Origin of the sequence: Cupriavidus sp. WS (genome assembly GCF_000395345.1) — a bacterium.
Classification (GTDB): Bacteria; Pseudomonadota; Gammaproteobacteria; order Burkholderiales; family Burkholderiaceae; genus Cupriavidus; species Cupriavidus basilensis_B.
In genome coordinates this window covers 1-43,070 of sequence record NZ_AQPL01000239.1, presented here as the reverse complement: position 1 = coordinate 43,070, position 43,070 = coordinate 1, and the positions used below count along the sequence as shown (strand labels likewise).

General features: G+C 66.2%; 34 protein-coding genes and 2 pseudogenes. 12 read left to right on the top strand and 24 right to left on the bottom strand.

Annotation, left to right across the window (positions count from 1 at the left end):
* A pseudogene (locus K206_RS0119735) lies at positions 1-230 on the bottom strand (acetyl-CoA C-acyltransferase); the annotation flags it as partial.
* A gap of 261 nt (positions 231-491) precedes the next feature.
* On the opposite strand from K206_RS0119735, the gene K206_RS0119730 reads away from it, so the two are divergent.
* Positions 492-1,043, top strand: a complete 552-nt coding sequence (locus K206_RS0119730) for a TetR/AcrR family transcriptional regulator (RefSeq protein WP_020204118.1) — start codon at positions 492-494, stop codon at positions 1,041-1,043.
* Here the strand turns inward: K206_RS0119730 and K206_RS0119725 are convergent.
* Positions 1,040-2,134, bottom strand: a complete 1,095-nt coding sequence (locus tag K206_RS0119725; RefSeq protein ID WP_020204117.1) for an IS630 family transposase — start codon at positions 2,132-2,134, stop codon at positions 1,040-1,042. The genes K206_RS0119730 and K206_RS0119725 overlap by 4 nt on opposite strands.
* A gap of 431 nt (positions 2,135-2,565) precedes the next feature.
* Here K206_RS0119725 and K206_RS0119720 point away from each other — a divergent pair, with 431 nt between their 5' ends.
* The 5 genes from K206_RS0119720 to K206_RS0119700 all read left to right on the top strand — a co-directional run bounded on the left by K206_RS0119720 (position 2,566) and on the right by K206_RS0119700 (position 8,414).
* Positions 2,566-3,750, top strand: a complete 1,185-nt coding sequence (locus tag K206_RS0119720) for an acetyl-CoA C-acyltransferase (RefSeq protein ID WP_029043840.1) — start codon at positions 2,566-2,568, stop codon at positions 3,748-3,750.
* 52 nt (positions 3,751-3,802) lie between these two features.
* Positions 3,803-4,609, top strand: coding sequence for an enoyl-CoA hydratase/isomerase family protein (locus K206_RS0119715; protein ID WP_020204115.1), 807 nt, complete (start codon positions 3,803-3,805; stop codon positions 4,607-4,609).
* 2 nt (positions 4,610-4,611) lie between these two features.
* Positions 4,612-6,540 (top strand): acyl-CoA synthetase, encoded by a 1,929-nt coding sequence (locus tag K206_RS38780; protein ID WP_020204114.1) that lies wholly within the window; start codon positions 4,612-4,614, stop codon positions 6,538-6,540.
* Between the two features lie 88 nt (positions 6,541-6,628).
* Positions 6,629-7,618 (top strand): tripartite tricarboxylate transporter substrate binding protein, encoded by a 990-nt coding sequence (locus K206_RS0119705; protein ID WP_020204113.1) that lies wholly within the window; start codon positions 6,629-6,631, stop codon positions 7,616-7,618.
* Positions 7,619-7,709: 91 nt separating this feature from the next.
* Positions 7,710-8,414 (top strand): TetR/AcrR family transcriptional regulator, encoded by a 705-nt coding sequence (locus K206_RS0119700; RefSeq protein WP_020204112.1) that lies wholly within the window; start codon positions 7,710-7,712, stop codon positions 8,412-8,414.
* Here K206_RS0119700 and K206_RS38775 read toward each other — a convergent pair.
* The 4 genes from K206_RS38775 to K206_RS0119680 all read right to left on the bottom strand — a co-directional run bounded on the left by K206_RS38775 (position 8,409) and on the right by K206_RS0119680 (position 11,993).
* A complete protein-coding gene (locus K206_RS38775; protein ID WP_020204111.1) occupies positions 8,409-9,584 on the bottom strand; it encodes an OpgC domain-containing protein in 1,176 nt (391 codons plus the stop codon). The genes K206_RS0119700 and K206_RS38775 overlap by 6 nt on opposite strands.
* Before the next feature lie 351 nt (positions 9,585-9,935).
* Positions 9,936-10,949, bottom strand: a complete 1,014-nt coding sequence (locus K206_RS0119690) for a tripartite tricarboxylate transporter substrate binding protein (RefSeq protein WP_231401636.1) — start codon at positions 10,947-10,949, stop codon at positions 9,936-9,938.
* Positions 10,950-11,142: 193 nt separating this feature from the next.
* Positions 11,143-11,574: a DUF2846 domain-containing protein gene (locus K206_RS0119685; protein WP_020423845.1), complete on the bottom strand. Its 432-nt coding sequence runs from the start codon at positions 11,572-11,574 to the stop codon at positions 11,143-11,145.
* Positions 11,575-11,597: 23 nt separating this feature from the next.
* Complete coding sequence (locus tag K206_RS0119680; RefSeq protein WP_020204108.1) at positions 11,598-11,993, bottom strand: hypothetical protein; 396 nt, start codon at positions 11,991-11,993, stop codon at positions 11,598-11,600.
* A gap of 443 nt (positions 11,994-12,436) precedes the next feature.
* On the opposite strand from K206_RS0119680, the gene K206_RS0119675 reads away from it, so the two are divergent.
* A complete protein-coding gene (locus K206_RS0119675) occupies positions 12,437-15,619 on the top strand; it encodes an EAL domain-containing protein (protein WP_029043838.1) in 3,183 nt (1,060 codons plus the stop codon).
* 3 nt (positions 15,620-15,622) lie between these two features.
* Here K206_RS0119675 and K206_RS0119670 read toward each other — a convergent pair whose 3' ends face one another.
* The 3 genes from K206_RS0119670 to K206_RS0119660 form a co-directional block, all read right to left on the bottom strand.
* On the bottom strand, positions 15,623-16,204 hold the full coding sequence (locus K206_RS0119670; protein ID WP_020204106.1) for an amino acid synthesis family protein: 582 nt from the start codon (positions 16,202-16,204) through the stop codon (positions 15,623-15,625).
* 80 nt (positions 16,205-16,284) lie between these two features.
* Positions 16,285-17,241: a tripartite tricarboxylate transporter substrate binding protein gene (locus K206_RS0119665; RefSeq protein ID WP_029043837.1), complete on the bottom strand. Its 957-nt coding sequence runs from the start codon at positions 17,239-17,241 to the stop codon at positions 16,285-16,287.
* Positions 17,242-17,321: 80 nt separating this feature from the next.
* Positions 17,322-18,221: an NAD(P)-dependent oxidoreductase gene (locus K206_RS0119660; RefSeq protein ID WP_020204104.1), complete on the bottom strand. Its 900-nt coding sequence runs from the start codon at positions 18,219-18,221 to the stop codon at positions 17,322-17,324.
* A gap of 124 nt (positions 18,222-18,345) precedes the next feature.
* Here K206_RS0119660 and K206_RS0119655 point away from each other — a divergent pair, with 124 nt between their 5' ends.
* On the top strand, positions 18,346-19,236 hold the full coding sequence (locus tag K206_RS0119655) for a LysR substrate-binding domain-containing protein (RefSeq protein WP_029043836.1): 891 nt from the start codon (positions 18,346-18,348) through the stop codon (positions 19,234-19,236).
* A gap of 183 nt (positions 19,237-19,419) precedes the next feature.
* Positions 19,420-19,827: a DUF1484 family protein gene (locus K206_RS41725; protein ID WP_081651456.1), complete on the top strand. Its 408-nt coding sequence runs from the start codon at positions 19,420-19,422 to the stop codon at positions 19,825-19,827.
* A 164-nt stretch (positions 19,828-19,991) separates the two neighbouring features.
* On the opposite strand, the gene K206_RS41720 is transcribed toward K206_RS41725, so the two are convergent.
* From K206_RS41720 to K206_RS0119620, 15 genes and pseudogenes are all read right to left on the bottom strand, one after another.
* Positions 19,992-20,645, bottom strand: a complete 654-nt coding sequence (locus K206_RS41720) for a hypothetical protein (RefSeq protein ID WP_081651455.1) — start codon at positions 20,643-20,645, stop codon at positions 19,992-19,994.
* The gene (locus tag K206_RS38765) at positions 20,642-20,872 is read right to left on the bottom strand and encodes a hypothetical protein (RefSeq protein ID WP_020423844.1); all 231 of its coding nucleotides are present in this window, start codon (positions 20,870-20,872) and stop codon (positions 20,642-20,644) included. The genes K206_RS41720 and K206_RS38765 overlap by 4 nt, the downstream gene beginning before the upstream one ends.
* Positions 20,873-22,122: 1,250 nt before the next feature.
* A complete protein-coding gene (locus tag K206_RS42990) occupies positions 22,123-22,698 on the bottom strand; it encodes a hypothetical protein (protein WP_155888145.1) in 576 nt (191 codons plus the stop codon).
* Positions 22,699-22,739: 41 nt separating this feature from the next.
* Positions 22,740-22,931, bottom strand: a complete 192-nt coding sequence (locus K206_RS42985) for a hypothetical protein (protein WP_155888144.1) — start codon at positions 22,929-22,931, stop codon at positions 22,740-22,742.
* 190 nt (positions 22,932-23,121) lie between these two features.
* Entirely contained in the window at positions 23,122-23,454 is a 333-nt protein-coding gene (locus tag K206_RS41160) for a hypothetical protein (RefSeq protein WP_063826866.1), read from the bottom strand.
* Positions 23,455-24,003: 549 nt separating this feature from the next.
* Complete coding sequence (locus K206_RS40950) at positions 24,004-24,363, bottom strand: hypothetical protein (protein ID WP_052165928.1); 360 nt, start codon at positions 24,361-24,363, stop codon at positions 24,004-24,006.
* Between the two features lie 146 nt (positions 24,364-24,509).
* Positions 24,510-24,665 (bottom strand): hypothetical protein, encoded by a 156-nt coding sequence (locus tag K206_RS42980; RefSeq protein WP_155888143.1) that lies wholly within the window; start codon positions 24,663-24,665, stop codon positions 24,510-24,512.
* A 128-nt stretch (positions 24,666-24,793) separates the two neighbouring features.
* Positions 24,794-24,904, bottom strand: a pseudogene (locus tag K206_RS42975) (IS3 family transposase); the annotation flags it as partial.
* 24 nt (positions 24,905-24,928) lie between these two features.
* Positions 24,929-25,330: a hypothetical protein gene (locus tag K206_RS41155; protein WP_063826864.1), complete on the bottom strand. Its 402-nt coding sequence runs from the start codon at positions 25,328-25,330 to the stop codon at positions 24,929-24,931.
* A 310-nt stretch (positions 25,331-25,640) separates the two neighbouring features.
* On the bottom strand, positions 25,641-26,234 hold the full coding sequence (locus K206_RS42970; protein ID WP_155888142.1) for a hypothetical protein: 594 nt from the start codon (positions 26,232-26,234) through the stop codon (positions 25,641-25,643).
* 23 nt (positions 26,235-26,257) lie between these two features.
* On the bottom strand, positions 26,258-33,895 hold the full coding sequence (locus tag K206_RS0119640) for a filamentous hemagglutinin N-terminal domain-containing protein (RefSeq protein WP_231401635.1): 7,638 nt from the start codon (positions 33,893-33,895) through the stop codon (positions 26,258-26,260).
* A gap of 79 nt (positions 33,896-33,974) precedes the next feature.
* Positions 33,975-34,814: a peptidylprolyl isomerase gene (locus K206_RS0119635; RefSeq protein ID WP_020204099.1), complete on the bottom strand. Its 840-nt coding sequence runs from the start codon at positions 34,812-34,814 to the stop codon at positions 33,975-33,977.
* Positions 34,815-34,848: 34 nt separating this feature from the next.
* On the bottom strand, positions 34,849-36,612 hold the full coding sequence (locus K206_RS0119630; protein WP_029043835.1) for a ShlB/FhaC/HecB family hemolysin secretion/activation protein: 1,764 nt from the start codon (positions 36,610-36,612) through the stop codon (positions 34,849-34,851).
* Between the two features lie 11 nt (positions 36,613-36,623).
* On the bottom strand, positions 36,624-39,128 hold the full coding sequence (locus K206_RS0119625; protein ID WP_231401634.1) for a filamentous hemagglutinin N-terminal domain-containing protein: 2,505 nt from the start codon (positions 39,126-39,128) through the stop codon (positions 36,624-36,626).
* Positions 39,129-39,518: 390 nt separating this feature from the next.
* Positions 39,519-40,091 carry a LysR substrate-binding domain-containing protein gene (locus K206_RS0119620; RefSeq protein WP_231401633.1) on the bottom strand — a complete coding sequence of 191 codons (573 nt, stop codon included), beginning with the start codon at positions 40,089-40,091 and terminating at the stop codon, positions 39,519-39,521.
* On the opposite strand from K206_RS0119620, the gene K206_RS0119615 reads away from it, so the two are divergent.
* The 3 genes from K206_RS0119615 to K206_RS38760 all read left to right on the top strand — a co-directional run.
* Positions 40,065-40,844 (top strand): crotonase/enoyl-CoA hydratase family protein, encoded by a 780-nt coding sequence (locus tag K206_RS0119615; RefSeq protein WP_020204095.1) that lies wholly within the window; start codon positions 40,065-40,067, stop codon positions 40,842-40,844. The two genes, K206_RS0119620 and K206_RS0119615, sit on opposite strands and share 27 nt — an antisense overlap.
* 211 nt (positions 40,845-41,055) lie before the next feature.
* A complete protein-coding gene (locus K206_RS0119610; protein ID WP_020204094.1) occupies positions 41,056-42,351 on the top strand; it encodes an MFS transporter in 1,296 nt (431 codons plus the stop codon).
* A 272-nt stretch (positions 42,352-42,623) separates the two neighbouring features.
* The coding region (locus K206_RS38760; RefSeq protein WP_043366922.1) for an AMP-binding protein at positions 42,624-43,070 on the top strand (447 nt) is incomplete at its 3' end.

The following is a 43,070-nucleotide window of genomic DNA, read 5'->3' as shown; positions in this document are numbered from 1 at the left end:
AGGCCGGCGCCGCGCGCGGCCTGCCGCGCCGGGTTCATCTTGTTGCCGGCCTGGATCACGTTGCCGAACACCACGCTGCCGACCAGCTCCGGGTCGAGCCCGGAGCGGCGGAACGTCTCGGCGATCACCGCCGCGCCGAGCTCGGTCGCCGGCGTCGATTTCAGTGCGCCGTTATAGGCTCCGATTGCCGTTCGCACCGGATGGCACAGCACCACGTCTCTCGCTTTCATCACATCGCTCCTGGTTGGGACGAACGTTCCGCCCTTGCGTCATTCTATTGAATGACGATCATCATACTAAAGAACCGGAAAGAAGATGAAGCGCCGGATGCCGGCGTATCCGCCACTTCTACCACCGTGGATCGGTCATTGAATGATGACCGTCATGCCATCGTCATGGCATGATGTGGCATCGGCTGCCGGTCGCTTCATCATCCGGATATGATGATCGCCATCCAATCAGCGCCGCCCTTCAACCTACGGAGTCCAATCGTGCGTTACTCGCCGGAACACAAGGCCGAAACCCGCAAGCAGATCGTCGAGGCCGCCGCGGCCGAATTCCGCGAGCACGGCATCGACGGCGTCGGCCTGGCGCAGCTGATGAAAAGCGCCGGGCTGACCCACGGCGGCTTCTACGCGCACTTCGATTCCCGCGATGCCCTGGTCGCCGACGCGGTCGACGCCGCCTTCGGCCAGACCACGGCCTTCCTCGAAGCGGCCGCCGCGGCGGCGCCCGCGCGGCAGCGCAAGCGCGCGATCCTGCACGCCTACATGAACCGGAAGCACCGCGACAAGCCCGCCAGCGGCTGCGCCATCGCCGCGCTCGGCGCCGACGTGTCACGGCTCGACGCCAGGACCCGCAAGCGCTTCGAGGCCGGCGTGGCGGCGCTGATCGAACTGATCGCGGGCAACGACAGCGCGTCGTCGCGCAAGGACGCGATCCTGATGCTCGCCACGATGGTCGGCGGCCTCGTGCTCGCGCGCGCGGTGCGCTCGGAGGCGCTGTCCACCGAAATCCTGGATACCGTGCAGGCGTCCCGCTAGTGTCCTGTCCCAGTAATTCGCCCGCAGAGCCGGGCGAGTTTCTCAAGGATTGAATCGGCGGTGGCAGTCCAGGCGAACGGCTTGCCGTGCTCGTTGTACTGGCTGACGAAGCTGTCGATCTTCTTGGTCAGTTCCTTGACGCTCTTGAACGAGCCGCGCCGGATCGCCTTGTCGGTGATGATCCCGAAGAAGCGCTCGACCTGATTGAGCCAACTGGAATAGGTCGGGACAAAGTGCATGTGCCAGCGTGGGCGCTGCGCCAGCCATGCACGCACCTTCGGATGCTTGTGGCTCGCGTAGTTGTCCACCACGCAATGCACGTCGAGATCTTGTGGCACGGCCTTATCGATTTCGCGCAGGAAAGACAGAAACTCTTGATGGCGGTGGCGAGGCTTGCAGCTGGCCAGTACCGCCCCATTTAGCACGTTCAGCGCCGCAAAAAGCGTGGTCGTCCCATGACGGACGTAGTCATGAGTCACGCCTTCCACGTAGCCCAGTCCCATCGGCAGCATCGGTTGTGTGCGCTCCAGCGCTTGGCACTGGCTCTTCTCGTCCACGCACAGCACCAGAGCGTTCTCGGGTGGATTGAGGTACAGCCCCACCACGTCGCGCAGCTTCTCGATGAACAACGGATCCGTGGATAGTTTGAAGCTCTCCACTCGATGAGGCTTGAGCTGGAAGGCTTGGAGGTAGCGCGCGACAGTGCTCTTGCTGATACCTGTTTCGCCTGCCAGCGTGCGCGTGCTCCAGTGCGTCGAGCCATCGGCTGGCTTGGTGTGCAAAGTCTTGTTGATCAACTCGGCAACCTGCTCGTCGCCCACCGTGCGCGGCCGACCAGGGCGCAATTCGTCATAAAGCCCCAGCAGTCGATCTCGTGCATAGCGGCCACGCCACTTGGTCACCGTCGCTCGATGGATCCCCAACGCCTGCGCAACGTCGGTGCTGGCCTTGTCCTCGCCCTCACAGGCCAGCACGATTCGCGCACGCAAAGCCAATGCGGCTGGCAGCGATCGCGACCTCGCCATCGAGGCCAGCTCTGCTCGCTCGCTTTCTGTAAGGCTGATGGTCGTGCGGGTGTATGCGTTGGGCATGAAGCCTCTCCAAGGATGCCTATTCTCACGCAATTCCCGTGCCTATGAATTAACGGGACAGGACACTAGCGGCGCGCGGCGGCGCGTTACGCCACCGCGCATCGCCATCGCTTCGCATACGAACCATTATTTCCGCGCGGTGATGTGGCTGCCGCCGGCCCTCCTTTTTTCCTCTCTCCCTCCTCTTCCCGCTTCATCGAGGTAAACCCTCGCCAGCCCGCCGCGCGCTTGACCTGCCGAAATCCGCTAACTAGCATGTAGACAGTGGATACACCAAGACGGCCACCTGGCGCAGGTGGCTGAACATCCGGCTAACCGGCGGCATCCTGGCAACCAGCCGGATCGCTCCGTCCAAATCTATCCACTGTCTATATCTGCCACGCACCAGGACCGGAAGTCCCCGTGCGGATACCCATACCAAAGGAGAACCCATGTCTCGCGCAGTGATCGTTTCCTACGCCCGCACCCCCATCGGCAAGGCCGGGCGGGGCGCCTTCAACCAGACGCACGGCGCCACGATGGCGGGCCACGTCATCGAGCATGCCGTGCGGCGTGCCCGCCTCGAAGGCGGCGAGGTGGAAGACGTCATCTTCGGCTGCGGCCAGCCGGTCGCCGCCACCGGCGGCAACGTGGCCCGCGCCGGCGCCATCCGCGCCGGCCTGCCGGTCTCGGTGAGCGGCACCACGCTCACGCGCTTCTGCGCTTCCGGCCTGCAGGCGGTCGCCTTTGCCGCGCAGCGCGTGCTGGTCGACAAGGTGCCGGTCATGGTGGCCGGCGGGGTCGAGTCGATCAGCCTGTCGCAGCCGGTCACGCTCAAGGTGGCCCAGCAGGAAGCGTGGCTCGCCGAGCACCGGCCCGACGTGTACCTGCACATGATCGACACCGCCGAGATCCTGGCCCGGCGCTACGGCGTGTCGCGCGAGCGCGCCGACGCCTTCTCGCTGCGCAGCCAGCAGCGCACCGACCGCGCCCAGCAGGCCGGCCTGTTCCGCGACGAGATCGTGCCGCTGGCCACGCGCAAGGGCGTGACCGACAAGGCGACCGGCCAGACCACCACCGAGGCCTGCCTGCTCGAAGCCGACGAAGGCAACCGCCCGGACACCACGCTGGAAAAGCTCGGCGCCCTGCCCCCGGTCAAGGGCGAGGGCTACCAGGTGACGGCCGGCAACGCCAGCCAGTTGTCGGACGGCGCCGCCGCGCTGGTGGTGATGTCCGAGCGGGAAGCGCAGCGGCGCGGGCTGGCGCCGCTGGGCTATTTCATCGGGCTGGCGACGGCCGGCGTGGAGCCGGACGAGATGGGCGTCGGCCCCGTGCGCGCGGTACCGCGCCTGCTCGAGCGCAACGCGCTCGCCGTCGACGACATCGACCTGTGGGAGCTCAACGAGGCCTTCGGCTGCCAGGCGCTGTACTGCATCGACCAGCTCGGGCTGCCGGAGGAGCGCGTCAACGTCAACGGCGGCGCCATCGCCATCGGCCACCCCTACGGCATGACCGGTGCGCGCCAGGTCGGCCACCTGCTGCTCGAAGGCCGGCGCCGCAAGGCCAGGTACGGCGTCGTGACCATGTGCGCGGCCGGCGGCATGGGCGCGGCCGGCCTGTTCGAGTTCATCCACTGAACGACCGGAAAGCCAACAAACAAGACGGCGCACACCGACAGGAGACAAGCCAATGACAACCAACCCGACCACCCCCATCACCGAATACGACACCGTGTTCGTCGACCGCGACGGCGGCTGCGGCATCGTCACGATGAACCGGCTCGAGAAGTACAACGCGCTCAACGCCGCGCTGCGCAACGACATCCACGCGGCGATGTCGGCGCTGATGGCCGACAAGACCATCCGCGGCATCGTGCTGTGGGGCGGCACCAAGGCCTTCGTCTCGGGCGGCGACCTGGTCGAGATGCTCAAGCGCCGCCCGCTCGATGCGTTCGGCCCCACCAGCGGCGCGTCCGACCTGTGGGCGCTGATCCATCACAGCACCGTGCCGGTGGTGGCGGCCATCGCCGGGCCGTGCTTCGGCGGCGGCCTGGAGCTGGCGATGGCCTGCGACCTGCGCGTGGCCGCCGACAACGCGCTGATGGGACAGACCGAGACCAACGTCGGCCTGATCCCGGGGCGCGGGGGCACCCAGCGCCTGGTGCGGCTGGTGGGCGCGACGCGCGCCAAGGAAATGATCTTCACCGGCGAGATCATCAAGCCGGACGAGGCCTACCGCATCGGCCTGGTCAACAAGGTGGTGCCCGCCGCGCAGCTGCTCGACGAGGCCAAGGCCTACGTGCACCGCATCGCGGAGAAATCGCCGCACTCGATCGCCCTGGCCAAGCTGATGATCAACAACGGGCAGGACACCAACCTGGATACGGCGCTGATGATGGAGCAGCTTGCCTTCGCCACGCTGTTCAGCACCGACGACATGCACGAAGGCGGCGATGCCTTCCTGAACAAGCGCCGTCCGGCCTACCGGGGATCCTGACCATGACGCAAGCCGCCATCGAAGCCGCCGCCCGCGCGCGGCGGGACCTCTACCAGCCCGGGCTGCGCGTGGCCACGCTCGGCGACATCGAGCGCTTCGAGCAGACCCCGCTGCCGGCGCGCGACCTGCCGGCCAGCACCTACGACCTGCTGCGCCTGGCGCGCGACCGCGCGCCCGACGCGCCCGCGCTGCACCACTTCGCCTCCGGCGACGAGCTGGAGCGCGCCACCACCGTGAGCCACGGCCAGTTGTTCGGCCGCATCACCCAGACCGCCAACCTGCTGCATGCGCTAGGCCTGGGGCCGGCCGACGTGATCGGCATCCTCATGCCGGTCGCGCCGGAGTCGCAATACGCGCTCTGGGGCAGCGAGGCGGCCGGCATCGCCTGCCCCGTCAACTGGATGCTGGAGCCGGAGATCATCCGCACCCTGCTCGCCAACGCCGGCGCGAAGGCGGTGATCGTCTACGGCCCCGACCCGGACATCGAGGCCTGGAACAAGGCCATGCTGATCCGCCGGGAGCTGCCCGGCGTGCGCCACTGGATCAAGGCCGGCGGCGGCCCCGCGAGCGAGGATGGCGTGGTCGACCTGCTGGCCGAGCTGCCGCGCTTCGGCGCCGAGACGCTCGACAGCGGCCGGCGCATCGCCCCCGGGGACACCGCCTCGATGTTCCACACCGGCGGCACCACCGGCACGCCCAAGCTCGCCCTGCACACCCACGGCAACGAGGTCTTCATGGCCTGGGCCAGCGGCATGCAGTACGACGTGCAGCCCGCGGACGTGCGCGTGTGCGGCGTGCCGATGTTCCACGTCACCGGCGTGCTGACCAACTGCCTGATGCCGCTCGCGCGCGGCGCCTCGGTGGTCATGCTGACCTCGGGCGGCTGGCGCGATCCCTCCGTGATCCGCAACATCTGGCGCATCATCGAGCGCTTCCGCGTCACCACGCTCAGCATGGTGCCGGCCGTGGTCAACATGCTGCTCAACATCCCCCTCGAGGATGCCGACATCGGCTCGCTGCAGGCCGCCACCTGCGGCACCGCGCCGCTGTCGACGGCCATCGCCGAGGCCTTCGGCAGGAAGACCGGCTCGGTCATCCTGGAAGGCTACGGCCTCACCGAAGGCACCGCGCTGAGCGCCTGCAACCCGCGCCACGGCGAAGCGCGCACGGGCTCGATCGGGTTCCGCATGGCCTACCAGCAGATGAAGGCGGTCAAGGTGGCCGGCCGGCGCATCGTGCGCGACTGCGAGCCCGGCGAGCCGGGCGTGGTGGTGGTGCGCGGGCCCAACGTCTTCGCCGGCTACCTCGACCCGGCGCACAACCGGGACATCTGGTTCGACGGCGGCTGGTTCAACACCGGCGATCTCGGCTACATGGACGCGCAAGGCTACTTCTGGCTGACCGGCCGCGCCAAGGACCTCATCATCCGCGGCGGCAACAACATCGACCCGCGCATGATCGAGGAAGCGCTGTACCGCCATCCGGCCGTGTTCGACGCCGCGGCGGTCGGCATCCCGGACGCGCACGCGGGCGAGCTGCCGGTAGCCTACATCGCGCTCAAGCCGGGCAGCGACTATCCGCTCGGCCGCCTCAGGCACTACGCCTACGAGGCGATTCCCGAGCGCGCGGCGGTGCCCAAGCAGTTCTATCTGGTCGACGCCATTCCCAAGACCGCGGTCGGCAAGATCCAGAAGAACGTGCTGCGCGGCGACGCCATCCGGCGCGCCCAGCAGCAGATGCTGGCCGATGCCGCCGCCGGGGCGCCGCTCCCCGTGCGCGACATCCGCGTGGAAGACCGCGGCGACCTCGGGCTGGCCTCCACGCTGGTGCTGCCCGCCGCCATGAGCGAAGCCGAGCGCGCCGCGGCGATGGCCACCATCGAGACCGCCTTCGCCACGCTGACCACGCGCTACTCGGTGGTGTACGAGTAGCGCGGAAAGGCTGGCGAAAGCCAGCCGAAATGCGGAACCGAGAACAGATCGAAATCAGATCGAAAACAGATCAAGACAGGAGACAACCATGACCACGTCCAACACGGCCGCGCGCCTCGCGGCCGGGGTGGCCGGCTTGCTGCTGCTGGCGCCCCACCCCGCGCATGCCGAAAAGCCGGCGGATTACCCCGCCCATCCGATCCGGATCATCGTGCCCTACGCCGCCGGCGGCGGCACCGACATCATCGCCCGCACCGTGGGCGCGGCCCTGTCGCGGCAGATGGGGCAGCCGGTCGTGGTGGACAACCGGCCCGGCGGGCAGACGGTGGTGGCGTACTCGATCGCCTCGAAGGCGGCGCCGGACGGCTACACCCTGCTGCTCAACAACTCCGCGCACAGCATCCAGCCGGCGCTGTTCAAGGACCTGCCCTACGACGCCATCAAGAGCTTCCGCGGCGTGGCCGGGATCGCGGCAGCGCCCGTGGTGTTCGTGGTGGACCGCAAGCTGCCGGTGACGGACCTCAAGAGCTACCTGGCCTATGGCAAGGCGTCGCCCGAGCGGCTCAACTTCGGCTCCTTCGGCGCCGGCACCGGCTCCCACCTGTGGGGAGAGATGCTGGCCTCGGTCAGCGGCATCGACATGATGCACGTGCCGTACAAGGGCTCCGCGCCGGCGATCCAGGACCTGATCGGCGGTCAGATCAACGGCCTGTTCGTCGATCCGCTGGCGATCAAGCCGCACATCCAGGCCGGCACCGTGCGCGCGCTCGGCGTGACCGGGCCGCGCCGCTGGAAAGGCCTGGAGAGCGTGCCCACCTTCGCCGAGCAGGGCTATCCGCAGTTCGCCGACGTCGGCTGGTTCGGCCTGTTCGCGCCGGCCGGCACGCCGGACGCGATCGTCAACCGTCTCAGCGCGGAGGTCGCGAAGGCGGTGGCGGTGCCCGAGGTCAAGGCCCGGCTGCAGGAGCTGGGCACCGAGCCGAGCGGCACCACGCCGGCCGCGTTCGACGCGCAGATCCGCAAGGACGCGGAGCGCTGGGCCAGGGTGGTCGCCGAAAAGCACATCACGCTGCAATAACAATCACCATCGCCGCGCGCGCGGATGCGGGGCGGGCGCGCTGCCGTTGGCGCTAACATGGAGGCCTGACGACACCGCCCACGGCAACACCATGACCAACGCCACCACCCCGCCGCCCCGCCAGAGCTACCACCACGGCAACCTGCGCGAGGAAATGATCCGCTGCGGCAGGGAGATCCTCGCAACCGAAGGCGTCCACGGCCTGACGCTGCGCTCGGCGGCGCGGCTCGCGGGGGTCTCGCACGGGGCGCCGCGCAACCAGTTCGCCGACAAGGAAGGACTGCTCGCCGCCATCGCCGCCGACGGCTTCCGCGAGCTGGTGGCGATACGGCGCGCCCGCATGTCGCCCGACATGACGGCCGAGGGACGGCTGCTCACGGTGATGGACGGCTACATCGAATTCGCCGTCAGGCACCCCGCCCTGTTCTACCTGATGTTCGGCCCGCAGATCGTCGGCAAGGAGAATTACCCCGAGCTGCTGGAGGCGGGCGCGGCTTCCTACCAGTTGCTCTACGGCGCGGTGCAGGACTATTTCAGCGAGAACGGGCTGGACGCGCAGTTCGACGACATGATGGTGCGCTGCGCCTGGTCCGCCATGCACGGCGTCAGCATGTTCTTCAGCGCCAAGCCGACCGGGCCCACCACGCGCCCGAAGGTGGCGCTGGCGCAATGGCGGCAAGGCGTGCAGCAGTTCGTGCTGACCGGCCTGCTGGCCGCCGGCAGGGAGAAGGCGGCATCGGCCGCATCGGCCGCGCCGAAGCCGCGGACGCGGCAGCGCGCCGCGGCCCGCTCATAGGCCGCGGCCGTTCGCGCAGGGCACCGCGCGCAACTGCCGGGCGGCCACCGCCGCCTTGCGCCCCTCCTTGCGCCGCCCCCACCAGCCGCCGATCACCAGCAGCAGCGCCACCGCCACGATGTCGCCGCCCAGCGCGATGGGCCGCGAAGGCCGCCCGCCGGCGATGCCGTAGGTAAAGCCCTCGATCACCACCGACACCACCGCGCCGAACACGAAGCAGAACAGGCTGTGGCGACCGATCTGCACCACCGGCCCCATCACCGAGGCCAGCCGCGCCACCCAGCCCGCGCGCACCGCCAGGTAGGCCAGCCACGCCAGCCCGAGGAAGCTCGCCACGCGCAGCGCCGCCAGGCTCTTCTTGGGCAGCGGGAACACCATCGTCGGCAGCCATGCCGGCAGCCACGGCTCGTACACGTGCGGGCGCATCCACAGGTAGGCCAGCAGCACGCCGGCCAGCGTCATCGCCACCGCCAGCACCGTCACCACCCAGCGCACCAGCGGCTGGCGCGGCAGGATCACGTCCGGCCGCAGGCGCGACATCAGCCCCAGGCCGAACATCAGTTGCCACGCGAACGGATTGAAGCTCCAGCCGTTGCCGTCGCTGCTCGGCAGCAGCGGCGTGAGCATCGGCGCCATCAGCCACAGCAGCGCGCTGGCGCCGACGAAGGTCAGCGGCCGCGCGCGCGCCATGCGGATCGACAGCGGCGCGCACAGGATGAAGACCGCGTACATCGGCAGCACGTCCGAGACGAAGGGCTGGCGCGCCACGCTGAACACCTCGATCAGCGTGCTGAACGGATGCGCCATGAAGATCGGCGCCTCGGTGGACACCACCGCCGGCGCCGGCACGCGCGCGAGCGCCAGCAGCAGGCCGAACACCAGCATCAGCAGCCCGGTCAGCACGAAGGCCTTGTAGATCTCCCAACTGCGCCGCACCAGGCGGCTCTGCGCGGCGGCCGCGCCGTGCCGCGCCTCCATCGCCAGGAAGGCGGAGCTGGCCGAATAGCCGGCCAGGAAGACGAAGATCTCCGCCGCGTCGAAGAACGCGAAATTGCGGATGGTGTAGTCAGCCAGCACGCTGCCGTTGACGTGATCCACCACGATGAAGATCAGCGCCACGCCGCGGATCAGGTCGACCTCAGTTCTGCGCTGGGTTTCGTTTGTCGCCAAAAGCCTCTCCTGCATCACAGGCGGCGGGCGTCCCGACAAGGCGCCCCGCCACCCCGGACCCGCCATATGGCGAATCCGCTACCTGTTTCACTATGAAATCCGGCACGTTGGACAGCGCAAAGGCAGAAATGTGCCGCGCCCGCGACGCGGCCTGCCCTGGCGGCCAATGCACCGGGCGAGATGATACGGCATATTGGGGATTACCCTAGGGCGAGGCTGCCGGGGGCTGGGGAAACGCGGGAAGGCGGGAAGGCGGGAGGGAGGAAAGACGGCGCCGGCTCGCGCGAGCCGGCGCGCGGAGAGCGCGGACGGTTGCCGGTACTGGTGCCGGTGCCGGTGCCCGATTCCGGCCTACGACTGCAGCGGCTGGATTTTCGCGCGATGCACGATCGCGCGCCATTTCAGGGTTTCGCTGGAGATAGTCCTGGCGAACGCTTCCGGCGTGCTGCCCACCGGCTCCAGGCCGAGACCCAGCAGCTTCTCGCGCACCTCCGGCTGGCGCAGCACGGCGGCCGCGTCGGCCTGCCACTTGCGCACCACCGCGTCCGGCGTGCCCTTGGGCGCCACCAGTCCGTACCACGAGGTCACGTCGAAGCCCGGATACGACTCCGCCACCGTCGGCACGCCCGGCAACTGCGCCAGCCGGTGCGGCCCGGCCACCGCGACCGCCACCAGCTTGCCCGAGCGGATGTGCTGGAGCACGCTCGACACGCCCGCGAACACCATCTGCACCTGCCCGCCCAGCACGTCGTTGAGCGCCGTCGCGATGCCGTTGTAGGGAACGTGCACGGTCTTGATGCCCGCCTCCAGGTTCAGCAGCTCGCCCGCGAGGTGCGCGCCGCTGCCGTTGCCCGGCGAAGCGAAGTTCAGCTCGCCCGGATGGGCGCGCGCGTATTCGACCAGCGCCTTGAGCGTGTGCGCCGGCAGGCCCGGATTCACCACCAGCACGTTCGGCGAGGTCGCCAGCAGCGTGACCGGCACGAGGTCCTTCACCTCGAAGCCGAGCTTCGGAAATAGAATCGGGTTCACCGTCAGGTTGCCCGCCGGCGCCAGCGCCAGCGTGTAGCCATCGGCCGGCGCGCGCGCCGCCGCTTCCATGCCGATATTGCCGGCCGCGCCCGGCTTGTTGTCGATCACCACCGGGCGGCCCCACTGCTCCGCCAGCTTCTGCCCGACCAGGCGCGGCAGCGCGTCCGCCACGCCACCCGCCGCGAACGGCACGATCACCCGGACCGGGCGCGCCGGATAGCCTTCCGCCCCGGCCGGCCCCGCGGCCGGCGCCGGCAGGCTCGCGCAGGCCAGCAAGGCGGCGCCGGCAATGCGGATGACAAGGGAATCGGCCAACAGGCGGACAAGACGGTTCACTTCTGACTCCGGAAACATGGAAAGACAACAAGCGCGCCGGGACCGCGCGCGCTTGTAGATCAGACCGATGTTATCGGGCCGCCCGCTACTTGTATAGACAACTTTTCGGCTATGGAAAGGCGGTTTTCGCATATGGGAGCGCGCATGCCGCCGGCCTGGGCCGGGGCGCCGCGCGAGACCGCCTCCGGCAGCCTTATTTCGCTTGCGGCGTCAGCGCATTGCCGGTGTAGCTCAGCGACGGCAGGTCTTCCTTGGCCTTTTCCGGCGTTTCCAGCTCAAGCACGATCCGGCCGACCACCAGGCCAAACGAAGGCGAGCTGCGCACGTATTTCGTTTCCCCCGCATCGAGACCGAAGCTGAGCGTCTTCTCGGTCTCCGTCGCGGTGGCGGCGACATACTTGCCTGCCGGACGATCGACGAAGAAGAAGCCGCCCGGCTTGGACTCGCCCACCACCTGGTCGTTGAGGCGGATATCCGGCTGGAGCGCCGCGCCGAGCATGGATGCCGAGCGCAGGAAGTAGATACGGCCCTCGCCTTGCTTGATGGTAGGTATGGATGCGGCCATTTCCGAATGCTTCACGCCGGAAGCGCAGCCCGCCACAAGACCAGCCAGGGCCAGGCCCATCACTACAGTCCGTACAGCACGAATCACTTGATATCTCCGAATTTAAGGGGTACCGCGGTTGAAAGCGGGGAATAGTTTTCTTCCCCGGGCAAATAGAATCCCACCAGTTTTTGTTCTTCGATCACCAGGTACGCCTCATACACCTGGCGGCCTTCAATCGTGAAAATCGTGCCGACCGGACTGAAAACCTGGCCCTGCGGAAGACGCCCGAAGGACTGCCAGACCGAGTCCTGGGCAAGCGTGCGCGAATATCCCGTATCGAGCTTGATGGCGGCCGGCTCCAGCAGCCGGATTCGCCGTGCTGCCGCCTCCCGGCCGGATATCTCGACCTTCGATTGCGAAATCGGTACCGAAGGCGCGCATGCGCCGAGAAACAGGCTCAACGCCAGCCATGCGCCGGCAAGACGGATACGCCCCATGAATTCTCCTGTCTGCTTGATATTTGCCGGCAAGCGGCCGCGCGTTGCCCGCGTCATTGCTGCATGCCGCGTCGACTGCCGCGCAGATCGCAATGGCAGCAGTCATCGTTGATCAACATTGTCGTTAATGACAAATAACGGCACGTATCGCCAAAAATGCCCCCCACCAAAGAGTGGCCTCCGCGGGGCCGGAACAATGACCCCGAACAGTGACGCGGAGGGGCCGCAATGGTGCCGGCCGCCAGCTTCCCGCACACTCCTGCGGCACGCACGCACCGTCACGGGGAATATCCGCCAAACGCTAAAGCTGCGGCGCGCGGGCGTCGATATGGGAATGCCAGCCAACCCTCCAGCCAGGCCCGGCATCTTTCTTGCCTCTTTCCCGCCAGCCCGTTGGAGTGCGCCATGAGTCACCCTAAATAATGCGCGACGGTGCGCGCACGATGAAAGACAATCCCTTCTTCCGGTTTCTCGGGCGCCTGCGCGTGGGCCGCAAGCTGCTGCTGATCTATCTGCTGGATCTGAGCGCGGTGGTCTACATCAGCGGGATACTGATCCACGAGAAATACATCGCCATCGATTTCTCCAACAAGGAGATCGGCGGCAACATCTACCTGCACACGGTGCGCGACGCGCTGGCCGACGTCGCGCTGACCGAGGCCGGGGCGCGGCCGCCCGCCGCGCGCTTCGAGCAGATCGGGGCCGAGCTGGCCCACGCCGAGCAGCAGTACGGCACGCACATGCAGAGCGCCGAGCTGAGCCGGCGCGTGCGCGCGGCACTCGCCGCCATCGCGCGCGAGCCGCAGCCCACGCCCGCCACCGTGGGCGAGGCCCTGGAGGCCTGCCGCGAGCTCGTCACGCGCATCGGCAACCAGTCCAACCTGATCCTCGACCCCGACCTCGACAGCTACTACGCCATGTCGCTGTCGATCCTGCGCTATCCGGCGCTGGTCGACGCGGTGCACGGTATCGGCCGGCGCCTGCACGACGGCATGCACGGGCAGGAATCCCGCGAGGCCCTGCGCACGCGCTACCTCGTGCTCGAAGGCCAGCTCGACGCGGTGCTGGAAGGCCTGCGCTCCGACCTCGCCGAGGCCGGCGCCGCCGACCGCGCGCTCGGCACCGCGCTGGCGCCTTCCGTGGCGCGCATGCGGGCCGCGGTGGAAGCGTACCGGCACGCCGCGCGCATCGTGGTGAACGGCAGCGACAAGACCGATCCCGCCCTGCTCGCCAACCTCGACACCGCGCAGCAGGCGCTGGTGCTGAGCGTGCGCGACACCTGGCGCGACACCAGCGAGCAGCTCGACACGCTGCTCCACGCGCGGGTGCGCGGGCTGTTCTCGCGCATGTGGCTGCATCTGGGCACCGCGCTGTTCCTGCTGTGCGGCATCCTCGGCATGGTGTACTTCGTCGCGCAGCAGATCTCGCGGCCGCTGCGGCAACTGGCGCGCGTGATGGACACCGTGCGCCGCACCGGCGACCACACGCTGCGCGCGAGCTGGCACAGCCAGGACGAGATCGGCCAACTGGTGCGCGGCTTCAACGAGATGCTGGAGCAGCTCGACCGCGAGCGCGACGTGCAGAAGGAGCTCGCCGCCACGGCGCGCGCCTCCGCCGCGCAGCACGCGCTGGTGGAAGCCACGCCGGTGCCGATGATGGTGACTGCGGTCCCCGGCCACGAAGTGCTGCACGCCAACCAGCCCGCGCTCTACTGGCTCAACGGCTGCACGGCCGACCCGTGGGCCTTCGCGCTCGATTCGCCCGTGCGGGCGCGCTTCTTCCAGCAGTTGTCCGACCGCGACGCGGTGGAGGAATTCGAGGTGCGCTGGAAGGCCAGCGCCGAGCCGACCTGGGCCATGCTGTCCGCGCGGCGGCTCAAGTTCCAGGGGCGCGACGCGGTGCTGACCGCCTTCACGCCGATCAACCAGATCAAGCTGATGGAGCAGCGGCTCGAGCTGTGGGGCAAGGTGTTCGAGGCATCCTCGGAAGCGATCCTGATCCTCGACCAGGAGCGGCGCCTGCTGACGGCCAATGCGTCGTTCTACCGCGCCACCGGCTATCGCGCGGAAGACGTCACCGGCAAGCTGCCCGAGTTCGTCGTCGCGGCCGCGGGCGGCACGCCGCTGATCGAGGGGCTGGCGACGCTGGTCGACCTGTCGAGCGTGTGGAACGGCGAGGCGCAGATCCGGCGGCGCTACGGCGGCGACTACCCGGCCTGGCTGATGATCAGCGCGGTGCGCGACAAGCGCGGCAACGTCTCGCACTACATCTGCACGCTGATCGACATCACCGACCGCAAGAAGAGCGAGGCGCGCATCCAGTTCCTGGCCGAGCACGACGTGCTCACCGAGCTGCCGAACCGCGCGCTGTTCACCAAGCGCCTGGGCATCGCGCTCGAGCGCGCGAGAAACTCGCCGGCGCGCGTGGCCGTGCTGTTCATCGACCTCGACCGTTTCAAGGACATCAACGATTCGCTCGGCCACCACATCGGCGACGCGCTGCTGCGTTCGGTGTCGCGGCGCCTGCTGCAGGCCGTGCGCAGCGGCGACACCGTGAGCCGGCTGGGCGGCGACGAATTCACCGTCATCCTGAACGACATCGGCGGCGCGGCGGACGTCGCCAGCACCATCGACGACCGCCTGCTGCCGCTCGTGCGCGAGCCGCACGCGATCGGCGGCGCCACGCTGCAGGTCTCGTGCAGCGTGGGCGTGGCGATGTACCCGGACGACGGCACCGACATCGACACCCTGATGCAGAACGCCGACGCGGCCATGTACCAGGCCAAGGCGGCCGGGCGCAACCTGGTGAAATTCTTCTCGCCCGACATCGCCGAGCGCGCGCGCCAGCGGCTCACGCTCGAAGCCTGCCTGCGCACCGCGGTCGAGCGCCAGGAACTGCGCCTCGCCTTCCAGCCCTGCCTCGACGCGATCACCGGCGCCGTCATCAGCGTGGAAGGGCTGCTGCGCTGGACCCATCCGCAGCTCGGCAGCGTGATGCCGGCCCAGTTCATCCCGATCGCGGAAGACACGCGCCTGATCATCCCGATCGGCGCCTGGGTGATCGACGAAGCGTGCCGCCAGCTCGCGCAGTGGAGCACCGCCGGCCTGCCCGGCATCCGCATGTCGATCAACCTGTCGGCGATCCAGCTGCGCGACGCCGACCTGGCCGCCACGCTGCGCGCGAGCCTCGCGCGCCACGCCGTCGCGCCGGAGCGGCTCGAACTGGAGATCACCGAGACCGTGCTGATGGACAGCGCGGAAAACTATCTCGACGCGATCAACGCGATCCGCGCGCTCGGCGTCAAGCTGTCGCTCGACGACTTCGGCACCGGCTACTCCAGCCTCAGCTACCTGAACCGCTTCCCGCTCGACCGGCTCAAGATCGACCGCGCGTTCGTGCACGACATGCTCGACGCGCCCGCCGACCTCGCCGTCATCAAGGCCATCGTCGAGCTCGGCCACGACCTCGGCCTGCGCGTGGTCGCCGAAGGCGTGGAAAGCCGGCACCAGGCCGACATCCTGCGCAGCCTCGGCTGCGACGAGCTGCAAGGCTTCCTCTATGCGCGGCCGATGTCGGCGCAGGCGCTGGAAGGCTGGCTGCGGGAGCAGGCGCTGGTGGATGCCTGAGCGCTACCGCTGCCCGTCAGCCCCGACGACATTCTCCTTGAGCAGGCCGCCGAGACGCGAATGCACGCGACCGCCGGTGCCCATGACCAGCGCGAACAGGATCTCGTCGGGGCGCGGCGCGTCCTGGATGCCGATCTCGATGCTGTTGAAATGGCTGCGCACGTAGGACGCATGGATGTAGTGCACCGGCACCATCATCCGGTAGCCGGCCGAGGCCACGGCCTTCACCGCCGGCACCATCGCCTTGGGCTCGCCGAGCACGGTGCGCATGGCCCAGCCGCCCGCCTCGTGCCACACCGCGCCATGCTCCATCTCGCCGTTGATGCCGACGATGGCGGCCTTGCTGTAGACCTCCACCTTGTCCTTGCCGCCGAGCGTGTCGACCAGTTCGCCGGCGAGCAGCGAGCCGAGCGAGCGCAGCTCCGACATGAACGGCATCAGGTCCGGCTCGTAGCGGCCCGCGTAGGGATTGCGGATCACCGCGCACGACGCCGCCAGCTTGAGCGGCTTCTCGGGCGGCGGGCCGCCTTCGTGATACGTGGTTTCGACGATCAGGCAGCGCTTGCGGATTTCGATCAGGGACACGGGAAACTCTCCAGAAAACACAGAAAAAAAGCGGGCAACGCCGACCGCACGGCCAGCGCAGCCAGCACGGCCAGCACCGCCTATTCCGGCGTGATGCCGGCTTCCTTGACGATGGCCGCCCACTTGCCGATCTCGGCCTTGACGAAGGCGCCGAAGTCCGGCGCCGGCTGACGCTTGGGCGTCAGGCCCTGCGCCGCGAAGCGGCGGACCAGCTCGTCAGAGGACAGCGCCTTGTCGAGCGAGGCCGACAGGCGCCGCGCCACGTCGTCCGGCAGCCCGGCCGGCGCCATCAGGCCGAACCACACCGTCAGGTCGAAGCCCGGCGCGCCGCTTTCGTTGAGCGTGGGAATGTCCGCGGCCAGCGGAAAACGCTCGCGCGTGCTCACGCCATAGACCTTGACCTTGCCGGCGCGCGCCTGCTGCAGCCCGTTGGCGAAATCGGTGAAGGTCAGCTTGACGATGCCGCCCATCACGTCGGTCAGCGCCTGCGGGCCGCCCTTGTACGGCACCTGCGTGATGTCCGACTTGCCCATGTGGGCGAGCTTCGCGCCGAACACCTGCGCGCTGCCCGAGCCGTAGCCATAGGTCAGCTTGCCCGGGTTCTGGCGCGCGTAGCTGAACACGTCGCCGACCCGCTTGCCCGGCGCGTCCGGCGAGCCGACCAGCAGGTAAGGCGTCTCCGCCACGCCGCCGAGCGGCTGCAGGTCCTTGACCGGATCGTAGGGCAGCTTCTTGAACAGGCTCACGTTGCTGGCCGCGGTGGTCACGCCGACGATCACGATCGTGTAGCCGTCGGCCTTGGCCTGCGCGGCCTGCTGCGTGCCGATGATGCCGTTGGCGCCGGGCTTGTTGTCGATCACGAACGGCTGGCCCAGGTCCTGCGACATCGGCTCGGCGAGCGCGCGCGCAACCACGTCGGTGATGCTGCCGGCCGGGAACGGCACCACCATCCGGATCGGCCGCTCGGGATAACCGCCGGCCAGCGCGCCCATGCTGAAAGCCAGGCCGATTGCCGCGGCGGCAATGCCTCGGTAAATGCTCATGTTGTTGTCTCCTCTTGTGCTCTTATGCTTTTGTGCTCTTGTGTTCTTGTCGTGGCGGCGCGAGGCCGCCCGTGCTACGCCTGCTTGTCCAGGTAGCGGATGATCTCCGTGTTGTCCGCGCGCGGGTCGAGCGCCCCGGCGGCCTGCTGCCACAGCGACGCGCACAGCGACAGTTGCGGCGCCTCGACGCCCGCCAGCGCCTGCAGCCCCGCGGCCGTGGCAAGGTCCTTGGCCTGCAGCCGCATGGCGAAGCCCGCGTTGAACGTGCCCGGGATGATGAACTGCGCCAGCTTGGTTTCCGTGGCCACGTTGCGGCCGCTCGACGCGTTGAGCACGCTCGCGAAAATACCGGCGTCGAGGTCCATGCGCTGCGCGATCAGCAGTGCCTCGGATGCGGCGAGCAATCCGGCCGCATAGACGTAGTTGTTGAGCGCCTTCATCGCGTGCGCGGAGCCGACCGCGCCGGTCACGATCAGCGTCTCGCCCATGTGCTCCAGCAGCGCGCGCACGCGCTCCACGTGCGCCGGATCGCCGCCGGCCATGATCGCCAGCGTGCCGGCGCGCGCCTTGGCCACCGCGCCCGAGACCGGCGCGTCGACCAGCGCGATGCCGCGCCCGGCCAGCGTGGCGGCAAGGCGGCGCGTATCGGCCGGGTTGGACGAACCCATGTCCACCACGGTGGCGCCCGCGGCAAGAATGTCCGCCAGTCCCGCGCGGCCGCCCTCGCCGGCGACGACCGCGTTGGTGATCGGGCTGTTCGGCAGCATCGTGATCACGACCTCGCAGCCGGCCAGCGCCTCCAGCGCCGTGGCGCGCGCGAGCGTGCTGCCCCAGGCGGCATGGCCGGCGAGCCGCGCGAAGGGCGCGTCGGCGGTGTCGAAGGCCCGGATCTCCAGGTCCGCGGCCGTGGCCAGGTTTTCGAGCATCGGCAAGCCCATCATTCCCAGGCCGATAAAGCCGATCTTGCGGCGCATGTGGTCTCCTCTCTTCCTATGTCTTTTTTGCCGTCCGTACCCCGGCACGTGCTCCAGATCGTATGGGTTTTGCCGTGACTTGTCGTATGCTCTTGTGATTGTGGGTTATAACCATCTGTTATCGATGCGCTTCAAACTCAGACAAATGGAGGTCTTCCGGGCCGTCATGCTGACCGGCTCCATGAACGGCGCCGCCAGCCTGCTGTGCATTTCCCAGCCCGCCGTGAGCCGGCTGATCGCCTACACCGAGCAGAGCCTCGGCCTGCGGCTGTTCGAGCGCGTCAAGGGCAAGCTGCGGCCGACCGCCGAAGCGCAACTGCTGTTCCAGGAAGTCGGCTCGCTCTACGAAGAAGCGCTGCGCATCGACGAATTCGCGCGCGACCTCGCCACCAACCCCCAGGGCGTGCTCAAGATATGCTCCAGCCCGAGCCTCGCGCTGAACTTCCTGCCGCCCATCATGGCCGCCTTCCTCGACGCCCATCCCCAGGTCCGGCTCACCATGCGCACCACGCTGCTGGCCGACATGGCGCTCGAGCTGCTCGGCCGCAAGGCCGAACTGGCGGTGTCGGTGCTGCCGATCGAACATCCGAACCTCGTGGTGGAACCGTTCGCGCAGGGCCGCATGGTCTGCATCCTGCCCGAAGGGCACGCGCTCGCCGCATCGCCGGTGCTGACGCTGGCCGAGGTCGCCGCCCACCCGCTGGTGCTCTACGCGCGCCAGATCCCGTTCGGGCAGTTGATGGCGGCGGCGTTCGCGCAAGCCGGCGTCGAGTGGCGCGCGCGCGCCGACATCGAACGCGCCGAGATCGCCTGCGCGCTGGTCCGCGCCGGCGTGGGCCTGGCCATCGTCGACGAATTCTCGGTCGGCCGCGCCGGCTGGCCCGGCACCGTGGTGCGGCCGCTGCGCGAACACATTCCGCTGACGCTAAGCCTGGTGCGCTCGCGCTTCGATACGCCAAGCCGTCAGGCGCAGGCGTTTGTGGGGTTGTTGAGGGCGCAGGCGGGTGGGATGTAGTGACGTGCGGGGATGGCGTGTGGGCTTCGTTCAGGGGGGCGGTGCGGTAGCACAAGTTAACATTCTGCTTGCGCGGTTGTATTGACAGCCCTTCGTTGATCGCGAAGAATCGGCTCGTCGCCGGAAGGCGGCCAGGTTTGACAGCCTGTCACTGCACGCCTCCAACCCACACTCGGAGGTCTCATGCAAAGCCACACTGCTTTTCCTGACCACATCGGCACCGGCGCCAATCCCGCGCCAGCATCGACGCAGCACACGCCACCCGGCACCGAAAATCCAGCCCTCGCGGCCTCGCGATACCGGGATCTCGTCGCGGAACTGATCTTGATGGCCGACCCCGACGCGCCGCGCATCGGGCCGGTCTTTTCAGAGATCACCGCCGAACTCGGCGCGCTCGGCAATACCGTGCGCGACGCCACGCTCGAAAGCTGCGATGCGCTGTTGCGCGTCAGCGCCGCGCTGGAATCGGTCCTTGCCATGCTGGACCAGCAGCGTGAAGACTCGACGTTTGGCCTGGGGCTGCATGCGCTGCTCTTGCCGCAGAAGGCGCAGTTGGATCTGGCTGTCGGTCGGATTCAGGGGATGTACTAGCGTTCGATGCAGGAGGCGCGGCCGCAGGCCGCGTCTCTTGCCTATGAACACCACACCGTCAGCAGCCGGGCGCGCCCCTACGCTTTGATTCCATTGTCCAGTCTGCTCTCTAGCACGGCTGGCCGCAGTTTCTGGACTTTGATGTACGGATTACAGGTGGATCCTTATTTCATACTCTCGGGTAGCCGTTTGAATCGATAGATAGCGAAGTACTTGGCTGTCCCCACGGGAATTGCGCCGAGGCGCAGACTCATGTGGACCTGTGTAGATTCCTCACTGATTAGATTGCCTTGACCATCCAAATACAGCATTACGACGGAGTCCGTTGAATTAGGGCCAAACTCTGAGCGCCCACCTTCGCTAGCCCCTCCCCAAATGATTTTTCCGTTTTCACCGGTACAGACAAATCTATTTACATTCTCAAACGAGAATTCGTTGTTCGCAACTTTCTCACCTGGATAGATTAAATTTAACTTGAGAACTCTCGGTCTAACCAGTTCGACCTGAGCCGTAACGGGAGTTTGAATGCGTCCATTTTCCGTTCGCGCGGCAGCCCGAATTCTGCGCAAATCTTCCTCATTTGAGAAAGGAAAAACATATTCGATTCGCATCGACTTGGATAATCTCCGGGCTGTAGCATCGCCATCCAATAGCTCCCCAAGGGTTTCATAGCTGCCACTGAGATTCGGACAGGTCTTGGCCGCATAATCGCTAGGATTGATGTTGTCACCACCTCCGCCCGGGTAATTTTTAGGTGAATGGAGACACCCAACACAGGCTAGGGCGAGTAACATCGGAATTAATGCAACTCTATTCATTTTTCATCCTTCGACTGCTGAGCTTGGTTACGGAAGATCGACCAATCGATGCCATATTGATTCAGCAATGTGACTGCGGCGAAAGGCGCCGCCAACGGGATGTCAATATCCGTCCGGATTTCGAACATCATGCGCTGGAATGATGTCATGCCCTCCTTCAGGTTGCCAAGGCTGTCGTCAGCAGTAAGGCTACCAAGGAAATCATGCGGCCCAGCAAAAGACTCCAACACCTTGTCGGTAAATGTGCCTGGTAAGTATGGTGATTTTTCAAGCGCGCCGCCTAGCTAGGCCACCCGACATACCGACAGCAATCGCTGTCGGGAAACGCCACGGTAAAGCTGCGGCTTTGGAAGTCCAAGCCCTGCAAATGCACCGGTGCGGCTTTAAGTTCTTTCTAGCGGAGGACAAGGTTTGGCTCACCGATCTCGTCCCAGCTGATTCCTTCTCACAATCTGCTAGTCGATTCATTAAGCAAGGCGTTTCCCGCCAGTACAACCAAAAAAAAGGTTTTCCGCCAAAAACACGATACTGTAGTGCCGAACTATCCTAGGTTCTCCAAAATGCTTGCTCCAGGCCATCGCAGCTTCTGAATCAGGGTACTCGACCAGTAAACCCCGCAAAAGCAATGCCACCTGCCCTCCCTCGACTTCGAGCATCGACGGCCCCAGAAATACCTGTGAGCAAAAAGAACAGACTGAAGTGAACCTCAACTCCCGCTCACGTATCCCCGCATCACAGTCATACACTACCGTGGCTATCAGATCAGTTCCTTCTGTACGAATTTCTACCGCATTCTCACCATGCCCTGGAAGCCACTCGTATGGGTCGAGAACTTCGATGCCACGCCCTGCCTTCATCATTTTGACCCCGCTGGTAAATTAGACGTCCTGGTTGGAGGTAGCTTGTTTCGCACCAATTGTCCCTCCGCCAGATCGTTAAAGGTAGTCCCGCCTGGCATACCCGGAACTTGAACTCCAGTTTGATTTACACCGTACCATTGCGACTGTGGTATCCCCGCGCGACTCAAGGCCACAGAGGTACGCGTATTCAATATTAGCTGTGCTCCATCCGATGCGACCACATAGTCCACAGGCAGTTGGCTCAGGCGAACAAGACCGTTCCTAATTGCAGCAGCCAAATCATCGACCGTATTTATAGACATCCCAGCGAGTTGACTGTACTTAGCCAATGCCGAAGCAGGATTTCCTGCAAGGGTGGCATCGGTTGCAATAGAACAGTTCACACGGTTCAGCGTGCGTCCACTCTGCGGGAAGCCTGGATTGACATTTCAGATGGAGCCCGCCGTCTCATCCGCCTGGGTTGTAAGAGTGATGGCGAGCCCAACACCAAGACGATCTGGATCGGTATGCAGCGAACCATGGACGCCGCGCTCACCATTCAGGCACTGCGGGAAGAGTCATGAATTCTTTATAGTGAGATGGTTTGAACCGTAATTTTTGCTGCGCTACCACCCTAACTACGAGGGCATCCTAAGTTCGGCCCAGTTTTCGTAGACCTCTCGCAAGCGCCCGCCCTGCCGTGACCCATCGACAAGACCACACGCAAAAGAGTGTGCAACTCTCACGGGGTTAATTGAAACAAAGCCAGGACCCGCCAGCACCGGCTGCCCATAGTCAGCAAGTCGTTTGCTCCCTAGCAATTGCTCCCATTTCAGGCCAGGATTATTCTTCAACGCGACGCTACCGTAGTACATACCCACCCTTACCGCCATGGATTTCGTTTTTTCATCCAGATCCCAGTCTTGCACTTCGACAGGAAATTGCATTTTATTCTTCAGAATAAAAATCTCATCTTGATCCAGCCTCATTCTCCCAACTTGCGTAGAAAACCAGATACCAAGATCGAGCAGAGAATTCACCTCACCATTGGCTGACCAACCCTCATAACCAGATGTACCTCTTACCGCCCCCTCCAAATCCAATATACATTCAGGCACAATCCCCATGAACCACCCATAAAATCGTACCAGATCTTTTCTTGACATCTCTGAAAATGCCATCGAAACAGGCGAATAGCAGATTGTAAAGATCATAGTTAATTAACAATAATGTTAATACCAGCCTCATTGAGTGCTCATACCAATGGCCCTGAAGGGCCGGCCCTCCCTGTAACAGGACTAGTATAAAAATTCCAGGCCGCACCATTTACAGCACCAGTTTTTAATAATTTAGTATCTTTCAATATCTGCAACTGAACATCCTTTGTGAGAGTGGTGTAACCGACCTTTGCTTCATTAGCACCACAAGGAGCTAGTTGGTCGATCACACGCAAACCTCTAGTAGTTTGGAAGGATACTTGCGACTGCCCCCAGTGTCTGGAGGACGACTTCATCGACCTGCCCTGACACCAGCATCCCCGCGCGTCAACAATGTCGTTCGCCATCAGAACGAGCCATGCCGTCGACAAAATCGGCGACCGAGCGCGAACGAAAATTTGGGCGAGCGTGTATGTGCAATCATTTGATATCAGAAGTGAATCGCATCAACGGGGAGAAATCAACCTTCCAAATATCAAGCTCGAATAGCTCTCCGCGCTCGTCCAAGTTAACTGTGACCATAACAGGTACGCCATCGATATCAGCAAACTCTTTTTCTACCAATTGCTTTCCGAGGTGACGCGGTCTGTTGTCTGACCGGAGGAAAAGCAAACTGCCCATCCCGCCGCCGTCCATCTCTTCAACAATCGTTTCATCTAGCGAACTAAGGAGACGACTTGCCTCAGGTTTGCCAGCTATCAATGCAACTAACAACGCACGTTCGTCGTCTCTTAACCTTCGCGGCGTACCCATGGTTACCTCGGTGGTGTAATGCGGCCGACATTTATTGCCCCGTCGGGGAGTTTGAAGGCACTGTAGTTGAAGGTTTTCCCGTTCACGACAACGGTGCCGTTATATAGCCCTTGGGGTAGCGATACTCCAATGTTGTTGAGGTTGCTCGAGCGTATTCCTCTCGCATGGGTCATGGTGATCAGAACCCTGGCGCATCTCTCTACCTTAGGTATTCAGGTTCAGGCAACTGATTCAAAAAAACCACAAAGATCTCTGCCACCTGATCTGCTCTGAACCATTCGTCGGACAGCATTTTGATCTATCCTGCACGAAAGACCAGTAACGTGCCATCCGGATACGCCGCGTTCGGCGCATCATGATATGCGCGCCTACGTTTTCCCGCCTTAGCATCGAGCCTCTCGACCAAACAAGTCGCTCCGCCGCCAGCAACCTGTAAATAGGTCCCGCCATTAACTCTCGCAGCATCACCATCCACAGATCTCATCATCCCCAAGAGACCAACGCTCTTCAGCGCACCCATCCAGGCGGTCGCAGCGTTAAATGCAAGAACTATGACCCGTGTAGCGTTCCATCTTCGGAAACCCATAGAATGGCCGGCATATCGTAAAAATATTCGGCCAGGACGATATCGTTCTCTGACCTCGCCGCATCCGGCCAGCGCGACCGCAAATATTGAAGGATGGTCTTAACATCAACATCCCAAATATCATAACCATCACGCCACAGTTCATTTGGAGGACAGAATTTTACCCGCCCTTCCTTGAGAAGCTCTTCTAATAAACAGAAAAATTCGCCCTTTTGTTCTTGGAGCGATATCCCTGGATTCCAGCCACCAATAGCACTGAACAATACTGAAATCCATAGCCCAAACGAACATTCAATGATCTCTTTTATATTATTTATCTTCATTTCATTTCACTCCCCCAATAACTTAATCTCCTTATAGCAATGGCAGCGTCAATTTCTGTGGCAAAATCAGACACATCTTCGCCCCGATCTAGCACTATTTCCCGAGCTTGTTCCAACGAGAACCAATGTTCATGGAATTCCGTACGTCAGTTAAGGGGAAAGTCGGGAACGCACAACAATAGCCCCTCCATCACATCGATCGGACGTTTCAGCGAGATCCCATGACATGTGTAATCAACAAGGAAGTCACGCATCAGCCCCAACTGACGTTGCTCGTATTCTCTCATTTCAATTTCGCTCATTGTTTGATCTTGCCATAGTCAATGACAATTACCCTGCCGCTCTTGGAATCAGGCCAGAAGCACCAGGCAAGCTCCTGCAGCAAGTCCACAGCGTCGAAATCAGAGAGGAAATAGCGTTTTCATTCGGGTACCAGTTGGTCATGGACGAAGTCGTAACTCCAGACGGAGTTAGGCTGTGTAGCGCCGGGCAGACGAATATCACTGCCGCAACGGCACCGGCGAGGACGCCGTTTCGGGATACCGTTGCCGAACACATCAAGGTTTCATGACGCGACAAGCGATCCATCGTCTGCCACCCATATGATCGCCGGGATGCTGTAGAAGTAAGTTACGAGATCCAGGTCGCTTTCATCACGCGCATGCTGAGGCCATTGGGCACAAAGCTGAACGACAATTTTCTCCGGGGCCTCCTGCCACTGTGCGTCATGGTCGTCAATCGTGAACCACGGGTGAGGGTTCTCCGGTGACACATAGCAGTCAGCTCCAGGAGCAACAAACCTGATCTTTCCTGTTCGGAGCAATCGTTCGATCAGCCAGAAGAAAGCCTCCTTGCGCTCTTCAAACGACAAGGCTGGATTCCACCCGCCGATCGCACTAAATAGACCTGTAATCCACAGTCCAAACGAATCCCTGATGATCTCATCAATGTGTTCGATGGGTTTCATTGAGTGCCTCCCTTAAGGAACTTTATCTCTGGATTGTACGTGGTGCCTGTCGCAGCCTTAGGAAGGTCAATGGTCCATGCCGGTCCTGTCTGTCCGGACGAAGTGGAAAAATCTCGGAGAGTGAAATTGCCGCTGGGTGTGTTCACCACGTACAAGGTTCCCTTTCCGGGGATCGTTCTGGCTGCTGGTAGCTGCGTCGCCCCTGTGAGTTCCATGAAGTACTTTTGGATCTGGGCATCCGTCCACCAGCGAATATTGCTGCATTTCCTGTATTCGGTAGTTCGGTAAACGCGGTTCGAAACAGGCCGCATCAGCTCGATAGGTTGCCAGTTCTGCCATAATTCTCCAGCAGTACTTTACGCCACGCAGGGACTAAATGATCGAACGGAAACAAAGGAGAGCGGCCACCATCCAACAACTCTTCTATCGGCTTCGCCAACAAACTACTCAAAGGCCTCTGAAATCTACTTACATACTCCACTTCTCGCAGCGCCATCACTGCAATATCATTACTTTTTTCGCAATAAAAACACCAATCCCCAATATCCGACATGCATATATATTTATCCATTAGATAAATCCACCCGTTCTCCGGACCATCCCCCTCAAGCGCCAATCCATATGAGTTACGGGTAGTCGTCCTATCTATAAATATTGATGATATTCTTTCAAACTCAAATAAATTAGTTTTATCGATATTCAATAAGCAGGCAACACTCCCACCCTCAATTATTAGAATATCATTTAAGATATCAGAAAATTCAGGATCAAATGCCCGATCCGATTCAAAAAAAAGAAAAACACTCCATCTCCCTTTAAACACTTGATTCGGAAACCCCCATCCCCTATCAAGCGTACGCGATAGATTTTTAAATGCCAATCTATGCACATCTTCCTGTTTCATTCCATTCATAACAGTCCCCTTCATCATTGGCCAACCAAGGAGAATTTGGCACTTATCCCATTCGGCCCCTTGTAAAATGCGCCAGTCTCTCCCGTGCTTGAACGTATGTATGTAGTGTATGTTGAGACCCCGTTGGTCAAAACGGAAAATGGCCCATTCGTATTAACCCCTTGACTGGCGACCTTGTATCCGTTTGACCTCAAATTCTGCTCGAATTCTTTGGCTGTTAGGTTCGTTTCGACGTTCAGAAACCGACTGCCAGCGCTTGTGATTGATGTATCCCAGACGGAGAATGGCAGACTTCCCGGTGAATTTTTGGCGAGTCCATCCCCTAAAGCCTTAGCAACGTCACCAGGAATGGCCTTCATCACACCCAACAGGCCAACTTCTTTCAGTGTACCCGTGAGCAGCCCCTTGACCAGCCCTGTGCCGATCAAGTCATCCGGCGCAAATGCCGGCGCCTCCAGCCCCTGCGCCTTCGCTTGCGCAATCTGCCAACTCCTGTCTAGCACTTGGCAGTCTACGGAACCCGATGCCGACCCACAACCGTAAGCAGTCTTCTGCTCCTGAATCCAGCTTGCGAGCGACTGGCAACTGCTCCCTTCGCAGTCACTCAGGCCATTAGTCAGTACATCGTTTTTCTTTCGGTCAGCTTCCGCGTAAATATTGGCAGCCGCACACGATGACAAAACACCATTCGCACACTCACGATTGGCCTTATCAAAGGCTTCCCGCTCCGATTTGCTACTTAGGTAGTTATTAAGCGCCTCATTCTGTGCCGCTCCCGCTGCCACCGTGGCGTCCTGGCCCAAGGCCACCGCCAAACTGCCGCCCGCCAGCATGGCTATAGCGGTTACCACCACTTGGTTGACTACGTTCGCACGATCGGCGTTCGTCTCGATACCCAAGGCGCTGCCGACAAGCGGAGCCACCACCGCTGAGGTGGCTCCCCCAATAGCCCCAGATACACAATCACCACTTCCAGCCGCGCCAGCAACGCAACCCAACGCTGCATGGCTCGCCACACTCTGCCAGGAGCCCGCGTCCGTCTGACTTCCAATCGAATTGGCCCCCAGCGCCGCCGCCTGCGCTACCAAACTGCCCTTGAGCGCATTCCCAAAGCTGCCGCCGTACACCGCCGTGCTGACACCGGCATTGATCAGGCCCGTGCCAACGATGCCGACAGCCTGCTGCAACAGTGTGCCAGTCGCCCCATCCTTTGCTGCCTGCACTACGCCGCTCAGGCTGTTCGTGCCGGCGAGGTTCGCCAGGGTACTCGTCCCCTTGAGCGATTCCCCCCATGCGCTTACTCCGAAGCTGTTGCCGTCGAAGGTGATACCGTTGGTCAGTCCGGCGGTCGCCGCGGCGACCGCCCCTGCCATGGCCAGCTTCCCGAAGTCCAGTCCCTGGCCCGAGGCAATCTGCGTGAACGCGCTGCTCGCTATGCTCGACAGCGCGGCTGTCAGCATTGCCTGGCCCAACGTCATCTGTGCCAGCGCCACGCCCATGGCGGCCGAAGCTGCCCCGGCCGTCACGATGGAGATGGCCACAGCCGCCACCATCATGACGATCTGGCCAAGAACCCCAAACCCCTTCTTCTCCTTGATAAACCGCGTATGAATATCGTCGCTGACCGTATCCTCGGTGTAATTCAGCCCAAGGTTGGCCTTCAACTGGTTCACCAGCGCCAGCGTCGCGGCTTCGTCTACCGTGCCGTCGGCGTTGCGGATCAGGAAGGCATCGTTTACCGCGTGGATGCGCTCGGTCTCGATGTCCATGTGCATCGCGCTCATGAACCCGCCCGGCTGTACCACCGTGCCCGTGATCTCGTTCCAGCCGCCTTGCACCTTGTACGCCGAGGTGCCGATGTCCACCACGTTCGGGCCGATCTCGATGCTGCCGGCCTTGACCTGCAGCGTGTCGGTGGCCGTCACCGTGCCGGTGTTGCGTAGCTGGCCTTCGATGTCCAGCTTGATGTTGTCGCCCGCGATGCTGCCGCCGGTGGGCTTGGTCAGTGCCTGGGCGTAGCCTTCGGGCAGGTAGACCTGCGGCACCAGCGCGTTGACCGTCGGGCACGCCGTGCTCGCCAGGCTGTTGCAGCTCGGGTCGGGCACGGCTTGCTGCACGTACCACAGCATCGGCGCGTCCAGCGCCGACACCTGCCCGGGCGTGAGCGCGGTGCCCAGCGCGATGCTGTGTTCCTTGGCGTAGTCCGCCGCGTTGCGGTACAGGACCAGCTTTTCCTGGTCGGTGACCGAGAGCTGGTTCTGGCTGTCCCACGCCAGGCCGTTGATGAAGCTGGCTTGTCCGGTCTGTTGCAGGGCCGCTTGCTGGAGCTTCTGGCCTTCGGTGTAGGGGTCGTAGTAGAAGTTGACGTTGCCTGGGCGCAGTTCGGCCGGCAGTTGCGCCAGCAGGCTGTCCGGCGTGACGCCGGCCAGCACGGCGGTGGCCGCGCTGTTGTTGATGTATTGGGCGCGATCGGTATTGACGCTGGGGCCGCCGACCGGGTTGCCGCCCAGGTTGGCGTTGAAGTGCCAGTCGATGGTCTGCTTGCCGCCGACGTCCGGCGCCGTGGGCGCGGCCACGATCACGGGGTTGAACTGCCAGGGCCGCGTGGGATCGCTCACGGGTGTGGCGGCCGGCACGGCGCCGGCGGGTGCGGCCACGGGACCGAGGGAGATGACCTGCTGTGCGCCGGTGGACGGCGGCGTGGGCTGGTTGGGGCTGGTGTAGCCGTTGACCAGCGCCGCGCCGGTGAGGTCGACGGTGCTGCCCATCAAGTTGCCGGTGTTGAGCACCTGGCCGCCCGCGGTGACGGACAGCGCGCGGCCGGCCTGGATGCCGGATTCGAGGCTGCCGAGCGTGGCGCGTCCGCCGGTGTCGTGCCAGCGGTCGCCGCCGGAGCGATCTTCCTGCCAGCGGCCTACCCAGTCGGCATTGAGCGGCAGGCTGCTGTTGTCGATGGCGCCGCTGGCGCTGACCGTGACGTCGCGCCCGCCGGTGATCAGGGCACCCTTGTTGGTCAGCGTGCCGCCGTTGATCTGCACGTCGCGCGCGGCGCTGATGACGGCGGCCGGCCCGGCGGCGGTATCTTCGGTGGCGGCGCACTGGCTGTTGCCGTAGCTGCCGCCCGGGTTGCAGCCGCCCGCGTAGGCGGGGTTGCTGCTGCCGTAGCTTTTGTGCAGCTGGACCGGGTCCAGCGTCTTGTTGACCAGCGTGGGCGCGGTGATCGACACGTCGCCGTTCAGGGACTGGATGGCCCCGGCCTGGTTGGTGACACTGCTGCCGGCGGTGAGCTTGACGTCGCCTTGCGCGGCCAGCGTGCCGCTGAGGTTCTGGATATTGGCGGCGTCGATGGTCAGCGTCTGGCCCGCGGCGACCGTGCTGGGGGTCTGCTGCCAGGCCAGCGTCTCCACGCGCTGGTAGCTGTCGCCCGGGCAGGAGGCAGCGCCGGGCACGCAGCCCGGCGTGGTGATGACCTGGCTGTCGTGCAGGCCCTGGTTGGTGAAGGTGCCGGGCGTGGCGATGGCGATCTTGCCGGCGGCGGCCAGGTCGCCGCTGTTGGTCAGGTCGCCGGTGCCGGTCAGGCCAAGGTTGCCGCCGGCGACGATCTGGCCGGCCTTGCCGAGCTGGTAGCTCACGGTGGACTGGCTGGGCAGCGCCGGCTGGGCGCCGCTGCCGGTCTGGCCGAGCACGACCGGCGACCACGGTGGCGGGCCGGGACAGGTATCGCAGTCGCTGATGACCGGCGGCACGCCGTAGACCAGCGGGCCGGGCATGGTCGGGGACACCAGCTCGGTCGTCAGCGCGGCAAGCCGCGCCATGAAGGCGGACAGGTCGGCCTGGTTGACGGTATCCGTAACGCTGTTGACCAGCGTTGCCGAGCGGCCGTTGTCGAGGCTGCCGAGATTGAGCGTGACGTCCCTGCCGGCGGACACGACGCCACCCTTGTTCGACAGGGATGCGGCGGTAATGTCGAGATTGCCGCCGCTGATGATCTGTCCTGCCGCGCCGTCGGCCTGCCGTATCGTGGTGCGATCCACCGTGGGCGCGGCGATGTCCCGCACGGTGGCATTCTGGTAGTCGGGCGGCATGGTGCCGCCCCACGCCGAGGTGGGAATGAAGTGCCAGAGATAGACCTGCGCAAAGCCATCCCCGCTCGTGGTGTTCTCCCTGCCCAGGACCAGCCGCACCGAGCCGTCCGGGTTGCGCATGACATTGCCCAGCGTGACTTCGGTCGGCGTGCCGGGGATGAAACCCGGGCAGCTGTCGCAGCTGCCGCCGGGCAGCCACGGCACGTAGCTGCCGATGACCACGGTATCGAGCAGGCCCGGATTGCTGGCCTTGCTGGTGGCGCTGCCCGCATCCACCGGGCCGGCACGGTCGTTGATGACCGCGCCGGCCGCGATATGCAGGTTGCCGTTGGCGCCGAGCACGCTGCCCAGGTTGTTCACCGTGCCGCCGATGTCGATCTTGAGATCGCCATTGGCCTGCGTGGTGCCGCCGCGGTTGTCGTAGTTGCTGCCGGTGATGGCGATATTGCCGAGCGATTCCACGGTGCCGGCATTGGCGATGTCGCCATTCAGCGCGAGGTCGCCATTGGCGTGCACGGTGCCGGTGTTGCCGAGGCTGCCGGCCGACAGGGACAGGTTGCCGCCGCCGATGATCTGGCCGCTGTTGGCCAGCGTGCCGCCGGTGGCAAGCGACAGGTCGCCCGCCTTCTGGATGGTGCCGGTATTGGTGATGCCCTGGCTGGCGTTGAGCACGACCCTGCCGCCCGGCACGTTCCAGGTACCGGTGTTGTTGATGGCCAGCGTGGCCAGCGTCAGCGTGCCATTGGCATTGAGCGTGCCGTTGGCGGCGGCGGACGGGTCGAATACCTGGCTGGGGGTGTTGAGCGTGAGGTTGTTGCCGGCCAGCAGTTGGCCGGCGGCGTTGTTGAAGCTGCCGTTGCCGCCCGTCACGCTGAATGCCAGGTCGCCGATGGCCGGATTCTGGCCGCTCAGGTCGCCGGCGAACAGCGTGCCGCCCTGGTTGGCCGTGAGCGCGCCTGCCGTGACCGCCAGGTTTTGCGTGCCGGCGATCAGGCCCTGGGCGTTGTCCAGGCCACCGGCAAGGGTGGCGGTGACGTTCTGGCCGCCGATGGTGCCGCGGTTGACGAGGCTGTCGGCGGCCAGAGTGAGCTGGTTGCCGGCAAGGGTGCCGGTATTGCTGAGCGCGCCGCCTTGCACGGTCAGTTGCTGCGTGGCGATGGTGGCGCCGCCGTTGGCGACCGCTTGCCCGGCGAGGCTGGCGTTGCCTGCCGTGGTGTCGCCCGTCAACGTGAGATTGCGCGTGGCGGCGGCGTCGAGCGTGCCGCTCACGGCGTTGACCTGCCCGGGCGCGGAGCCGATGGAGATGTCCTTGCCGCGCAGCGTGGCATTGCCCGCGACCCAGGTGAGCTGGCCCGCGTCGAGGGTCCGGCCGGCGTTGGCGGCCAGGTTGCCGCCGGCGAGCACGCTGCCGGCGAGGTGGATGTCCTGGCCCGCCGCCAGGCTGGCATTGCCGACGCTGCCGAGCGTGCCGTTCACGGTGGCGGAACCGGCCGTGGCCGTCAGGGCGACCGCGCCACCGCTGCCGAGGTTGCCGGAAACCACGGCATCGCGCCCGGCCGTGACGGTGACGTCCTTGTCGCTGGTGAGCGCGCCGTCGATGGCCACGCTGCCCGCGGCGGCGGTGATCGCGGTGTTGCCGGCGCTTTGCGCCTGGCCGCCCACGGTCACGTTCTGCGCGGCGGAGAGCGTGAGATCCTCATTGCTGCCGATCTGGCCTGTGGTGGCGATGCTGCCGCTGCCGGCGACCACGGTGGCGGATTTTGCGGACAGCACTTCGCCACCAAGGTTGACGTCGGTGCCGGCGTTCACCGTGAGCGTGCCGGGCGACACGACATTGCCGGCCGTGGTGACGCTGCCGGTGACACCGGTCAGCGCCACGTTGCCGCTGGTGCTGCCTGCCGCGCCGTTGATGGTCAGGTTGCGCCGGGTGGACAGGTTCAGGTCGCCGGCGGAGATCGCGTTGCCGTCGATGGTGGTGTCGCGCGCGGCTAGGAGCTGGATCTGGCCGGGCGAGGTGACGTCGCCGCGCAGCCGGATGTCGCCGCGGCCGTCGTTGCCGGCGGCCTGCACCGCCACCTGCGCGCCGTTGACCACGCCGCCGATATCGACGCTGCCGCCCGCGGCCAGGGTCACGGCGTCCTGCGCCTTCGCGCCGCCGGCGCCGGTGATCGAGCCGCCGGCCGCCACCGACAAGGCGCGGCCGGATTCGAGCGTGCCGCCAAGCGTGGCGTCCGTGCCCGCCTTGATGCTGTAGCCGGCCTCGCCGAGGCCATTGCCCGAGGCGGCGACCGCGCCGGCGGCGGTGAGCGCGGCCTGCTGCTTGGCGTAGGTGTTGCCCACCTTGAGGTTGCCTGCCGAATCGAGCGTCAGGTTGCCGGACGATGCCGCCAGGCTGCCATCGGCGCGCACGCCGAGCCCGGCGGCCGTGCTGACGATCTTGATCTGGCCGGCATTCATGGCGCCGAAGGCGGTGGCATCGATGGCCAGGCCGCCGGTGGCGGAGCTGTTCGTGGCCGCGTTGTTGGCGCCCGCGGCGGACGTGGCGAAGCCGCCCGCGTCGGGCGTGACCAGTTGCCGGCCCGCCACGAGGTTGATCTGGTTGCCGGCGTGCAGGGCCGCGTCGATGCCGATCGACTCCGCGATCAGGCTGATGTTGCCGACCGTGCCTTCGATGCCGGACGCATTGGCGTTGCCCGGCGCCGGGTTGGCGATCTGCACGCGCCCGCCCTGCACCAGGAAACCGGCCGCGGCCGCCGTGTCGAAGCTGGTCGGCGCGCCGCCGGCCGTGAGGAACTGGGGCGTGCCGGTGGTCAGCGTGACCTGCGTGGTGTTGGTGAAGCCGGCGCCACTGGTGTAGACGCCGCCCGGCGCGGCGACCACCAGCCCGGCCGGCGCGCCGAACACTTCCACGGTGCCGTTGATCTGCGCCGGCGACTGGCTCGTGACCTGGTTGATGATGAGGCTGGCCGGACCCGACGCGGCGAGGTTGGCGTTGGCGCCGACCTGCCCGCCCAGGAAGCTGCCGCCGCCGGTGGCGCTGTTGTTCAGGATCAGGCCGATCGGGTCGACCACGAAGGCGCGGTACTGGTTCAGCGAAATGCCCTGCGCATTGGGCGTGGTGATGCCCACCACGGGCACGCCGCCCTGCGGCGCGCCGGGGCCGGTGGTGCTGGTGATGGTGGGGGTGAAGCGTACCGGGGCGCTGGGGTCCGTGATCGGCGCGGCGTAGGCCTGCGCCGGGCCGAAGCGCAGCATCACCGGCAGGTGGGCGACCGCCCAGCGCAGCAAGCTCTGCCGCACCGCGCCCGCATGCACCGCCGGCGCCTGCAGTTCCACCGCGCCCGCGGCCAGCACGCCGGCGGCCTGCTGCGCCTGCTGCAACGTGACCTGCATGGGGCCAAGCCACAAGGTCATGGCGACCAGCCCCGCCATCGCGCGCGCCAGCACGCTGCGGCGCCCGCGTTCGGCAAGCGACAGCGCGCCCGCGTCGGCGGCGCCGGTGGCGGCGAGCGGCGGCATGGGTTGCTGCGTGTCGGTGGATGGCGTGGCCGGTCGGTCGTGGTGCATGGTCGGTTCTGGCTGTCTTCTTGTTCGTTCTGCCTGCGGGTCCCGCTCGCCGCCTGCGCTGGGGCGGTGCCGGATCGCCTTACTGGGTGATCTTTGCCTTGGTCAGCAACTGCGTGACCAGCGCGGTGGTGGCGCGCTCGAGCGCCTGCGCCTGCAGGGCCTGCTGGATGCCGGGCTTGGCGGCCTCGTAGGCCGGGACCTGGGTCGGCCGCGCTTCATCGACCTTGACCAGGAAGCGGTGGTTGTTCCAGGCAATGGGCGCGGCGCTGACCGCCCCGGCCGGCAGCGCCGCAATGGCCTGCGCCAGCGGCAGCGGCAAGCTTTGGGTCTGCCCCTCCTGCGCCGGCACCTTGAAGCTGATCCATTCCATGGCGCCGCCGCTGGCCCTGGAGGGCGCCAGGCTGACCGCCTGCGCGACCTTGCCGAAGTCCTCGCCGCCCTTGATGCGGGCCAGCGCGCTGCCGGCGGCCGCATCGTCCGCGACTTCGATCACGCGGGCCTTGTATTCCTTCTCGCCCAGGCTGGCGACGATGGCGTCGTAGCGCTGCCTGACCTGCTCGTCGGTGACGGGCGCGGGCTTGATCCTGTCCTTGAGCCAGGCCTGGGTCAGGATGTTGTTGCGCGCCTCGCGCAGCGCGGCCTGGACTTCGGGGCGCGTCTCCAGCGTCTTGTCCTTGGCCGCTTCCTGGCGGAACAGCTCGCGCGCGATGAGCTGCTGCTTGATGGCTTCGCGTGCCTGCGGCGCGTCGGCGATGCGCATCTGCTGCATGGCCTGCGTGACCTGTTCGTCGGTCACGGCCACGCCGTTGACGGTGGCGGCCTGCGCGGCCTGCAGGCCGCAGGCCAGCGCGGCGGCGGCAACGAGGCGAGTGAGGCGAGTGAGGCGAGTAAGGCGAACGAGGCGGATCTGTGCTTGCATGACGGGTCCTTGGGATAGCCGATAAAGCGTGGGTTCAGTAAGTCCAGTTCAGGGTGGCGAGCACCAGCGCGCTCTTCGTGCCCAGATAGGCGGGCTGCGCCAGCGGCATGCCGAGCATCAGCTCGCTGGTGAAGACCTGCCTGGCCCACTGGGCGGAAAGGCGCAGCCCCAGGCCGGTGCCGGCGACGGACTGCCAGTTGCGCGTTGCCACATAGGCGGCCTGGCCGCCGTCGAGAAACACATAGGGTTCCATGCGCACGCCGGCCAGCGCCGGGGCGTTGGCCCAGGCCAGCTCGTTGCGCAGGTAGGCGCCGCGGTCGCCCGCGATCACGCCTTCGCGGAAGCCGCGCACGGTGCTCATGCCGCCCGCGTAGATCTGCTCGGAGCCGAACAGCGCGACGTTGGCCCACTGGCCGGCGAGTTGCGCGCGCCAGGCCAGTTGCGCGCCGCCAGACAGGCGCGGCAGCGGCAATTGCAGCGTGGCGCTGGCGTCCAGCTTGGTGAACTGCGCGTGGGCTTCGTCGGCGCGGATGTCCGACGGATCGCGGGTCGCGTTCAGGGAGGTCAGGCCGCGCGAGATGCCGGCCTCCGCCGTGGCGTATCCGGGCTGCCCGTTGGCGGCGAAGCGGCGCAGCCCGCTCCAGGCCGCGCGCAGCACGGTCAGGCGCTGGGGGTCGAGCTGCAGGTTGTTGATCTCGCGCTCGCTCTTGCGATAGGTCAGCGTCAGGTCCAGCGCCTGGCGCCCGGTCCTGTCGCGGGTGATCACGCGGTTCCAGCCCAGCGTGTGGCCGAGGCTGCGGCCGTAGAGCAGCGCCGTGTCGGCGATGGCGCTCTGGTACTCCGAGAGCGAGCCGGTATAGCTGAACGTGTTGTAGCCGAACGGCACGGCCGCCGACAGCACGGCGGCATTGGTGTCCACCGTGCCGATGTAGCTGGCGGAAACGGACTCCTGGAAGCCCAGCGCGTTGTCCGCGTCGATGCCCAGCCGGGTGCGCGCGATGCCGGTGCTGCGGCTGCCGTAGTTGTCCACCCCCGCGTTGAAGCGGAAGCGGTCGCCGGTCTGGTTCGTCAGCGCCACCACCGAGCTGCCCGGGGTCTGGCCGGGCAGGATCTGCAGCTCGGCCTGGTTGCGGCGCAGGCGGTTGATCTGGTCGACGCCCTGCTCCAGGTCGGGCAGGCGCAGGGTGTCGTCCGGCGCCGGGAACTGCCACGCGGTGCCGGCATCGGTCAGCAGGCCGCCGCCAACGGTGTCGAACAGCCCGCCGCCGCCCGGGCGGATGACGCGGCCGTTGAGCTGGACCGACTCCACCGTGCCGGTCACGACGGTGACGACGAGCACGCCGCTGGCCAGGTTCTGCTCGCCCAGGTAGGCGCGCGTGGTGATGTAGCCGCGGGCCACGAAGGCCTCGGTGAAGCGGCGCAGCAGCAGGTTGATGCGGTTGGTGCCGAGCGCGTGGCCCAGGAACGGCGCGGTGATGGCATCGACCTCGGCCTCGGAGAGCACGGTGTTGCCGCGCACCTGGATGCGCCGGATCTCGAAGGTGGCGGAGGTTTCCGGCACGGCCTCGACCGGCGCGTCCGGCGCCAGCCCGGGCGCGGCCTGGATCTGCGCCGGCGGCTGGGTGGCCTCGCGCTCCAGCTCGCGCTGGCGCTGCTCGCGCAGCAGGCGTTGCGCGGGGTCTTCCTGCACCGCCGGCGCGGACGGCACGGGAAGCGGCGGCACCTGCGCCATTGCCGGCGTCATCGCCAGCGCGGCGGCCAGTGCCGCCACGGCATGGAATCCGTCGAAGTCGCGCATGCTCACGTCCGTCATTTCCAGAACCAGGACGTAAGGCCCAGCCGGTTGTCGATGGACACCGGATCGCGCTGGCGCGGCCGGAGCGTGGCCGCGTTGCCGGCGATGGCCACGTCGCCGTCGAAGCTGCCGCCGTTGGTCACGGTGTCGCCGGTGACGGTGGTGCGGCCCGCCGCCATCCAGCTGCCGCCCACGTCCATCGCGTAGAGCCGGGCCCAGGTGTCGCCGAAAAACGCCTTGAAGCCGCGGTCCCGCGCGATGGCGCTGTAGCCGGTGATGCCGGTGGCGTAAGTGACGGGCGCGTCGACGCGCAGGTCGCCCAGCGCCAGCACCCGGCCACCCACGTTGGCGGCCACGTTGCCCGCCTGGATGTCGATGTTGCCGCCGGCGGACAGCAGGCCGCCGGTCACGGTGGTGGTGGACGATGCCGAGGCGCGGCACACGATCAGGCACGAGCGCGCGTAGTGCGCGCTGCCGGTGGCCACGCCCTGCGTGCTGAAGGTATCGGCGGCCCGCACGGTGATGTCGCCGTTGTTGGCATAGATCTCGCCGCCCTGGTTGATCACGTTGCGGCCGGTCAGCGTGGTGCCCTTGTCCGACAGCAGGTAGGCGATCTGCCCGGGCCGGTCGGCCTGGCCGTAGTCCACGTCGAAGCTGGCCGTGCTCTTGGTCAGGAACAGCCAGCGCTTGCCGGAGGCGGTGCGGAAGTCGGGCTGCTCGCCGTTGGCGCCGGCCTGCTTGGTGATCTGGTTGAGCAGGTCGCCGCCGGCGCGCACGTCGAGATAGCCGTTGGACAGCATGCGGCCGTGCAGGTTGACGACGTCGCCGCCGGCCTGCACCGAGACGTCGTCGCCGGCGCCGAACAGGATGCCCAGCCATTGCGGCGTGGCGGTGTTGAGGATGTTGCCGCCGGCGCGCAGCGTGACGGCGCCGGCCACCTCGGCATCGTCGGCGTTCCTCGCCTGCCCCTGGATCAGCCCGCCGCTGTTGGCGATGTCGCCGTCGGCCCGCACCAGCACGCCGCCGCCGGTGGCGACCACGCTCGATTGCCGGGCGTCCGAGCCGATGGACACCGCGCCCGCGCGCAGGCGGACATCGCCGGCGGCCAGCAGGGTGCTGTCCTGCTGGGCATAGTCGCCCGTGACCGTGACCGCGATGGCGCCGCCGGAGGAACGCACGTCGGCATCCTGCAGCGCCAGCGACTGCGCCCGGATCGCCGTGCCGGCCGTGCCGTCGATATCGGTGCCGGCGAGCGTGGCATTTGCGGCCTCGATGGAAACGGCGCCGCTCTTCGAGACCAGGGCGCTGCGGCCCGCGCCCTGTGCAGTCTGCAGCCCGGTGGCGGCAAGGACGATATTCCCGCCGGCGGTGGCTTGCGTGCCGCGCCACAGCACGCCGGGGCCGGCGTCGAACACGCCGATGCCGCCGCTGGCCGCCAGCGTGGTGTCCGCCAGCGCGACGGGCTGCGCATGCACCTGCCCGGACGACCCGATCACGAGGTCGCCCGCGGTGCGGGTGCCCGCGCTCAAGGCGGAAGCCGCCAGGTCGACCCGCTCGGAAGCCACCTGCAGGTGCCGGCCGGCCACGACGTTGCCGTTGCCGACCAGACCGCCGCTGCCGATCAGCACGTCCCGCGCGGCCTGGATCCGGCCGGAGGCAAGTTGCAGGTCGCCGGTGCCCGAGACGACGAAATCGCCGGCGGTGGCATACGCCGCGCCGGCATGCCGCACGCCCGCGCCCTGGTCCGTCACCATCAGCTCGATGCGCCCGGCGCTCAGGCTGCCCGCCGCGGTGATGTCCACGGCGAACCCCTGCCCCGGGTTGACCGCCGGCGCCGAATACTTGACCCACTCGCTGGCGTTGTCGGTGGGGGAAATGCTGGAATCGATCTCCGCGTTGCTGGTCCCGGCCACCGCGCGGATGTGCGCGTTGGCATTGTCGAAGCGGTTCTCGACCTTGCCCGCGATGCGTATCTGCTTGGCCACCAGCTCGAGATTGAGCAGCTCGCCCGACAGGCCGCCGGGGCCGACGTCGATCATGCCCGCCGTGGTTGCCAGCTTGACGTTGCGCTGGAGCTCGCCGTCCGGCCTGATGAAATCATTGAACGAAACCTGGCCGGTGGTCAGCGCGAGGTTCCCCACGTTCAGCACGGAAGCACCGTTCACGCTGATGCCGTTGGGATTGGCGATGATGACGTGGGCGCGCTGGCCGAGCACCGCGAGCTGCCCTTCCAGCACGGACGGATTCGTGCTCGTGACCTGATTGAGAATGACGCGGGCGAAGGCGGCGCGGTTGTCGAGATCGACACCCGCGCGGGGCACGTTGAAATCGCGGTACGTATTGGTGGAGACGCCGCCCACCGCCTGCGCCACACCGACCGTGATGCGGCCGCCGGCCCCCGTGGTGACGGTGGTGACGGAGCCGCCGTCGGGCGTCACGCCGGCGGCCACGGCGGCCAGGCTCCAGCCCGCCGCCACCGCGAAAATCCCTGCACCAACCCTGAAATTTACTGCCTGCACCGCTTGCACTCCGCTCAACCTTATGCGCAAACGGCCCCGGTGGATCCGGGCGAATTGAAGGCTTCAACGTGTGTTTTCCGCCTGATTTTCCTCGCGTTTGCAGCGCCATGATCGGGGCGCGACGCGATGGCGCCGGCACCCTGGTGGATCGGCGATCGCACGCAGCTACGGCAGCTCCACGGAAACTGTCAAGTTTCCCGAAACTGCCATTTATGCGATTTGTCGCCGTTGACCCTGAATTACGGCACTGCGAGGGAAAACGATCACCCCCCCAAAGTCTGGTTTGTACTGCGGAATTTTCCGAATTTCATGGACATCGGATGCAGGCGTCGGCCTGACGCCACCTGAATACCGGCGGAAACCGGCCTCAGCGCCCCGCGCCGCGCCACATCACCCAATCACCTCCCCCGCCAACTCCCCTTCCAGCCACGCCCGGAACTGCCGCACCCCGGGCCGTTCGGTGTCGGCGGCAACGATCTGGTACGTCAGCCCGTCGACGGCATGCTCCGGCAGCACCACCTGAAGCTGGCCGCTCTTGAGCATCGGCAACACCATCGGCGTGCGCCCGATGGCGATGCCGGCCTGCTGGACGGCGGCGTTGAGGACGTGGGCGTATTGCGAGAAGTACAGGCAGGCCTGCTTGGACGAGCGCGCCAGGCCCAGGCGCTGGTACCACTGCGTCCACGACATCCAGGCGAAGCGCGCGCCGGGATCGTGGAACACCAGCAGCGGCGCGTCGAGCATGTGGCGCGGCTCGGTGATGCGCGCGGCGATGGCGGGCGCGGCCACCAGCATCAGGCGCTCGCGCAGCAGCGGGCGCGGGTCGCCGGGGCCGGGGGGCTGGGCGTTGAGGCGGATGGCGAGGTCGATGCCTTCGCGCTCGAGGTTGAGCATGGCTTCGGAGGCGTCGATGCGCGCGGCCACGACGACGCGCCGGTGCAATGTCGCGCGCTGGGCGCGCACGCGCTGCTGGTGCTGAACCGCCCGGCCAAGCTCAATGCGCTGAGCTACGCGCTGATCGACGACCTGATGGAAAAGCTCGACGCCATCGAGGCGGACCCGGCCGTGCGCTGCGTGATCCTGACCGGCAGCGGCACGCGCGCCTTCAGCGCGGGCGCGGACATCGCCGGCTTCGCGCCGGACCTCGCGGCTTCGCCGGAGCAGGCGCTGCGCCGTTTCCTGCAGCGCGGGCAGGCCATGACGCGGCGCATCGAGGCATTCCCCAAGCCGGTCATCGCGGCGGTCAACGGGCTGGCCTTCGGCGGCGGCTGCGAGATCCTGGAAGCCTGCAGCCTGGCCATCGCGGCCGCTCACGCCACCTTCGCCAAGCCGGAGATCAAGCTGGGCTTCCCGCCCACGTTCGGCGGCACGCAGCGGCTGCCGCGCCACGTGGGGCGCAAGCGCGCCAACGAGATGATCCTCACCGGTGAGGCCATCGACGCCGCCGCGGCGCTACGCCTCGGGCTGGTCAACGAGGTGGTGGAGGCGGCCGGCCTGATCCCCGCCTGCGTGCGGCTGGCCGACCGCATCGCCCGCCATTCCGCGGTGGCGGTGACGGCCAGCCTGCGCGCGGTCACGCGCGGCATCAACCTGCCGATCGACGAGGGGCTGGCGGTGGAGGCGATGCAGTTCCTGGTGGCCGCGGCCTCGCACGATGCGCGCGAGGGCACCAGCGCGTTCGTGGAGAAACGCCCGCCCGCGTTCCGCCACGCCTAGGCCGCGCTTGCGCTTGAGCCTGTGCTTGAACCACGCGTGAGCCACGCTTGAGCCACGTTCAGGCCGCGCCCGGACCGAACCGCGGGACTGGCGCCGGAGGCTTGCAGCGCATATATTGACCTCCACACGCGCGGGCCGCACAAGCGGTCGCCCGCCGGCGCCTCGCCGGGGGCGCCGCATACGCCGCACGCCGTGCCCAAGGAGACAGGCAATGCAAGCGCAAATGGCCGGGACGGCCGTACCCGGGTCCTCGAAACTCGCCGCGGTCCTGCGGGTGACCAGCGGCAATTTCCTCGAGCAGTTCGATTTTTTCCTGTTCGGCTTCTACGCCACCTACATCTCCCAGGCGTTCTTTCCCTCGGACAGCGAGTTCGCCTCGCTGATGCTGACCTTCGCCGTGTTCGGCGCGGGCTTCCTGATGCGCCCGCTCGGCGCCATCATGCTGGGCGCGTACATCGACAAGGTGGGCCGGCGCAAGGGCCTGATCGTGACGCTGACGCTGATGGCCAGCGGCACCATCCTGATCGCGCTGGTGCCGAGCTACGCCACCATCGGCGTGCTGGCCCCGCTGCTGGTGCTCACGGGCCGCCTGCTGCAGGGATTCTCGGCCGGCGCGGAGCTGGGCGGCGTGTCGGTCTATCTCGCGGAGATGGCCACGCCGGGGCACAAGGGCTTCTATACCGCGTGGCAATCGGCCAGCCAGCAGATCTCCATCGTGGTGGCGGCCGCGCTCGGCTTCGGGCTGAACCAGTGGCTGGCACCCGAGGCGCTGCATAGCTGGGGCTGGCGCATCCCGTTCCTGATCGGCTGCCTGATCGTGCCGTTCCTGTTCGTGCTGCGCCGCTCGCTGCAGGAGACCGCGGCCTTCAGCGCGCGCCGCAGCCGCCCGAGCACGCGCGAGGTGCTGGACTCCATGCTGCGCAACTGGCGCACCGTGCTGGCCGGCACCATGCTGGTGGCCATGACCACCACCACGTTCTACCTGATCACCGTCTACACGCCCACTTTCGGCAAGACCGTGCTCAAGCTGAGCACGGCCGACAGCCTCGCGGTGACGCTGTGCGTGGGCATCTCCAACTTCATCTGGCTGCCCATCGGCGGCGCACTGTCCGACCGCATCGGCCGCCGGCCCATCCTGCTGGCGATCTCGCTGATCGCGCTGGTGACGGCCTACCCGGCGCTGTCCTGGCTGGCCGGCGCGCCGAGCTTCGAGCGCATGCTGCTGGTGCTGCTGTGGCTGTCGTTCCTGTTCGGCATGTACAACGGCGCGATGGTGGTGGCGCTGACCGAGGTGATGCCGGTGGAGGTGCGGGTGGCGGGCTTCTCGCTCGCGTACAGCCTCGCTACCGCCATCTTCGGGGGCTTTACGCCGGCCATCTCCACGTATCTGATCGAAGTCACCAAGGACAAGGCCGCGCCGGGCTACTGGATGGCCTTCGCCGCGGCGTGCGGGCTGGCCGCCACCATCATCCTGTACCGCAAGAACCGCGTGCAGGCGACCGTGTAGGCAGCGGGCTCCCCCGGCCCGGCGCCGCCGGCGCCGGGTTCCTCGCCGCGCCGGCGGTCGTGACGATGGTCCTCGCAGCCATCGTCACAGCCGCCGCGCCGCCGCTTGTGCGGCGCACAAAACCGCCGCGCAAGGCTCACTTCCAAAAAGCCAAATTGTCGAACCCGCCGTCAGGCGCGACACTCTTTCCCCAGCGGCTGGCGCCCTGGGCGCCCCGGACCACGCTCTCCTCAACGCTTTCCCGCTCCGGCGGGAAGTTCGCTGCGCCCCCGATGACAAGTACCGACTTCGTTCCCCTTCCCGCCCTGGTCGACGCGCAGGCCGCCTCGCGCCCGCGCCACCCGGCCCTGGCGCTGGACGGGCAGAGCATCGACTACGCCACGCTGAACCGCCTGGCCGACCGCGTCGCGGCGGCCTTGCAGCGCGACGGCGTGCCCGCGCAGGGCACCGTCGCCATCTGCGCGGCCATGTCCATCGGCTACGTTGCCGCGTTCCTCGGCGCGCTGCGCGCGGGCGTGGCGGTGGCGCCGCTGTCGCCGGCGCTGAACCCGGACACCCTGCGCACGATGGTGCGGGATGCGGGCGCGCGCCGCGTGTTCGTCGACGCCACCACGCGCGAGGCGCTGCGCGGCGGCGCGCAAGCCGGGCCGGACGCGCCCTGCATCGCGCTCGACGACAGCGCGGCCGGCCTGCCGTTCAGCCAGTGGCTGGGGCCCCCC

What these genes read in the sequence shown, in the direction of transcription:
- K206_RS0119720 (WP_029043840.1), top strand. Translation starts at nt 2,566, where the DNA reads ATGTCTCGCGCAGTGATCGTTTCCTACGCCCGCACCCCCATCGGCAAG.
- K206_RS38780 (WP_020204114.1), top strand. Translation starts at nt 4,612, where the DNA reads ATGACGCAAGCCGCCATCGAAGCCGCCGCCCGCGCGCGGCGGGACCTC.
- K206_RS0119700 (WP_020204112.1), top strand. Translation starts at nt 7,710, where the DNA reads ATGACCAACGCCACCACCCCGCCGCCCCGCCAGAGCTACCACCACGGC.
- K206_RS0119725 (WP_020204117.1), bottom strand. Translation starts at nt 2,134, where the DNA reads ATGCCCAACGCATACACCCGCACGACCATCAGCCTTACAGAAAGCGAG.
- K206_RS42980 (WP_155888143.1), bottom strand. Translation starts at nt 24,665, where the DNA reads ATGAGCGAAATTGAAATGAGAGAATACGAGCAACGTCAGTTGGGGCTG.
- K206_RS0119705 (WP_020204113.1), top strand. Translation starts at nt 6,629, where the DNA reads ATGACCACGTCCAACACGGCCGCGCGCCTCGCGGCCGGGGTGGCCGGC.
- K206_RS41160 (WP_063826866.1), bottom strand. Translation starts at nt 23,454, where the DNA reads ATGGGTACGCCGCGAAGGTTAAGAGACGACGAACGTGCGTTGTTAGTT.
- K206_RS0119675 (WP_029043838.1), top strand. Translation starts at nt 12,437, where the DNA reads ATGAAAGACAATCCCTTCTTCCGGTTTCTCGGGCGCCTGCGCGTGGGC.
- K206_RS0119660 (WP_020204104.1), bottom strand. Translation starts at nt 18,221, where the DNA reads ATGCGCCGCAAGATCGGCTTTATCGGCCTGGGAATGATGGGCTTGCCG.
- K206_RS41155 (WP_063826864.1), bottom strand. Translation starts at nt 25,330, where the DNA reads ATGAAACCCATCGAACACATTGATGAGATCATCAGGGATTCGTTTGGA.
- K206_RS0119685 (WP_020423845.1), bottom strand. Translation starts at nt 11,574, where the DNA reads ATGGGCCTGGCCCTGGCTGGTCTTGTGGCGGGCTGCGCTTCCGGCGTG.
- K206_RS0119610 (WP_020204094.1), top strand. Translation starts at nt 41,056, where the DNA reads ATGCAAGCGCAAATGGCCGGGACGGCCGTACCCGGGTCCTCGAAACTC.
- K206_RS42990 (WP_155888145.1), bottom strand. Translation starts at nt 22,698, where the DNA reads ATGATCTTTACAATCTGCTATTCGCCTGTTTCGATGGCATTTTCAGAG.
- K206_RS41720 (WP_081651455.1), bottom strand. Translation starts at nt 20,645, where the DNA reads ATGAATAGAGTTGCATTAATTCCGATGTTACTCGCCCTAGCCTGTGTT.
- K206_RS0119635 (WP_020204099.1), bottom strand. Translation starts at nt 34,814, where the DNA reads ATGCAAGCACAGATCCGCCTCGTTCGCCTTACTCGCCTCACTCGCCTC.
- K206_RS41725 (WP_081651456.1), top strand. Translation starts at nt 19,420, where the DNA reads ATGCAAAGCCACACTGCTTTTCCTGACCACATCGGCACCGGCGCCAAT.
- K206_RS40950 (WP_052165928.1), bottom strand. Translation starts at nt 24,363, where the DNA reads ATGAAGATAAATAATATAAAAGAGATCATTGAATGTTCGTTTGGGCTA.
- K206_RS0119630 (WP_029043835.1), bottom strand. Translation starts at nt 36,612, where the DNA reads ATGCGCGACTTCGACGGATTCCATGCCGTGGCGGCACTGGCCGCCGCG.
- K206_RS0119680 (WP_020204108.1), bottom strand. Translation starts at nt 11,993, where the DNA reads ATGGGGCGTATCCGTCTTGCCGGCGCATGGCTGGCGTTGAGCCTGTTT.
- K206_RS0119655 (WP_029043836.1), top strand. Translation starts at nt 18,346, where the DNA reads ATGCGCTTCAAACTCAGACAAATGGAGGTCTTCCGGGCCGTCATGCTG.
- K206_RS42970 (WP_155888142.1), bottom strand. Translation starts at nt 26,234, where the DNA reads ATGAAACAGGAAGATGTGCATAGATTGGCATTTAAAAATCTATCGCGT.
- K206_RS0119640 (WP_231401635.1), bottom strand. Translation starts at nt 33,895, where the DNA reads ATGCACCACGACCGACCGGCCACGCCATCCACCGACACGCAGCAACCC.
- K206_RS0119715 (WP_020204115.1), top strand. Translation starts at nt 3,803, where the DNA reads ATGACAACCAACCCGACCACCCCCATCACCGAATACGACACCGTGTTC.